This is a genomic window from Herbidospora cretacea, from assembly GCF_001570605.1.
GTDB lineage: Bacteria > Actinomycetota > Actinomycetes > Streptosporangiales > Streptosporangiaceae > Herbidospora > Herbidospora cretacea.
Map to the genome: position 1 here is coordinate 1 of NZ_BBXG01000032.1, position 43,603 is coordinate 43,603.

General features: G+C 72.0%; 46 protein-coding genes. 21 read left to right on the forward strand and 25 right to left on the reverse strand.

All coding sequences use genetic code 11. The annotated features are described in order from the left end of the window. The coding region (locus AW270_RS36365) for an integrase core domain-containing protein (RefSeq protein ID WP_157523160.1) at positions 1-426 on the forward strand (426 nt) is incomplete at its 5' end. 10 nt (positions 427-436) lie between these two features. Here AW270_RS36365 and AW270_RS36370 read toward each other — a convergent pair. Further along, complete coding sequence (locus AW270_RS36370; RefSeq protein WP_061300698.1) at positions 437-1,255, reverse strand: SDR family NAD(P)-dependent oxidoreductase; 819 nt, start codon at positions 1,253-1,255, stop codon at positions 437-439. 82 nt (positions 1,256-1,337) lie between these two features. On the opposite strand from AW270_RS36370, the gene AW270_RS36375 reads away from it, so the two are divergent. Then, complete coding sequence (locus AW270_RS36375) at positions 1,338-2,198, forward strand: LysR family transcriptional regulator (RefSeq protein ID WP_061300699.1); 861 nt, start codon at positions 1,338-1,340, stop codon at positions 2,196-2,198. Here the strand turns inward: AW270_RS36375 and AW270_RS36380 are convergent. Further along, positions 2,185-2,619 carry a hypothetical protein gene (locus AW270_RS36380; RefSeq protein ID WP_061300700.1) on the reverse strand — a complete coding sequence of 145 codons (435 nt, stop codon included), beginning with the start codon at positions 2,617-2,619 and terminating at the stop codon, positions 2,185-2,187. The genes AW270_RS36375 and AW270_RS36380 overlap by 14 nt on opposite strands. A gap of 96 nt (positions 2,620-2,715) precedes the next feature. Between AW270_RS36380 and AW270_RS36385 the strand changes: the two genes are divergently transcribed. From AW270_RS36385 to AW270_RS36400, 4 genes are read left to right on the forward strand one after another with little or no spacing between them, the layout of a single operon-like run. Further along, on the forward strand, positions 2,716-3,396 hold the full coding sequence (locus AW270_RS36385) for a response regulator transcription factor (protein ID WP_061300737.1): 681 nt from the start codon (positions 2,716-2,718) through the stop codon (positions 3,394-3,396). Next, the gene (locus AW270_RS36390; protein ID WP_061300701.1) at positions 3,393-4,613 is read left to right on the forward strand and encodes a sensor histidine kinase; all 1,221 of its coding nucleotides are present in this window, start codon (positions 3,393-3,395) and stop codon (positions 4,611-4,613) included. The genes AW270_RS36385 and AW270_RS36390 overlap by 4 nt, the downstream gene beginning before the upstream one ends. A gap of 35 nt (positions 4,614-4,648) precedes the next feature. Continuing rightward, positions 4,649-4,930: a PepSY domain-containing protein gene (locus AW270_RS36395; protein ID WP_061300702.1), complete on the forward strand. Its 282-nt coding sequence runs from the start codon at positions 4,649-4,651 to the stop codon at positions 4,928-4,930. A gap of 18 nt (positions 4,931-4,948) precedes the next feature. Beyond that, on the forward strand, positions 4,949-5,488 hold the full coding sequence (locus AW270_RS36400) for a hypothetical protein (protein WP_061300703.1): 540 nt from the start codon (positions 4,949-4,951) through the stop codon (positions 5,486-5,488). Between the two features lie 4 nt (positions 5,489-5,492). On the opposite strand, the gene AW270_RS36405 is transcribed toward AW270_RS36400, so the two are convergent. Beyond that, positions 5,493-5,825, reverse strand: coding sequence for a helix-turn-helix domain-containing protein (locus AW270_RS36405; protein WP_169807422.1), 333 nt, complete (start codon positions 5,823-5,825; stop codon positions 5,493-5,495). A 170-nt stretch (positions 5,826-5,995) separates the two neighbouring features. Here AW270_RS36405 and AW270_RS36410 point away from each other — a divergent pair, with 170 nt between their 5' ends. Then, positions 5,996-6,844 (forward strand): class II glutamine amidotransferase, encoded by an 849-nt coding sequence (locus AW270_RS36410; RefSeq protein WP_061300705.1) that lies wholly within the window; start codon positions 5,996-5,998, stop codon positions 6,842-6,844. Here AW270_RS36410 and AW270_RS36415 read toward each other — a convergent pair. Next, a complete protein-coding gene (locus AW270_RS36415) occupies positions 6,841-7,992 on the reverse strand; it encodes an FAD-dependent oxidoreductase (RefSeq protein ID WP_061300706.1) in 1,152 nt (383 codons plus the stop codon). The two genes, AW270_RS36410 and AW270_RS36415, sit on opposite strands and share 4 nt — an antisense overlap. Positions 7,993-8,035: 43 nt before the next feature. Here AW270_RS36415 and AW270_RS36420 point away from each other — a divergent pair, with 43 nt between their 5' ends. Together AW270_RS36420 and AW270_RS36425 are read left to right on the forward strand one after the other, a co-directional pair. Then, positions 8,036-8,596 (forward strand): PadR family transcriptional regulator, encoded by a 561-nt coding sequence (locus AW270_RS36420; protein WP_245675026.1) that lies wholly within the window; start codon positions 8,036-8,038, stop codon positions 8,594-8,596. 27 nt (positions 8,597-8,623) lie between these two features. Beyond that, positions 8,624-9,736 carry a hypothetical protein gene (locus AW270_RS36425; protein ID WP_061300708.1) on the forward strand — a complete coding sequence of 371 codons (1,113 nt, stop codon included), beginning with the start codon at positions 8,624-8,626 and terminating at the stop codon, positions 9,734-9,736. 3 nt (positions 9,737-9,739) lie between these two features. Here AW270_RS36425 and helR read toward each other — a convergent pair whose 3' ends face one another. The 4 genes from helR to AW270_RS36445 form a co-directional block, all read right to left on the reverse strand. After that, on the reverse strand, positions 9,740-11,872 hold the full coding sequence (gene helR, locus AW270_RS36430) for an RNA polymerase recycling motor ATPase HelR (protein ID WP_061300709.1): 2,133 nt from the start codon (positions 11,870-11,872) through the stop codon (positions 9,740-9,742). A 189-nt stretch (positions 11,873-12,061) separates the two neighbouring features. Further along, positions 12,062-13,387, reverse strand: coding sequence for a sensor histidine kinase (locus tag AW270_RS36435; RefSeq protein WP_245675027.1), 1,326 nt, complete (start codon positions 13,385-13,387; stop codon positions 12,062-12,064). Positions 13,388-13,667: 280 nt separating this feature from the next. Next, a complete protein-coding gene (locus AW270_RS36440) occupies positions 13,668-14,306 on the reverse strand; it encodes an HD domain-containing protein (protein ID WP_061300711.1) in 639 nt (212 codons plus the stop codon). 79 nt (positions 14,307-14,385) lie between these two features. After that, positions 14,386-14,742, reverse strand: a complete 357-nt coding sequence (locus AW270_RS36445; RefSeq protein ID WP_061300712.1) for an ArsR/SmtB family transcription factor — start codon at positions 14,740-14,742, stop codon at positions 14,386-14,388. Between the two features lie 20 nt (positions 14,743-14,762). Between AW270_RS36445 and AW270_RS36450 the strand changes: the two genes are divergently transcribed. After that, a complete protein-coding gene (locus tag AW270_RS36450; protein WP_245675028.1) occupies positions 14,763-15,788 on the forward strand; it encodes a cation diffusion facilitator family transporter in 1,026 nt (341 codons plus the stop codon). Positions 15,789-15,859: 71 nt separating this feature from the next. Next, complete coding sequence (locus AW270_RS36455; protein ID WP_061300714.1) at positions 15,860-16,537, forward strand: hypothetical protein; 678 nt, start codon at positions 15,860-15,862, stop codon at positions 16,535-16,537. On the opposite strand, the gene AW270_RS36460 is transcribed toward AW270_RS36455, so the two are convergent. From AW270_RS36460 to AW270_RS36510, 11 genes are all read right to left on the reverse strand, one after another. Then, on the reverse strand, positions 16,534-17,292 hold the full coding sequence (locus AW270_RS36460) for an ABC transporter ATP-binding protein (RefSeq protein WP_061300715.1): 759 nt from the start codon (positions 17,290-17,292) through the stop codon (positions 16,534-16,536). The genes AW270_RS36455 and AW270_RS36460 overlap by 4 nt on opposite strands. Continuing rightward, positions 17,289-18,335 carry a FecCD family ABC transporter permease gene (locus tag AW270_RS36465; RefSeq protein WP_061300716.1) on the reverse strand — a complete coding sequence of 349 codons (1,047 nt, stop codon included), beginning with the start codon at positions 18,333-18,335 and terminating at the stop codon, positions 17,289-17,291. The genes AW270_RS36460 and AW270_RS36465 overlap by 4 nt, the downstream gene beginning before the upstream one ends. Continuing rightward, a complete protein-coding gene (locus AW270_RS36470; protein WP_061300717.1) occupies positions 18,332-19,276 on the reverse strand; it encodes an ABC transporter substrate-binding protein in 945 nt (314 codons plus the stop codon). Before AW270_RS36470 ends, AW270_RS36465 begins: the two co-directional genes overlap by 4 nt. Beyond that, the gene (locus AW270_RS36475; protein ID WP_061300718.1) at positions 19,273-20,316 is read right to left on the reverse strand and encodes a TfuA-like protein; all 1,044 of its coding nucleotides are present in this window, start codon (positions 20,314-20,316) and stop codon (positions 19,273-19,275) included. The genes AW270_RS36470 and AW270_RS36475 overlap by 4 nt, the downstream gene beginning before the upstream one ends. Then, a complete protein-coding gene (locus tag AW270_RS36480) occupies positions 20,309-21,559 on the reverse strand; it encodes a YcaO-like family protein (RefSeq protein ID WP_061300719.1) in 1,251 nt (416 codons plus the stop codon). The genes AW270_RS36475 and AW270_RS36480 overlap by 8 nt, the downstream gene beginning before the upstream one ends. Continuing rightward, positions 21,552-22,724 (reverse strand): YcaO-like family protein, encoded by a 1,173-nt coding sequence (locus AW270_RS36485; protein WP_061300720.1) that lies wholly within the window; start codon positions 22,722-22,724, stop codon positions 21,552-21,554. Before AW270_RS36485 ends, AW270_RS36480 begins: the two co-directional genes overlap by 8 nt. Before the next feature lie 8 nt (positions 22,725-22,732). Continuing rightward, entirely contained in the window at positions 22,733-24,112 is a 1,380-nt protein-coding gene (locus tag AW270_RS36490; RefSeq protein ID WP_061300721.1) for a YcaO-like family protein, read from the reverse strand. Next, the gene (locus tag AW270_RS36495) at positions 24,109-25,434 is read right to left on the reverse strand and encodes a CocE/NonD family hydrolase (protein ID WP_061300738.1); all 1,326 of its coding nucleotides are present in this window, start codon (positions 25,432-25,434) and stop codon (positions 24,109-24,111) included. The genes AW270_RS36490 and AW270_RS36495 overlap by 4 nt, the downstream gene beginning before the upstream one ends. Positions 25,435-25,436: 2 nt before the next feature. After that, on the reverse strand, positions 25,437-26,165 hold the full coding sequence (locus tag AW270_RS36500; protein ID WP_061300722.1) for a hypothetical protein: 729 nt from the start codon (positions 26,163-26,165) through the stop codon (positions 25,437-25,439). A 178-nt stretch (positions 26,166-26,343) separates the two neighbouring features. Beyond that, positions 26,344-28,191, reverse strand: a complete 1,848-nt coding sequence (locus AW270_RS36505) for an ABC transporter ATP-binding protein (protein ID WP_218009442.1) — start codon at positions 28,189-28,191, stop codon at positions 26,344-26,346. Continuing rightward, positions 28,188-29,930 (reverse strand): ABC transporter ATP-binding protein/permease, encoded by a 1,743-nt coding sequence (locus AW270_RS36510; protein WP_061300723.1) that lies wholly within the window; start codon positions 29,928-29,930, stop codon positions 28,188-28,190. The genes AW270_RS36505 and AW270_RS36510 overlap by 4 nt, the downstream gene beginning before the upstream one ends. A 114-nt stretch (positions 29,931-30,044) precedes the next feature. On the opposite strand from AW270_RS36510, the gene AW270_RS36515 reads away from it, so the two are divergent. Continuing rightward, positions 30,045-31,298 (forward strand): MFS transporter, encoded by a 1,254-nt coding sequence (locus AW270_RS36515; protein WP_218009443.1) that lies wholly within the window; start codon positions 30,045-30,047, stop codon positions 31,296-31,298. Here AW270_RS36515 and AW270_RS36520 read toward each other — a convergent pair. Then, the gene (locus AW270_RS36520; RefSeq protein WP_169807423.1) at positions 31,263-31,664 is read right to left on the reverse strand and encodes a Fur family transcriptional regulator; all 402 of its coding nucleotides are present in this window, start codon (positions 31,662-31,664) and stop codon (positions 31,263-31,265) included. The genes AW270_RS36515 and AW270_RS36520 overlap by 36 nt on opposite strands. Positions 31,665-31,753: 89 nt before the next feature. Here AW270_RS36520 and AW270_RS36525 point away from each other — a divergent pair, with 89 nt between their 5' ends. The 3 genes from AW270_RS36525 to AW270_RS36535 are packed head-to-tail and all read left to right on the forward strand — an operon-like array spanning position 31,754 to position 34,310. Beyond that, on the forward strand, positions 31,754-32,674 hold the full coding sequence (locus tag AW270_RS36525; protein WP_061300726.1) for a metal ABC transporter solute-binding protein, Zn/Mn family: 921 nt from the start codon (positions 31,754-31,756) through the stop codon (positions 32,672-32,674). Continuing rightward, positions 32,671-33,444 carry a metal ABC transporter ATP-binding protein gene (locus tag AW270_RS36530; protein ID WP_061300727.1) on the forward strand — a complete coding sequence of 258 codons (774 nt, stop codon included), beginning with the start codon at positions 32,671-32,673 and terminating at the stop codon, positions 33,442-33,444. The genes AW270_RS36525 and AW270_RS36530 overlap by 4 nt, the downstream gene beginning before the upstream one ends. Beyond that, on the forward strand, positions 33,441-34,310 hold the full coding sequence (locus AW270_RS36535) for a metal ABC transporter permease (RefSeq protein WP_061300728.1): 870 nt from the start codon (positions 33,441-33,443) through the stop codon (positions 34,308-34,310). The genes AW270_RS36530 and AW270_RS36535 overlap by 4 nt, the downstream gene beginning before the upstream one ends. Here AW270_RS36535 and AW270_RS36540 read toward each other — a convergent pair. Together AW270_RS36540 and AW270_RS36545 are read right to left on the reverse strand one after the other, a co-directional pair. Next, on the reverse strand, positions 34,273-35,016 hold the full coding sequence (locus tag AW270_RS36540) for a TIGR03943 family putative permease subunit (protein WP_063819470.1): 744 nt from the start codon (positions 35,014-35,016) through the stop codon (positions 34,273-34,275). The two genes, AW270_RS36535 and AW270_RS36540, sit on opposite strands and share 38 nt — an antisense overlap. Continuing rightward, entirely contained in the window at positions 35,013-36,026 is a 1,014-nt protein-coding gene (locus tag AW270_RS36545; RefSeq protein ID WP_061300730.1) for a permease, read from the reverse strand. Before AW270_RS36545 ends, AW270_RS36540 begins: the two co-directional genes overlap by 4 nt. A 202-nt stretch (positions 36,027-36,228) precedes the next feature. Here AW270_RS36545 and AW270_RS36550 point away from each other — a divergent pair, with 202 nt between their 5' ends. Continuing rightward, positions 36,229-36,672 (forward strand): CBS domain-containing protein, encoded by a 444-nt coding sequence (locus AW270_RS36550; protein WP_061300731.1) that lies wholly within the window; start codon positions 36,229-36,231, stop codon positions 36,670-36,672. Then, positions 36,669-37,961, forward strand: coding sequence for an ArsB/NhaD family transporter (locus tag AW270_RS36555; RefSeq protein WP_061300732.1), 1,293 nt, complete (start codon positions 36,669-36,671; stop codon positions 37,959-37,961). Before AW270_RS36550 ends, AW270_RS36555 begins: the two co-directional genes overlap by 4 nt. Positions 37,962-37,971: 10 nt before the next feature. Here AW270_RS36555 and nhaA read toward each other — a convergent pair whose 3' ends face one another. Then, on the reverse strand, positions 37,972-39,243 hold the full coding sequence (nhaA, locus tag AW270_RS36560) for a Na+/H+ antiporter NhaA (RefSeq protein WP_061300733.1): 1,272 nt from the start codon (positions 39,241-39,243) through the stop codon (positions 37,972-37,974). Positions 39,244-39,566: 323 nt separating this feature from the next. On the opposite strand from nhaA, the gene AW270_RS36565 reads away from it, so the two are divergent. Then, positions 39,567-40,055: a MarR family winged helix-turn-helix transcriptional regulator gene (locus AW270_RS36565; protein ID WP_061300734.1), complete on the forward strand. Its 489-nt coding sequence runs from the start codon at positions 39,567-39,569 to the stop codon at positions 40,053-40,055. Here the strand turns inward: AW270_RS36565 and AW270_RS36570 are convergent. Next, positions 40,052-40,420, reverse strand: coding sequence for an STAS domain-containing protein (locus AW270_RS36570; RefSeq protein WP_061300735.1), 369 nt, complete (start codon positions 40,418-40,420; stop codon positions 40,052-40,054). The genes AW270_RS36565 and AW270_RS36570 overlap by 4 nt on opposite strands. 473 nt (positions 40,421-40,893) lie before the next feature. Between AW270_RS36570 and AW270_RS36575 the strand changes: the two genes are divergently transcribed. After that, a complete protein-coding gene (locus AW270_RS36575; RefSeq protein ID WP_061300736.1) occupies positions 40,894-41,925 on the forward strand; it encodes a PP2C family protein-serine/threonine phosphatase in 1,032 nt (343 codons plus the stop codon). Positions 41,926-42,399: 474 nt separating this feature from the next. Here the strand turns inward: AW270_RS36575 and AW270_RS39320 are convergent, their stop codons facing one another. Further along, positions 42,400-42,567 (reverse strand): hypothetical protein, encoded by a 168-nt coding sequence (locus AW270_RS39320; protein ID WP_157523166.1) that lies wholly within the window; start codon positions 42,565-42,567, stop codon positions 42,400-42,402. Between the two features lie 286 nt (positions 42,568-42,853). Here AW270_RS39320 and AW270_RS41980 point away from each other — a divergent pair, with 286 nt between their 5' ends. Further along, positions 42,854-42,982 (forward strand): hypothetical protein, encoded by a 129-nt coding sequence (locus AW270_RS41980; RefSeq protein ID WP_275477801.1) that lies wholly within the window; start codon positions 42,854-42,856, stop codon positions 42,980-42,982. A gap of 237 nt (positions 42,983-43,219) precedes the next feature. Further along, on the forward strand, positions 43,220-43,603 hold a 384-nt coding region (locus AW270_RS36580), incomplete at its 3' end, for an Hsp70 family protein (protein WP_157523169.1).

Here is a 43,603-nt window from a genome sequence, read left to right on the forward strand (position 1 = left end):
CACACCGCCATCGACGACCACACCCGCCTGGCCTACATCGAAGTCCTGACCGACGAGAAAGGCACCACCTGCGCCGCCTTCCTCACCCGGGCCGCGGCCTTCTTCGCCAGCCAGGGCATCACCCGCATTCAGCGGGTGATGACCGACAACGCCAAGAACTACCGGATCAGCCACGCCTTCCAGCAGGCCTGCACCGCACTGGGCGCACGGCAGAAGTTCACCCGCCCGCACTGCCCATGGACCAACGGCAAAGCCGAACGCCTCAACCGCACCATGGCCACCGAATGGGCCTACCGCCAGCCTTACGCCAGCAACCAGCACCGCACCCAAGCCCTCGGCCCCTGGCTGGAGTACTACAACACCAGCCGCCCCCACTCAGCCCTCGGCGGCAAGCCGCCCATCAGCCGACTGTCACCAAGTTCATGACCAAGTACATCTAGTCGAAGTCGGTGCCCCGGCTCACCTTCTCCCAGGTCAGCGCCTCGGCCTGGGAGCGGGCGTACGAGCCGAGCACGTTGTCGGCCGCGTCGTTGCCCAGCGCCAGGCGCAGCGGGGTGTCCGGGGCGTCGAGCGCCCGCAGGATGGCGGCGGCCGCCTTGGCCGGGTCGCCGGGCTGCGCGCCGTCGCTGGCGGGGAGGTTCTCGCGCAGCGGGCGGGTGATGGTGTCGTAGGCGGTCAGGCGCGGCGAGTGCAGCAGGGCGGCGGGACCGGCGAACGAGGTGCGGAACGCCCCCGGCTCGACGATCAGGACCTTGACGCCGAACGGCGCGACCTCGCCGTGCAGCGCCTCCGACCAGCCCTCCAGCGCGAACTTTATGGCCGAGTAGCCGCCGACGCCCGGGAACGACATGCGCCCGCCCATGCTGCTCATCTGCACGATCGCGCCGCTGCCGCGCTCCCGCATGTGCGGCAGGACGGCCCGGGTGAGCGCGGCCGGGCCGAAGAAGTGCAGCTCCATCAGGTCGCGCAGCTCGGCGTCGGTGGTCTCCTCGGCCGCGCCGAGCAGGCCCCGCCCGGCGTTGTTGACCAGGACGTCGATGCGCCCGTGCCAGAGCAGCGCCTCGGCCACGGCGGCGGTGACCCGCGACCGGTCGGTCACGTCCAGGGCGATGGGGTGGACGTCCGGATGGACGGCGACCTCCTCGGGGCGGCGGGCGGCGGCCACGACGGAGTCGCCCGCCGCGACGGCCGCCTCGGTGAGCGCCCGGCCGAAGCCCGAGTTGGCGCCGGTGATCAACCACGTTCGATGCGTCATGGGATCCGTTATGCCGTCCGGGCGGGCGGGCCGTCCAAGACGAGTCACCGGGCGGGCGATAAGGCGCGCTTATGATCGCAGGGTGGAGCTGCGGCAGCTGCGTTACCTGGTGACCATCGCCGAGACCGGCAACCTCGGCCGCGCCGCCGAGAGGCTCTTCGTGAGCCAGCCCGCGCTGTCCCAGACGGTCCGCGCGCTGGAGAGCGAGCTGGGCGTACGCCTCTTCGACCGCCATCCCGGCGGCGTCTCCCCCAACACCGTGGGCCGCGACGTCGTCGAGGCGGCCCGGCGGGCCCTCGCGGCGGCCGACGGCGTCCGGGCGGCGGCGGCCCGGGTGCTGCGGGTGGGGTTCGAGGCCAGCGGCGCGGGCGACCTGACGAGCCGGGTGCGGGCCGAGTTCGCCCGCCGCCATCCCGAGGCGCGGGTGGAGCCCAAACGCTACGACTGGGGCGGCGAGACGGCGGCCCTCCACGAGGGCCTGGTCGACGTCGCGTTCGTCTGGCTGCCGGCCGACCTGACCGGTTTCGAGGTGGAGGTCGTCCACCGGGAGGCCCGGGTGGTGGGGCTGCCCGAGGGTCACCGGCTGGCCGGGCGGGCGGGCCTGACGCTCATGGACGTCCGCGACGAACCCCTCATGTGGACCGAGCGCGCACCCCGCGCCTGGGTCGACTGGTGGGCGGTGAACCCCCGGCCCGACGGGTCGGAGCCGAAGTGGGGCCCGACCAACGACAACGTCGAGGAGATGCTCGACCAGGTCGCCGACGGGGTGGCCGTCTGCTTCGGACCGGCCAGCATGGCGCGCTACTACACCCGGCCGGGGCTGGTGTGGGTGCCGCTGACCGACGCCGAACCGCTGCGGGTGGCGCTGGCGTGGCCGGCCGGCTCGCCGAACCCGCTGGTGGCGGCGTTCGTGGCGGTGGTGCGGGAGCTCAGTCGTCGGTGACGACGGCACGCGGGACGTCGCCCTCGCAGTGGGTCTCGACCTCGACCTCCAGCTCGCCCGACTCGAACTTCACCTTGGCCCGCTCGCCGGGGCCGGGTTCGACGTCGTCGGTCTGCCAGCCCTGGGCGGGGGTCCAGGAGGTGAGTTGCGCGCGGCCCGCCGTACAGAAGACCACGACCGTGCCCCCCTCGGTGGACACGACCCGGCTGGCCGTCGCGGCGGCCGAGGGGCGCGGGGTCGGCACGGTGACCGGCGGGGCGGGCAGCGCCAGTTCGCGGCGGACCGCCTCGGCCGAGAGTGCCTGGTCGCCCGGACCTCGGAACGCGCCGCCGAAGGAGCCGATGACGACCAGGCCGGCGACGGTCGCCGCGAGCGCCGCGACGAGCCAGCCCGCGACCGCGAGGACGAGACGCCGATCCATGGAGGCCACCTTCCCCTTCGAAGGGCTAAGGCCGGGTTAACGCGACGATAAGCCCCTTCGCTTGCGAATCGGACATTGGCTAGCGTGTCGGGCACCATGGCCAGTCTGCTGCTCATCGAAGACGACGTGACGATCCGGACCGCGCTGGTCCGGGCCCTCCGCGACAAGGGACACGCCGTCGCGTCGGCGTCGGGTGCGCTCGACGGCCTGCGGATGGCCCTCGACGACCGGCCCGACCTGGTCGTGCTCGACCTCGGGCTGCCCGACCTCGACGGCGCCGAGCTGCTGCGGATGCTGCGCGCGGTGTCCTCGGTGCCGGTCATCGTGGCGACGGCGCGCGACGGCGACGCCGAGTCGGTCCGGGTGCTCGACGCCGGGGCCGACGACTACCTGGTGAAGCCGTTCACGGCGGCGCAGCTCGACGCGCGGGTGCGGGCGGTGCTGCGGCGGACCGGCTCGGTCTCCGGCGATCCGACCGTGACGGTCGGCGGCCTGCGGGTCGATCCGCGCGGCCGGGAGGCGGTCCTGGACGGCCGGACGCTCGACCTGACGCCGCGCGAGTTCGACCTGCTGCTCTATCTGGCGTCCCGGGCCGGGCACGTGGTGACCAAGCGCGAACTCCTCATCGAGGTGTGGCAGCTCCCCTACGGCGGCACCGACAAGACCGTCGACGTGCACCTGTCGTGGCTGCGCCGCAAGCTCGGCGAGACCGCCCAGGAGCCGCGTTACCTGCACACCATGCGCGGCGTGGGGGTCAAGCTCGTGAGCCCGGCGTGAGACGGCGGCTGGCGCTGCTGGTGGCGGCGACGACCTCGCTCGTGCTGGTGGCGATGCTGGTCCCGCTCGCGCTGCTGGTCCGGGCGACGGCCGAGAACGGCGCGATCACCCAGGCGACCGCCGAGGCCCAGTCGGTCGGCGCGGTGATCGGCACGGTCGACGAGGCGACCCTGGCCCTCACGATCAGCCGGGCCGAGGCGACCGGCGGCCACGACATCGCCGTCTTCCCTCCCGGCGCCCGGACCGTCTCGGCGGCCGTCGAACTGGCCCGGCGCGGCCGCAGCTTCACCGCCGTCTCCCCCTCCGGCGGGCGCGAGATCCTGGTGGCGGTGCAGGGGCCCGACGGGACGAGCGTCGTCCAGGTCACCCTGACCGCCGACGACCTGACGCGCGGGGTCGGCGAGACCTGGCTGGGGCTGCTGCTGCTCGGGATCGTCCTGATCGGCCTCGGGGTCGCCCTGGCCGACCGGCTGGCCGTGGCGATCACCCGGCCGACGACGGCGCTGGCCCGGGTCTCCCACCGGCTGGCCGGAGGCGACCTGGAGGCCCGCGCGGTTCCGGGCGGGCCGCCGGAGGTGCGGTCGGCCGGCCTGGCGCTCAACCACCTGGCCGGGCGGATCGGCGAACTGCTCGCCGAGGAGCGGGAGACCGTCGCCGACATCTCCCACCGGCTGCGCACCCCGCTGACCGGGCTGCGCCTGGAGGCCGAGTCGCTGCGGGACCCCGCCGAGGCCGACCGGATCGCCGCCCGGGTCGACGCGCTGGAGAAGGCCGTGACCTCGGTCATCCTCGACGCGCGGCGGCGTACGCGGGAGAAGGGCTCCTGCGACGCGGCCGTGGTGGTGCGCGACCGGGCCGAGTTCTGGTCGGTGCTGGCCGAGGAGCAGGAACGCGCGTTCGCGGTGTCGGTCCCCGAGGTCCCGGTCGAGGTGCCCGTCTCCGCCGCCGACCTGGCCGCCGCCCTCGACGCGCTGTTCGAGAACGTGTTCGCCCACACCGACGAGGGGGTTCCGTTCTCCGTACGGCTCACGCCCGCCGAGCTGGTCGTGGAGGACGACGGCCCCGGCTTCGGCCCGTCCGCGGCGGCGCGCGGCCACAGCGGAGCGGGGTCGACCGGGCTGGGCCTGGACATCGTGCGGCGGACCGTGCCCGGCATGCGGCTGGAGAGGTCGGCCGGGGGCGGCGCGCGGGTGGTGCTGACGTTAGTGACGTCTTAGCGTGGCGCTATCGGGCCTGTCGCGAAGCTGAGGGCATGAGAATCCGCTACGCGGCAGCCGCCGCGGTCACCGTTCTCGGCCTGACCGCCGCCGCCACCCCCGCCGTCGCCTCGACCACCGCCGTCAGCAAGGCACAGGCCGTGAAGATCGCGAAGAAGAAGGTGCCCGGCGCGCACGTGAGCGACGTCGAGCGCGAGTACGAGCACGGCCAGAGGACCTGGAAGATCGAACTGGAGAAGGGCCACTGGGAGTACGACGTGTACGTCGCCGTCTCCAGCGGGCGCATCGTCAAGTTCAAGCGTGACTACGACGACTGACCCCTTCACACTGGGGGCATGGCGAGCCCGAGGCTGATCGGCGAACGGTTCAACCTCCCTTTGGTCCTCGACCGGCTGGCCGCCCCCGACGCCCATTCCCCGGACAACCCCGTGCTCATCCGCCTGTTCGCCGAAGACCAGGCCGACCGGGTCGGCGACGTCCCGGCCGACGGCCACGACGAGCGCGACCGGGCCCGCCGGGCCAAGGTGATGCGGTTGCTGGGGAGTGGGCACGTCAGATCGCCGCGCGACTACTACAACGCGGCGATGGTCCTGCAGCATTCGCGGCTCGTGGAGCACTTCCACCTCGGCCACGTGCTGGCCCGGCTGAGCGCGCTGGCCGGATACGGCCCGGCGAAGTGGCTGGCCGCCGCGGCGATGGACCGGTGGCTGATGCACCAGGGCCTGCCGCAGCACTACGGCACCCAGTACGTGGAGGACGGCTCGGGCTTCCGGCTCTGGGAGGTCGAGCCGGAGACCACCGACGAGGAGAGGGCCGAGTGGAATGTGCCGCCGCTGGGCGAGGCGGTCAGGAGAGCAGCCGACTTTCCCGTCTGACCGTTCAGGCGGCCGTCCGGGCCGACCACTGCTTCCGGTAGGCGGCCGGCGACTCACCGAACTCCTCCAGGAACACCCGCGAGAAGTGGGAGCACGACCGGAACCCCCACCGCTGCGCGATCACCCCCACCGGCACCCCCGCCGTGGACGGTGAGACCAGCTCGGCCCTGCAGCGCTCCAACCGGCGCGTCCGGATGAAGCGCGCCGCCGAGACTCCCCGCGCCTCGAACATCCGGTAGAGCCCCCGGATCGACAGGTAGTGCGCCGCGGCGATGGACGGCGGGCACAGGTCCGGGTCCCCGAGGCGGTGGTCGATGTAAGCCACGATGCGTGCCATCAGGTGATCATCCATGGTCATCCGCGACATACGGCCAACGTAGGAGGCGCGTGTATAGCCGCCGTATATCCGGCGTATGGCCGCGGCTTGACCTCACCCATGGTGCCAGGTGGGCAAACCGTTGTCCGTGCCCATCCGTGCCGGTTTCCGGCGAAGGGGATAAGCACCTCATGTGCCGCCTCTTCGGCTTGACCGCCGCCCCGCACCGCACCAAGGCCACGTTCTGGCTGCTGGACGCCCCCGACTCGCTGACGGCCCAGAGCCACCGCGACCCCGACGGCGCGGGACTGGGGTACTACTCCGGCGGAGAGGCCCGCACGCACAAGGCCCCGATCGCCGCCTACGAGGACCGCTGTTTCGCCGAGGAGGCCAAGCAGGAGGTGTCGGCGACGTTCATCGCCCACGTGCGCTTCGCCTCGACGGGCGGCCTGGAGCGCAAGAACACCCACCCGTTCGAGCAGGACAACCGGCTGTTCGCGCACAACGGCGTGGTCGAGGGCCTCGACCGGCTGGAGGCCGAGCTCGGCCCCGACCGGAGCCTGGTGCAGGGCGACACCGACTCCGAACGCGTCTTCGCCCTCATCACCAGGGAGATCCGCGCCAACGGCGGCGACGTCAGCGCGGCCATCGCGTCGGCGACCCGCTGGATCGCCGCCGAACTGCCGCTCTACGCGCTCAACATCATCCTCATCTCGGCCTCGCAGCTGTGGGCGCTGCGCTATCCGGAGACCCATGAGCTGTACGTCCTGGAACGCCTCCCCGGCCGTCTCCGGCACGAGGGGTCCCACGGCAGGATCCGGGTGCAGAGCTCCGAGCTGGCCAAGATGAAATGCCTCGTGGTGGCCAGCGAGCGGATGGACGACGACCCCGGCTGGCGGCTGATGGAACCGGGTGAGCTCCTGCATGTCGACAGGAGGTCGGCCGTGCACCGGAATCTGATCCTTCCCGACCCGCCCAGGCACCGGATGACCCTCGCGGACCTGCGGCCCGAGGCGGCGGCGTCGCAGCATTCCGCCTAGACCGGCTCCTCCCAGGTGATGCGGTGGTCGTACATCCAGGAAAGGGCGTTGCGCTTGGCCACCTGCCGCAGCACCACCGGCAGGAAGAGGTCGCGCAGGTAGGCGCCGACCGGGCCGGGGGCCTTTCCGTCGCCGTTGCGCTTGCCCTGCGCGACGATCCGCTCGACGCGGGCCCGGCGCAGCCGCTCGTAGACGGCGAACGCCTCCGGCGTCTCGTGGTCGCGCAGGCACTTCGCCAGGACGACGGCGTCCTCGATCGCCATCGACGCGCCCTGCCCGGATGACGGCGAGGTCGCGTGGGCGGCGTCGCCGACGATCACCATGTGGGAGTTCGACCAGGTCGGGACGGTCGGCAGGTCGTAGGTGTTCCAGGCGGGCATGACGTGGGGCGTGGCCGCGACGATGTCGCGCATCGGCCCGGCGTCGTCGCGGAACAGCTCCATCAGCGCCGCCGGGGTGACGGCGGCCAGATCGGCGGGCGTGGGCTCCCTGGGGCTGGCCGGGTTGGCGAACCACCAGACCTCCCCGTCGGGGTGGATCAGGTATCCGAAGAAGCAGCGGCGGCCGAAGACGAAGTGGCTCACGCCGGGCCGGCCGGGCACCTTCAGCCCTTCGGCGTATCCGCCGGTGTTGAGCAGGCCCAGGTGGCGGGGCCTGGGCGCGCCGGGATCGATGATCGTGCGGGTCCGCGACCAGAGGCCGTCGGCGCCGATGAGCAGCGCGCCGCCGGCCGTGGTCCCGTCTTCGAACCGGGCCTGTACGCCGCCGTCGACGACGGCCGCGTCGGTCAGCCGTCTGCCGTATTCGACGGTGACCCCGCGCCGGACCGCCTCGTCGCGGAGCGCCCGGTAGAGGTCGCCGCGCCGCAGGGTCCGGCTCGGCTGCGGGATGACGGCCAGTTCGCGGCCCTTGGCGTTGACCATCACCCCCTCAGGGGTGTCCATCCCGAGGTCGGCCACGAGGTCGTGGAGGTCGAGGACCTTCAGCGCCTCCAGCCCGTTGCGCGCCAGCGTCAGGAACGCCCCGACCCCGTCGGAGCCCCTGTCGTAGGCCTCGAAGAGCCGGACGCCGAGCCCGGCCTTCCGCAGTGCCATGGCCGTGACCGGCCCCGCGATACCGCCACCGATGATCAGCGCATCCTTGGTCATACTATGACTATACATAAAATGACTAACAAATACGATGGCCGTCATGACACCCCGGCGATCACCTCTGGCGATGGCGGTGCTCTCCCTCGTCGTGGAGACGCCGATGCACGCCTACCGGATGCAGCAGCTGATCAAGGAGCGCCACAAGGACGACGTCGTCAACGTCGCGCAGCGCAACAGCGTCTACCAGACGATCGACCGGCTGCTCCGCGACGGCCTGATCGCCGTCCAGACGACGACCCGCGACGAGAACCGGCCCGAGCGGACCGTCTACGAACCCACCGCCGCCGGCCGCGACACGCTCCGGGAGTGGATGAAGACCATGCTCGCCGCCCCCCGGCGCGAGTTCCCCGAATTCCCGGCGGCGCTGGCCTTCCTGCCGGTGCTGACCATTCCCGAGGCGACCGAGGCGCTGACCGAACGGCTGACCGCCCTGGAGACCCGGGCGGCGGCCCTCGACGCCGAGCTCACCGACGGGGCGACGTTCCTCCCCCGGGTGTTCCTGGTGGAGACCGAGTATCAGCAGGCCGTGGTGGCCGCCGAGGCGGAGTACGTGCGGCGGCTGCTCGACGACATACGGATCGGTGACGTCACCTGGTACTGACCCGGCTTCTCTCCGTAAAGTGGCGGTGTGGACAAGCCCGAGATCAGGGTCGGCAGGAACGTCAACGGCCCCGTGATCGTGGGCGACGGCAACAGGGTCACCATCCACCGGTCGCCCTATCTCTGGATCGTTCTCACGGTCCTGGTGGTCATGGGCGCCGCGACGATCTTCCTTCTTCTCACCGGCGACGACGAGGAGCCTCCCGCCGCCGCCGACAAGCCCGCCGGGATCCGCCCCGGGGCCTACACGGTGATCCTGGAAGGCAGCGCCGCCGGGGGCGCGCCCTTCACCCGGCAGGGGGAGTTACGCATCCGGAGATCGGCCGGCGGCCAGCCCTTCGACTGGTGCCTGAAGGTCGGCAACCCGGTCGGCACGCCCGCCCCCGGCGCGATCTGGTTCGCGACCAACGCGAGCTGCTTCGGCGGCGGCGAGGACGACGTCTACGCCCGGTGGGAGACCGACGGCACGACCACCGTGCTCACCCCGGTCAGGCAGACCACCAAGGAGATGAACTTCTTCACCGTGGCCTCCGGCGTGACGGCCACCGCCTACACGCCCGACCAGGGCGAGATCCGTTTCGAGGCCGACGGCGCGAGGCTGGAGGGCGCCATCAGCCTCCAGGGCGTCGGCGAGATCGGCCCGGCCGAACGCGGCGTCTTCACCGCGACCCTGGACGCCGACCAGATCTCCGACGACCCCGAGGCGCTGATCTCCTCCCCCGTCGACCCGCCGGCCGCCGAGACCGCCCCCGCCCTGAACGGGTCGGACGCCACCGGCACCCGCTACTCCGTGCAGACCGTGATCTCCCTCGACCAGCTCAAGGGCGACCCCGACGACGTCGACAGCGCCCGCGCCCGCATCGCCGGAGCGGTCTTCGTCATCGACGAACGCGACGGCGGCGACTTCGTCTACGCCCCGGCCGACTCCCGCACCGACCTGTTCCCGGTGGAGGGCAGGGTCGCGAGCGCGGAGCCGGTCTACGTGGTGTCGGCCGAGGCCGCGGTCGAGGGCGCCGAGGTCACCGTCGGGGGCACCTTCGACCGCAGCGGCGCCGAACCGGTGATCACCCTGACCGTGACGTCGACGTTCTTCGCCGGCGTGACCTCTTACGAGTTCAAGGCGATCCTGCGGCCCGTGTGAGCGTCAGCTCGTCAGGATGACCAGCTCCTGGGTGGCGCGGGTCATGGCGACGTACCGATCGACGGCTCCTTCGATCCCCTCGCCGAACCTGTCGGGGTCGACCAGCACGACCAGGTCGAACTCCAGCCCCTTCGACAGCTCCGGCGTCAGCGACCGGACCCGCGCCGTCGGCCGGAACGCCGGGTCGCCGATCACGCACGCGATCCCGTCGCCCCGCCAGCCGTCGAGGACGGAGGCCAGCTCCGACACCGACCCGTGGCGGACCGGCACGCCGCCCGTGCGGATCGAGGTCGGCACGTTGGCGTCGGGCAGCGCGGCCCGGATGACCGGCTCGGCCTCGGCCATGATCTCTTCCGGGGTCCGGTAGTTGACGCTGAGCTGGGCCAGGGTGACCCGGCCGAGGCCGATCCGCTCCAGGCGCTCCTGCCACGTCTCGGTGAAGCCGTGCCTGGCCTGGGCCCGGTCGCCGACGATGGTGAAGCTCCGCGACGGGCACCGCAGCAGCAGCATCTGCCACTCGGCGTCGGTGAGCTCCTGGGCCTCGTCCACGACGACGTGCGCGAACGGCCCGGCGAGGACGTCGGGTTCGAGGCCGGGGGCGACGTTCTCGTCGACCAGGGCGTCGCGCATGTCCTGGTTGTGGAACATCGTGATCAGGCCCTCACCGTCGTCGTCGGTGTCGAGCAGCCGGTCGATGACGTGATCGGTCCGTTCGCGTTCGGCCGCGATGGCAGCCTGCCGGCGGCGCTTGGTCGCCGCGGCCTCCGGGTCGCCGAGCCGCTGGCGGGCGGCGTCCAGGAGAGGCAGGTCGGAGACCGTCCAGGCCTGCGGGTCCGCGCGCTGCATGAGCCGGATCTGCTCGACGGTCAGCCACGGGGCGCACAGGCGCAGGTAGGCCGGGACGGTCCACAGGTCGCCGACCAGGTCGGCCGCCTCGATCAGCGGCCACGCCCGGTTGAACGTGGTGACCAGCTCCCGGTCCTGGAGCAGCGACCGCCGGACCATGTCGCGCGAGGAGTCACCCTCGTACTTGTCGGTCAGGATCGTCAGCAGTTCCTGCCAGATGACGTCGCGGGCCTCGTTGTGGGGGGTGCCGGGGTCGGGCGCGTCGAACGCCTCGGCCCAGTCGTCCGGGCTGAGGTGGATCTTGGCGTCGGTGACCTCCATCGCCGTCGTCGGCCGGTTCTCGTAGAACCGCACGGCGGGCTCGATGGCCTTGACCATCTCGGCCGCCGCCTTCAGCCGCGCCACCTCCGGGTTCGCCTCGGTCTTCGCGTCCGCGCCCTCCTTGACGAGGTCGCGCAGGGTGCAGGTCCGCACCCCCTCCTCGCCCAGACTCGGCAGTACGTCGGCCACATAGGCCAGGTAGTGCTGGTGCGGCCCGACGAACAGGACGCCGCCCCGGTGGTGGCCGAGCCGGGGGTCGGAGTAGAGCAGGTAGGCCGACCGGTGCAGCGCCACCACGGTCTTGCCGGTGCCCGGACCGCCGTCGACGACGAGCGCTCCCCGCGAGGAGGCGCGGATGATGGCGTCCTGGTCGGCCTGGATGGTGCCCAGGACGTCCCGCATGCGCCCCGACCGGTTCCCGCCGAGGCTCGCGATGAACGCCGACTGGTCGTCGAGCGCGGCGGCGTGGCCGTCGAACCCGTCCTGGGTGAAGACCTCGTCCCAGTAGTCGCTGATGCGCCCGGCCGTCCACCGGTAGCGGCGGCGGCTGGCCAGCCCCATCGGGTTGGCGTGGGTGGCCCCGAAGAACGGCTCGGCGGCCGGCGACCGCCAGTCGAGCAGCAGCCGCCGCCCCGAACTGTCGGTCAGCCCGAGCCGCCCGATGTAGACGGGCTCCTGGTCCTCCTCGGTGACCATGTGCCCGAGGCACAGGTCCAGCCCGAACCGCCGCAAGGCCCGCAGTCGCGCGGTCAGCCGGTGGACCTCCTGGTCCCGGTCGAACGCGGCCCGCCCCGCGCCGCCGGGAGCCCTGCGCTCGGCGTCGAGACGTTCGGACAGGTCGGCGATCGACCGCTGGAGGCTCTCGGCGATCGCGGCGAAGTGCTTCTCGTCCCGCGCGATCAGGGCAGGGTCGGCCTTGGGCGCGAGATGATCGGGAAGGTGGAACGCGCTGGTAGTCAGCGGATTCACGTCTGCGTCCCCCGTTTTCGCAGGTTGTGTGCTTGGCCGGACGATTGTGCGGCATGACGGGGGGCTTGTGGCAAGCCCGGGGGTGCGCTATAGGTTAATAGTGGAGGGGAGTTGGTCCTCCCTCTTCCCCAGCGAACAGAGAACCCCGCCCGCATGATGCCAGGCGGGGTTTCGTCATGTAAGAGCGCTTCACCGGTTGGCGAAGACCATCTCGCCCTTCGGCACGGCGGGCATGCGGAGGACGAAGCGGGCTCCTCGTTCGCTGTCCTCGATCGTCAGGGTTCCGCCGTGGGCCTCGGCGATCTCGCGGGCGATGGCCAGGCCCAGGCCCGTGCCGCCCGCGTCCCGGGCGCGGGACGCGTCGAGGCGGGTGAAGCGGTCGAAGACGATCTCGCGGTGCTCCGGGGCGATGCCCGCGCCGTCGTCGATGACTTCCATGATCGCTGTTGGGCCGTCGCGACGGACGACCACGGTGATCCGTGAGGCCGCGTGGCGTTCGGCGTTGTCGAGCAGGTTGCCGAGGACCCGGGTGACGCGCAGGCGGTCGCAGTCGACGAAGACCTCGCGCTCCAGGTCGTGGACGACCTGCCTGCGGCAGCCCCGGCGTTTCAGCTCGCCGCCCACCAGGGCGCCCAGGTCGGTCGGGGAACGGTCGAGGGGGGCGCGGGCGTCGAGGCGGGCCAGGGTCAGCAGGTCGGTGACGATCGCCTGGAGGCGCTCCACCCCGGCGAGGACCTCGTTGCTCATGGCGGGCCAGTCGGTGTGGTCGGGGTGCATCAGCGCCTCCTCCAGCTGGGCCCGCATGGCCGTTATGGGGGTGCGCAGGTCGTGGGAGGCGTCCTGGGTGAAGCGGCGGAGCTGCTGGTAGGCGGTCTCCAGGCGGTCGAGGGTGGCGTTGACGGTCTCGGCGAGGAGCCTGATCTCCTCGTACTTCTTCGGGACCGGGACCCGGCGGTCGAGGCCGGTGGCGGTGATCTCCGCCATGCGCGAGCGGATGGCGTTCACCGGGACGAGGGCGTTGGTGAGGTCGCGGAACGTCCACCCGGTGATCACCGCGATGACCAGCAGCGACACCACGACTGCCAGGATGACGGCGTGGCCGCTGCCGTACCAGGCGACCACCGGGGTCGCCAGGTAGAGGACCCAGAACCCGCCCGGCTGGTAGACCTTGAACGCCAGGACGGTCGAGCACCCCGACAGCCCCTGCGGCGGGCAGAGCACCCGTTCGGCGCGGACGTTGGCCTTGTCCGCGTGGAAGGTGGCGATCGGCCCCTTTCCGGTCAGCTCGGGAGTGGCCGCCTCGACCTTCCCTTGGGCGTTCACAACCTGGATGTCCTTGACCGAGTCGTCCGGCAGCATTTTCGGCAGCGGGCCCTCACGGATGAGCGGGACCACGCGGTCCCAGGCCTGGATGGCGTGCGCCATCACGCTGTCGTTCTCCTTGTAGCCCGCGAACAGCAGGAAGAGCAGGCTCACTCCGACGCACACCAAGGTGGTCACGAGTGCGGTCGCCACCGTCCTCCTGACTCGGAACGCTTGCGTCATCCAGAGACCTTTCCGGCACGACGGAACGCGAAGGGGGTGCTCGGGGGGCGGTGATCGCGCGGGGGTGTCCGGGCTTGGGGCCGGTGTCGTCAGACTGCCGTACCGAGCTCTGGAGAGGCGGACACCCTCCTTGTCCTGCGAGTCTATGACGCGTAGGTTGCCTTACCAAAACCTCGCTGATCAGGTGAAACGCATCACCCCGCCAGGACCGCGACCCGGGCGGGGTTGCCGTGCGGCAAAGTTTTACCTGTCAGGTCGGCCAGGGCGAGCCGGTGACGCGCTCGACCATCGTCGGGCGGGTGATGCCGGGCATGAAGTGGGCGAGCACGTCGAAGTTCACCGTGCCGTACGTGGTCTCGGGGCGGTCCCGCTGCCCCTCGAAGTAGGCGCGCAGGAAGCCGGTCTTGAAGTCGCCCCTCGGGTGGACCGCGAGGATGTCGTCGAGCTGGTCGTTCGTCATCCCGTCGAGGCCGTGGCCGAACACGTCGGTCAGCACGCCGAGGTTCAGGGTCGCGATCTCCGGGGCCATCCGGCCGGGGATGCCCGGCGTGGTGTGGAGGGCGATGGCCGTCCAGACCGTCTCGGCGGCGGCCGCCGGGAAGCCCCGCTCCCGCAGGAACCGGCGCGCGTGGTCGGCGCCGTCGAGCTCGAAGCGCTGCACCGTCCCGGAGAAGGGGGTCGCCAGGCCGGTGTCGTGGAACACAGCCGCCAGGTAGAGCAGCTCCGGATCGGGATCGACCCCGAGTTCGCGGGCGTGCACGAGGGCGAAGAGGAAGACGCGCCGGGAGTGGTGGTAGATGAGAGGACTGGTCGTCTCCTGAGCGAGCCGGGTCGCTTCGGCGACCGCCACCGTGTCAGGGATCTCCAGCCCCGCGATGACCTCTGCCATGCCTCCATGCTGCCCGGGGCGCCGCCTTCGTCCGGCCAGGAAACGTCCTGGATGTCTTTGAGGAGCCGCGGGGCCGTCGTCAGTCGTGGCGCGGAATCCCCGACACCTCGTGGCCGGCGTGGAACAGGGCTTCTCCGATGAGCCTGCGGACGTGGGCGTCCCGCGCCCGGTAGAGCACCCGCCTGCCCTCTCTGCGGGTGCGGACCAGCCCCGCCAGCCGGAGTTTGGCCAGGTGCTGGGAGACCGACGGCCTGGGGGCCGCGATCGCCTCGGCCAGGGAGTTCACGTCGTACTCGCTGGCCGAGAGCAGCCACATCAGGCGCAGGCGGGTGGCGTCGCCGAGCATGCGGAACGCCTCCACGGCGAGCTCCACCTGGGCGCTGGTGGGTTGCTCCTGCGGTGGCTTGGCACCTGCTTCGTTGTCGCGTGCGTACATGAATACATATATTGGCAGACGTGGGCTCCGACATCGAACACGGGCACGGGCACGGGCGGAAGGGTCCCCTGTCCGCCCTGCGCCACCTGATCACACCGCACAGCCACGACTCGGCCGACAAGACCGACGACGCGCTCGAATCGAGCACGCTCGGGCTCCGGGTCCTGGGGATCTCCTTCGCCGTCCTCATCGTCACCGCGATCGTCCAGGCGGTCATCGTCGCGTTCTCCGGATCGGTCGCGCTGCTCGGCGACACCCTGCACAACTTCGCCGACGCGCTGACCGCGATCCCGCTGGCCATCGCGTTCACGGTCGGCCGCCGCGCGGCCACCCGCCGCTTCACCTACGGCTACGGCCGGGCCGAGGACCTGGCCGGCATCGCCATCGTGGCGCTGATCGCCGCATCGGCCCTGTTCGCGGGGTACGAATCCATCCAGCGCCTGTTCCACCCGCAGGACGTGACGGCCCTCGGCTGGGTGGGCGGCGCGGCCCTGGCCGGGTTCCTCGGCAACGAGTGGGTGGCGCGCTATCGCATCAGAGTCGGGCGGAAGATCGGCTCGGCGGCCCTGGTGGCCGACGGGCTGCACGCGCGCACCGACGGGTTCACCTCGCTGGCCGTGCTGCTCGGCGCGGGCGGGGCGGCGCTGGGCTTCCCGATCGCCGACCCTATCGTGGGCCTGCTGATCACGGTGGCCATCCTGTTCGTGCTGCGTGACGCCGCACGCGAGATCTACCACCGGCTGATGGACGCCGTCGACCCCGCCCTCGTCGCCCGGGCCGAAGAGATCATCGCCACGACGCCGGGCGTCTCCCGGGTCGGATCGGTGCGGCTCCGCTGGATCGGCCACTCCCTGCGGGCCGAGGTGGACATCCTCGTCGACCAGGGGATGTCGGTCGTCGAGGCCCACCAGGTCGCGGTCGACGCCGAGCACCGGCTGATCCACGATCTTCCGAGGCTGGGCGCGGCGACCGTGCACACCGATCCGGACGGACCCGGACTGGCCCACGCGCACGCACCGCTGGTGAGACACCACCGTGGACGTTGATCACCTGAAACGGTACGGTCTGCGCACATAACCGACCTTGCTGTGCCACCCGGGTGATCGGAGCCTGTCACATGCCCCCCAAGACGGCCAGACCAGCTCGCCCTCTGCCCGCCCGGGAGACGCCTCGCCCGGCACGCTCGCGATACGCGGCCGGGCTGGTCGTCGCCATCCTGGTCGCCGGCTCCCTGGGATATCTGTTCGGGTCCCCGGACGCCACCGAGACCTCGGTCGCCGAGATGCGGGCGGCGGAGATGAGACGCGACGCACAGCAGATCGTCGAGCTGACGGCCGGCGCGCGTACCACGGCCACCGATCTGACCAAGGTCATGGCGGCCCTGGGCGAGGCGCTTCCGCCCGGCGGCGCGCTCGCCGCCCGGACCCCCACCGACGCGGAGCTCGGCGAGTGGCAGCGCGTCATGAAGCAGGCGGTGGACCGTCACTCCGTCACGCCGTCCGGCACGACCTCGACCAACGTGGCCCGCGCCGGTTTCCGCAGCGCCGTGGACGCCATGGCGGTCGCGGTCGACGGTTACGCGTACTGCCGGAAGGTGCCCACCGACGTGCGGCAGGGATGCCTGGACGTCGCCCGCCGGCAGCGGACGGTCGGCCTGATGACCTGGTCGGTCGCGGCCACCCAACTCGACCAGATCAACGTCGACGCCGGCCACGGTCACCAGCACGTCTACCTGACGAGCGCGCCCGGCGGGGGAGCCATGACGGCCGACGGCGTGCCCGAGGGCACGAACTAGCCGGCCAGGGGCAGGTTGATCCTGGGCAGCCCGTCGGGGCCGTGGGTCACCTCCGCCTCCACGCCGTACACCTCGGCGAGCAGTTCGGCCGTGACCACCTTCGCGGGCGGGCCGTCGGCGACCAGACGGCCACCGCTCAGCACCGCCAGCCGGTCGCAGGCCGCCCCGGCGAGCTGGAGGTCGTGCAGCGCGGCGACGACGGTGACGCCCAGGGAGCGCACCAGCCGCAGCAGTCCCACCTGGTGACGCAGGTCCAGGTGGTTGGTGGGTTCGTCGAGCAGCAGCAGGCCGGGCTGCTGGACCAGCGCCCTGGCCAGGTGGACCCGCTGCCGTTCGCCGCCGGACAACCGCGCGTACGGCCGGTGGGCCAGCGTGCGCACCTCGCAGCGCTCCATCGCGTCTTCGATCAGGTCGTGCTCGGCGGCGGTGAGCCGCCCCAGACCGCCCAGGTACGGCACCCGTCCCAGGGCGACGATCTGCTCGACGCTGTTCTCCAGGTCGGCCGGTGAGTCCTGGGTGACGACGGCCACCCGGCGGGCGACCTCACCGGCCCCGGCGGCCCAGACGTTCAGGCCGTCGACCAGGATCCGCCCCCGGTCGGGGCGCTGACGCCGGTAGACGCACCGCAGCAGGCTCGACTTGCCGCTGCCGTTGGGCCCGATCAGGCCGAGGATCTCTCCCGGCGTCACCGACAGCGTGATGTCGTGGAGCACGGGCTCCCAGGCGACGTCCTCGATCTCCAGGGACAGGCTCACGACAGCGCCCTCCGGTTGGCGCGGGCGAGCAGGACCAGGAAGAACGGCGCGCCCAGCATCGCGGTGATGACCCCGATGGGGATCTCGTCGGGCTGGTTGAGCAGGCGTGCCCCGACGTCCACCCACACCAGCAGCAGCGCTCCGGCCACGGCGCTGAGCGGGACCACCCACCGGTTGTCGCCGCCGACCACCATCCGCACGGCGTGCGGCACCATCAGCGCCACGAAACCGATGCCGCCGCTGACCGACACCACCGCGCCGACCGTGATCGCCGAGCCGATGACGAGCCGCACCCGCAGCCGGTTCACCTCCACACCCAGGCTCGTGGCGCCCTCCTCCCCCAGGACGAGGGCGTTGAGCCCGGCCGACCGCAGCCAGAACCACACCACGAAGATCGCGACCACGGTCGCCGGCACGGGCAGGTCGCCCCACTGCGTCCCGGACAGGCCGCCGAGGCTCCAGAACAGCGCGGACCTCAGCTGGGAGTCGGGTGAGTTGAGGACGATGAAGTTGGTCGCCGCCTCCGCCAGCGCGGCCACGGCGACACCGGACAGGATCAGCCGGGTGACACCCAATTGGCCGCCGTCGCGCGCCAGCAGCAGCACCACGGTGAAGGTGAGCATGGCGCCGGTGAAGGCGGCCAGCGGGAGCAGCCACGACAGGCCGGACATCAGCGCCAGGACCGCGCCCAGCGACGCCCCCGAACTGGCTCCGATCAGATAGGGGTCGGCCAAGGGGTTGCGCAGCACCCCTTGGAGCACCGCGCCGGTGACGGCCAGGCCCGCGCCGACGATCGCGCCGAGCAGGACCCGGGGCAGCCGGATGTCGCGCACGATCACGGCGAGCGGTCCGGCGGGGGCGTCCCGCGTGCCGAGGACGATCCGCCACACGTCCGCGAACGGGATGTCGACCGGCCCGAGCCCGACGGCCGCGACCAGCGACAGCCCGAGCAGCATGGCCAGCAGCGCCACCGCGCCCGCCAACGTCACCCGGCGGCCCGGCCGGCCTGACGAGACCCGCCGGGCGGCGACCCGGACCGTCAACGGGCGAAGCCCTCGGCCAGCGCCCTGAGCGCGCGTCCGCTGCGGAGGCCGGGCTGCAGGTCGTTGACGGGGATGACGACGAAGCGGTTCTCCTTGACCGCGGTGACGTCCTTGATCGGGGCGTGGGAGCGCATCCAGGCGATCGCCTCGTCGGCCGGTTCGAAGGCCTGGTCCTCGACCACGATCACCTGCGGGTCGCGCTTGACCAGTTCCTCCCAGGAGACCTGCCCGAACTCCTTGGTCTCGGGGAAGATGTTCTCCCCGCCGGCCCGGCGGAACAGGTCGAACGCCAGCGTGTTCGCGCCGCTGGTCAGCGGCTTGTCCTTGCCGCCGGCGTAGTCGAAGACCCGCAGGGCGGGAGCGGCCGGGGTGACGGCGTCCACCTCGGTCCTGAGCGCGGCGACGAGCTGCTCGGCCCTGTCCTGGACGCCGAAGACCCGGCCCAGGGCGCGCAGGTCCTCGTAGGTCTGCTCGACGGTGGCGGTCGCGCCGGGGCAGCTCGCCGACAGCAGGTGGCTGTTGACGCCCTCCTTCCGAAGGACGGCGCGGTCGCCCAGGGCCTTGGGTCCGTAGTCGTCGGGGTAGCCGCTGACCACCAGGTCGGGGGCGGCGGAGTAGACGACCTCCTTGGACGGGGGCGGGAAGGCCGATTCGGAGATCACTTCGACGCCGGTCAGGTCGGCGGCGTACTCCCGCATGATGTCGCCGGCGGCGACGGTGCCGGCCAGCCGGTCCTTCAGGCCCAGGGCCAGGACGACCTCGGTCGCGACCGTGCTGGAGGTGACGATGCGCTGCGGGGCGGTGTCGTAGGTGTAGACGGCGCCGCAGTTGGTCACCTGGATCGCGGCGGGAGCGGAGGCGGTGGGAGCCGCTGCCGGGGTGGGGGTCGCGCAGCCGGTCAGCAGGGCGAGCGTGGCCAGCGCCGATATCGGTCTCTTCATGGTTTCTCCTTGGGGGCGACGCGTGCGGCGTACTCGCCGCGGACGCGCAGGGTGTCGAGGATCGCGGCGGGGACGTCGCCGGCGACTTCGGTCGTGGCGGCCACCAGGCAGGCCTGGTCGGCGGCGAAGGCCGCGAGGTCCGCCGGGCCGAGGTCGGCCAGTTCGGCGGCCGGGACGCGCTCGGCCACCAGAGCGATCCACTCCGCCAGGGCGGCGCCGTGCGGGCGGGCACCGGTGGCCGCGGCCACCAGGCGGAGTGTGGCCGCGCGTTCCAGCTCGTCGTAGCGGCCCTCGGCGCGAAGGTCGTCCAGGATGCTCCGGGTGACGGCGGGCGCGAGCGCGGTGCGGCCGACCGGCCGCACCGCGCGCCACTGGGAGGTCTGCTCGAAGTGCCAGGCGCGCTCGGCGGGCCGGATCTCGTCCCGGGCCAGCAGGTCCAGCAGCGCGAGGGCGTCGGCGCGTTTGACGTCGCGCCGCCCGGTCGGCAGCCAGTCCCGCAGGCGGCCCGCCGCCAGGTCGGGCCATCGCCGGTCGGGATAGTGCAGGTTCTTCGCCGTGGAGATCAGGTCGGCCGCCTCGGCGGCCGTGATCACCTCTTCCTGCACGGCATCGCGCAGCGTGGCCCTGATGGTGACCATCGCCTCGTTGACCGGCCGGTAGCCCTGTTCGGCGTCGAGGTGGGCGACCGCGACCTCGTCGTCGTCGGTGAGTTCGCCGGTGACGATCGCCCGGTAGACCTCGCCGACGCCGGTCATGCCGTAGGGGGCGAGTTCGGCGGCGCGCAGGGCGCCCATGCTGGCGGCCCCGGCGACGGCGACGCCCTCGGACATCGCCCAGAGGATCTCCTTGTGCCAGACGGCGGGGACGCGCTCGTACACCCCGTCGACGACGGCGATCACGCGGGGGCGTCCGGCGGCGACCAGCGCGGCCACATCGCCCTGCCCGGCGGGCGGCAGCACCAGGACGTCGCGGCCCGGCAGGCGGTCCCGCACGAGGTCGGCCGGGATGGTCGGACCGGCGAAGACGGCGATCTCAGGCATCGGCGGTCTCCGGTCCGAGCGCCAGCGCCCTGGGTCCCGGCAGGGTGGGCTCGCCGGTCAGCGCTCCCGCCCCCTCCAGCCCGGGAACCAGCACCTTGACCACGGGGACGCCCAGGGACGCCCGGGTCAGCTCGACCGCGATCACCTGGTCGAGCCCCGCTCCGGCGAGCCGGTCGAGCAGCCAGTCGAGGTCGTCGCCGAGCAGCTCGTGGTCGGCGCCCGCCGCCTCGAAGGGGCGGGCGTACGGCAGGCTCTCGCGGAGCGCGTCGCGCAGTTCCCCGATGCCGTCGAGGTCGGTGGTCTCCGCGTAGCGTTCACGGGTGATGTCGTCGCGGGCTCCGGAGACGGTGATCAGCCGGGACTGCGCCGCCTCGGTCAGGGCCCGCTGGACCGCTATGGCCGGATGGGGGTGGCAGCCGAGCCCCGTGGCGGCGGGCAGAGGGCGGAACGGGTCGGGTTCGGCCTCCACGATGTGGCACAGCACGGCCGGGACGCCCAGGTCGGAGGTGATGTCGAACAGCGCCGCCTCGACACCCGCCCGGTCGTAGCGTTCCAGCAGCCGCGCCGTCTCCGGATCGGTCAGGGTGGACGGGTCGATCCGTGCCTCGGCCTGGGTCAGGCCGTCGCGGAGGTCCCAGAGAGCCGCCGCGTCCCGTTCGATCAGCTCGCACAGCGCGTGGACCAGCGCCTCCAGCGCGCTGTTGCCCCCGGCCAGGCCGTTGCTGTCGCGGGACAGGCCGTGCCCGGTCAGCGCGGGCGGCAGCGTGAAGTCCAGGCTGACCGCCTCGTACGGCACCGCTCTCGGCTCGCCCGTACGCACGTCGACACCGTCGATCCACAGCAGAGGCGTGACCTCGTCGAGCACCCCGTCGGCGGTGCGCGGCAGCCGACGGGGGTCGAGTGCCGCCGCGCCCAGTTCGGCGGGCCGGGCCAGCCGTAACGGACGGTCGATCACTTCGGCGTGCGCGTGCTCGACGGCTTCCATGGCCGCCGACACCCGGCTCGCCTCCCGGCTGACGCCCTTGCCCTGGCTGACCGACAGGCTGCGGGCGTTGGGCCGGTAGGCGGTGGCGACCGGGATGCCGATGAGGTCCAGGCCGGTGACGTCGCAGACCCGCGTCACCCCGCAGGCGGCCAGCGCCGGGCCGAGCCGCCGCCAGGTCTCCTCCAGGGTGGCGGCGCGGTGTGTGCCCGTCGTGGCCAGTTTCCGGCCGGGACGGTCGAGGTTCCACGGTTCAGACATGGGGCACCGGCAGCGTCTCGACGGGGCTGGGCAGCGGGTCGGCTCCCGCGCCCAGGAAGGGATAGGCGGCGGGACCGGTGGAGCGCAGTCCGGGCACCACGACCCGCGCCACGTGGAGTCCCAGGGCGGCCAGGTCGGGGGTGGTGAGATCGACTGTGATCACTTCGAGGTCGAGGGACGGCCTTCCGGGCGGCGCGCCCCCGTCGAAGCGGTCCCGGACGGCCGTGGCGACGCGTTCGTCGGCGAGGAGCTGCACGGTGCAGAGCAGGTCGGTGGCGTCGCTCAGGTCGGGGGCGTAGGAGTCGAGGTAGCGGCGGTCGCTCCGGTGCGGCATCAGCGGGCCGGCCGGTCGTTCCCATTCCGGCACCCCGTCGATGACCTCGGCGAGGGCGTCCAGCGAACGCAGCGCCTCGGCGGCGGCCGACCGGGCCGACCCGGCCGCGCAGCCGACACCGATCAGCCCGTCCGGGGACGACGCGACGCACAGCACCACCGGCGCGCCCAGCGCGTTCGGCACGGACCGCCACACGAGTTCGGCCCCCGCCGGAACCGGCAGCGGCGGCCCCTCCACCAGCGGGAACGCGGCTCCGCCGTACCAGGCGGTGGCCAGGGCGTGCCGTTCCACCACCTCGGCGAGTGCCGAGGCCCTGGCCGCCTCCGGGGTGGGCCCGGCCGCGATGCCGGCGGCGATCGGCAGGTGCGCCGGGCGGGCCCGGACCAGCGTGTGCGCACCGGAGGACAGCCAGACCAGCGAGGCGGGCACCCACACCTGACGCCCGTCATCGGAGCGACCGGCCACCCAGGCGAGCACGTCGTCGCGGCGCAGGCCCGCGAACGGGAAGCCGGGCCGGTCGTGCTGGGCCGGCGAGTAGAGGGCCAGCCGGTCGGGGTCGACGGCGTCGTCGAGGTCGTGCCAGGTCGCGTGCCTGAGTCTCGCCTCCGGGACCAGGTGGCCGGCGTAGCGCTCCACGGCCTCACCCAGCGCTCTGCGCCGGGCGCGGCCGGGGTCGCCGAACGACGCGCCGCCGACGAGAGGGTTGCCGAGGGGGTGGGCGAACCGGCCGGTGGCGGCCAGTTCGGCGGTCACGGTGTGGAGCACGGCGTGGCTGCGCCGGGTCTCCACGCGGGTGATCAAACCGGTGCGGGGGTCGAGCGATGCGTCCATCGGATCTCTCAGGTGTGCGGGAGCGGGACGAGGTTGACGTCGGCCTCCGCGAGCGGGGCGGCGCGCAGCCCGAGCCGGACCGGGTCGGTGTAGAGCCGGTCGCCGCCGAGGAAGGGGAAGGCGGCGGGCGGGTTGGAGTAGGCGCCGGGGACCACCACGCGGACCACCCGGGCTCCGGTCACGGCCACGTCGGGGGTGGTCAGATCGACGGCGTGGGCGCGCAGTCCCCGCGCTTCGATCCGGTCGAGGTAGGCCCGGCAGACGTCGCCGGTGATCGTCGGCAGGTCGTCGAGGGTCACCGGATCGGCCGGGCCGGTGATGGGTTCCAGCTCCTTCGCCATCGCCGGGTCGAGCCAGATCTGGCTGTGGCAGGCCAGATCCACCACGTCCCTGAAGTCGCTCCGGTAGGAGGCGGCGTAGGCGCGGTCGGGGCGGTGCGGCTTGAGCATGTCCGGGCTGAGCACGCCGTCCTCGACGGCCTGGTGGATCGCGCCGTCGGGCTCCAGGAGGCCGACGGAGTAGATCCGCAGGGTGACCGCCTCGGCCATCGCCTTCGCCACCGCCGGCACGGGATCGGGCCGGGCGGCGACGCCGAAGGTGTGAATGCCGAGGGCCGGGTCGTGGAGCAGGACACCGATCACCGCGACGTCGAACGTCGTGGGCACGCTCACCACGCGATAACGCAGATCTCCTGACGCGCGCCCCCAGCCGGGACCAAGGTCCGCGTCGGGGCGCAGCAGATGCGCGAGGCGCGCGTCGGCCACGTCCACCGGAGCGGCCGGAAGGCGGTTGGCCCACCAGATGACGGTGGCGTCCCTCTCGATGATCTCCTCCAGCCCCGAGGTCAGCGCGAAGCGCAGATCGGGGCCGGCCGCCAGACCCGCCAGCATGGCGTAGTTGGTGGCGGGCTCGGCCGCGCGCGGCGGCACGAGGTAGTTGACGAAGACCAGGGACGCGGGCACCCACACCGGCGGCCCGTCCAAGGTGGTTCCCCGCATCCAGAGCACCGGCAGGTCGGCGGTGAAGGGGACGAAGGGGCACCCCGGTTCGGCGTACTGGCTCGCGGAGTACAGCGCGAACGTCGCCGGGTCGAGGGCGTTCTCACCGGCGGCGGCCAGTTCCCGGTGGCTCGCCCGGCGCAGGTCCGCCGGGACGAAGTTGCCGCAGTAGCGTTCGATCGCCTCACCGGCCGCGCTCATCAGGGCTCGTTCAGGATCGTGGAAGGCGGTGCCGGTCGCCACCCGGTCGGCGGGCCAGGGCAGGAGGTCGGAGATCGCCGCGACCGAGGCCGTGCACACGTTCAGCCCGGACGGCCACCAGGGCTCAGCCTCCACCTGGTCGAGGCGGGTGATCAGTCCGGTACGGGGGTCGAGCAGCGGATGGTTCATCGACGGCTCCCCGGGACCAGCAGGTCGACGCCGGAGATCGTCACCGTGACCGGCGTTCCCGGCGCGGTGTGGCGGGGGTGCCGTCCGACGGTGAGCTCCAGGTGCAGGGTGTGACCCGGCGGGAGATCGACCGCGACGGGCGCGCAGCGGATCTCCGCCACCCCGCGTCCGGAGGTGATCGGCGTCGTGCCGTCGCTCAGTCGCGTTCGGACGCCCTCGGGGGTCTCGTGGACGAGAGTGGCGACCAGCTCGGCGGGCCGGTCGGCCTCGGCGCGGCAGCGCACCCGCGCCACCCCGTGCCACTCGGCCCGGCCCGTCGCGGTGAGACGCACGACGTCGGTGCGCGGCCCGATGACCGACAGGTCGGCCGAGTGCGGCAGCGACGGGTGAGGATCGGCCGGATCATGGGCGATGACCAGGTCGGGCCGCTCGGGAGTCAGCGCCAGCGACCGCCGCGCCGGACGCGCCGGAGGGCGCGGGTCCACCGGCTCCCAACGGCTGGTTCCCAGCACGAGGCAGCCGTGCCGCCACTCCTCCGCGGCCGCGGCGGGATCGGTGGCGAGCGTGGCGAGCCAGGAGAGCGCCAGTTCGGTGGGGTCGGGCTCGGCCGGGACGTCGATCGCGCATTCGGGCTGGAGCCGGTGTGTCAGCGGGGAAGCCCAGCCGCCCATCACCACGGTCGCCCGCCGGGCCAGGCTCGCCTGGCGCAGCGTCGTGGCGGCCGAGCCGCAGTACCAGCTGCCCAGGTGCAGGGTCGGGACGTCCACGGCGCGGATCCGTGCGCCGGTTCTCCGGGCCTGCGGTTTCCAACTGCTCGGCGTGGGCGGCCAGGTTCCCAGGGGCACCGGCCAGGCCTTCTGGGTCAGCGCGAGGTCGTAGAGCCCGGGGCGGAGCTGGCGTCCGCCGCCGATCTCGGTACGCCACCACAGTTCCTCGTCGACTGCCACGGTGGCCGGCGGCCAGGGCTGGCGGCTGGCCACTCCCCTCACCGACGGGTGGGCCACGGCGCACCAGGCGGCGTAGGCCTCGTAGGAGGTGCCGTACAGGAACGTGGCGCCGTCGGACCACGGCTGGGCGGTGATCCAGTCGAGCGTGGCGTGACCGTCGGCCCGCTCGTCGGCGCCGGGTTCGAACTCGCCTGGGGAGCGGTGGCGTCCGCGCAGGTCCTGGAGGACCACGGCCAGGCCCGCGCCGGTCAGCGCGTCGGCCTCGGGCCACAGCCCCGGCGTTCCGTAGGGGGTGCGGACCACGACGGTGGGGGCCGGGACGCGTTCCGGCAGGAAGACGTCGGCCACGAGCCCGCCGACCGGGACGTCGATCATGATCACGGCTGCTCCACCATCAGCCCGCCGGGCACCGGCAGCACGAGATGCCGGTTCAGCAGCCCGGTCGCGGGGTCGAAGCCCGCCTGGACGCCCGTTCCCGGAGCCTCCCGGTCGTGGAGGTAGGCCCAGACGTCCGCGACGATCAGCGCGGCGGCGACGTGCGCCCCCACGGCCGGCGACGGGCCGGCTTCCGGAGCGCCGCCGGAGTCGAGCCACGCCCAGTGGGCGGCCAGTTCGTCCGGCCACGGCGAGGCGGCCAGCCTCCTCGACCGCAGGTCCTCGTAGGAGGCGGTCGCGGGGCCCGTCCAGAAAGGGCCGGTGTACCAGCGCCGCCCTTCGGCGAACCCGAGGTGCAGCGCGGCGCCGGTGTCCCGGGCCTCGGCGTCGAGCCGCCGGAACAGCTCGTCGCGCAGCCACGAGGAGACCGCGATGCGCACCGCGACGTCCTGGTCGCCGGTGGTCAGACCTGCTCCTTCGAGCAGGAGGCCGACCGCCTCGAACAGCGGCCCGTCACCGGTCAGGGCGACCCGGCCCGGTCTGCGGACCGGGATCGGCTCCAGCACGCCCTCTTCCGTGAAGACCTCCGTCAGGTCGGGGTCGTCGAGCGGCGGACGATCCGGGCGGGCGCCCTCGGGCGCGGACACGGCGAGGAAGTCCTCTCCGGGGGTGTGCACCAGCCAGCCGTCGTCCCTCGGGACGAACGACACCCCGCCGGCGTACCGGCTCATGGGCTCTCCTTCCTGCTCTACGCTGCGAGGACCGCGGGCGGGGACGCGATAGGAGCACGTCCCCGCCCGTGGCTCAGGACCGGCTAGCGCCAGGCCACGCTGGACCGGGTCACGGTCGAGTGGTTGTTGGAGTGCACGCTCGCGCGGACCTGCGCGACCTTCAGCTTCGTCACCTTCATCACGAATCACCTCCCTGCGTCGTCGTCGGGACGGGCCGCCCGGCCAGGAGCGCGGCGGCGTCCGCCTGCGCCTGGACGAGACGTCGGTAGGGCTCGCATCGCGCCATGAGTTCGGCGTGGCCGCCGATGCCGGCGATGCGGCCGTGGTCCAGCACGGCGACCAGATCGGCGTGCCGGAGAGTGGAGAGCCGGTGGGCGATGACCAGCGTGGTGCGCCCGTTCCTGACCCGGTCGAGCGCGGTCTGCATCTCGTGTTCCGACAGGGCGTCGAGCTGGCTGGAGGACTCGTCCAGGACCAGCACCGGGCAGTCGCGCAGCAGGGCTCTGGCGACGGCGACCCGCTGACGTTCGCCGCCCGACAGGGCGGCTCCCCGCTCGCCGACCACGGTGTCGAGGCCGTCGGGCAGCCTGTCCAGGAACGGGGTGACCTGGGCGTCGTCACAGGCGCGGGCGATCCGCTCGGCGGTCGCCTCGGGATCGGCCAGCTCCAGGTTGGCGCGCAGGGTGTCGTGGAAGAGGAAGGCCTCCTGCGGCACGTGGCAGACCAGCCGGGGCAGGTCGTCGACCGGCAGGTCCCGCACGTCGGTCCCGCCGATCCGGACGGCGCCGGACGCCGGGTCGAAGTGGCGCAGCAGCAGGTGGGCCAGGGTCGACTTGCCCGCGCCGGTGGCCCCGGCCAGGGCGAGGGTGGTCCCGGCGGGAACGGTCAGCGAGACGCCGTGCAGCACCGGACGCCTCTCGTCGTAGCCGAAGACGATCCGGTCGAACTCCACCGCCGGAGCCCCGGTCGGGGCGGGGGACGCGGCGGAGCCGGTGTCGGCGACGGCGGCCGGTTCCTCCAGGAGGTCGAAGACCCGATCGGCGGAGGAGGAGGTGATCCCCCACACCCGCGTGACGTTGAGCAGCATGGCGAGGGGGGTGAAGGCGGCGCCCGCGAGCGCCACCGAGGCGAGCAGGGCGGGCGTGCTGAGCCCGTTGTCCAGCCCAGTGTCCAGCCCAGTGTCCAGCCCGATGACCAGGACGCTGAGGGTCGCGCCGCCGACCGCGATCCCGCCGGTGACGGTCTCCATCCCGGCGCGGAGGGTCTGCCGGCGCTGCGCCGAGGCCAGGCGGCGGTCGGCCTCCCGCAGCCGGTCGAGACGGTCGGGGCCGCGGCCGAACGAGATGACCTCCCGCAGGCCCTGCACCAGGTCGGTGACCTCGACGTTCATCTCGGAGAGCGCGCGGTTGAGGTCGCCGCCGTGACGCGTCCCCGCCCGGCGCAGAGCCAGCGGCAGCGCGAGCGAGGCCGTCAGCCAGAGGGCCAGCGCGAGGGCGGCCCAGCCGCCGCCGATCAGGGCCATCGCCACGACCGCCGCCGGGGTGACCACGACCGCAGCCGCGATGTAGATCGAGGTGTGCGCGTAGAAGATCTCCAGGCTCTCGCTGTCGCGCAGCGCCCGGACCACGAGGTCGCCGCCGCGCCTGCGGACCAGCCCGCCGGGGGCGATCCGGGCGAAGGCCAGGTAGAGCCACTGGCGCACCTGGGCGAGGATGCGGAAGGACAGCTCGTGGGAGATCCACGACTCGACCCAGTTGGCCACCGCCCGCAGGGCCGTGAGCCCGAGGGCCCACCAGAACACGGGCCACAGGTCCGCGGCTCCGGAGAGCGCCCGGCCGACGGCGGCGGCGGCGAGCACGACCGCCGCCATCCCGGCCGCCTGGTTGACGACCGCGAACAGGACCGAGATCCCGAACGGGCGTAGGTGCCCGGCCAGCACGTGGAGCAGTCCCTTCGTGCCCCCGCCCCGCATCGACGCGGGCCGGCCGTCCTCCCAGGCCGCCACGGCTTCGGACGCGGACGTCATCGCGCACCTCCGTGCTGGGCCGCCACCAGGTCCGACCAGGCTCCCGCGTGGGCGGCCAGGTCGGCGGGGCTGCCGTGCTCCACCAGTTCGCCGCCGTCGAAAACGGCCACCGCGTCGGCGCTGACGAGGCTCGACAGGCGATGGGCGATCATGATCGTGGTGCGGCCGGCGCGCAGTTCGTCGAGCGCCTCGCGCAGGGCCGCCTCGGTCTCGCCGTCGACCGCCGAGGTGGCCTCGTCGAGGATGAGCACCGGCGCGTCCTTCAGCAGGGCCCGCGCGATGGCGATCCGCTGCCGTTCGCCGCCTGACAGCCGGGCTCCGCGTTCGCCGACGACCGTGTCGAAGCCGTCCGGCAGGCCGTCGACGACATCGAGGATCCTGGCGCGGCGGGCGGCGTGCCGGAGGGAGGCGAGGTCGGCGTCCGGCCGCGCCAGGCGCAGGTTCTCCGCGATCGTGCCGTGGAAGAGGTGGGTGTCCTGGCTCACCACGGCGGTCATGGCCCGGACCGCGTCGCGGTCGAGGTCGCGCAGGTCGACGCCGTCGGCGAGGATCTGCCCGGTCTGCGGGTCGAAGTGACGCTGGAGCAGGTTGACCAGGGTCGACTTGCCCGATCCGGAGCGTCCGGAGATCGCGAGCGTCGTCCCGGGTTCGACGACCAGGCAGACGTCGCGCAGCGCGGGCCGGGCCGCGCCGGGGTAGGTGAAGGTGACCTCGCGCAGGACCAGCCGGGGTGGCCGGTCAGCCGTTCGGCTCGTCACAGGCGCGGCCGGCGCCGGGGCGGGCGCGTCGGCGTCCAGCAGGGCGAAGACGCCCTTGCCTGCGGCCAGGCCGTGGAACCCCTCGTGCCAGTAGTTCTGCAGTTCGAGCAGCGGGCGGAAGGCCTCGGCGGTCAGCCAGGCGATCAGCAGCAGACCGGCCGCGTCGAGGTGGCCGGTGGAGTGGCGGATGGCGGCCACCACCACCGACAGGCTGGTGCCCGCCGTCATGAGGAACGCGCTGATCACGTAGACGGAACTGGAGGCGGCGAGGTCGCCCATGGTCGCCCGGTAGAGCGCGAGGGCGTCGCGCCGGAGCCGGTGGCCGTAGACGCCGGTCGCGCCCAGCGCCTTCAAAGTGGTCATGCCCTGGAGGGCGTCGAGCACCCGGGCGGCGAAGTTCTCGTACGCGGTCCAGTGCCGCTGGGACCGCGCGCCCATGATCCGCCGCCAGAACGGCCGGGACGCCGGCACCAGCACCACGCAGACCCCAGCGAGCACCCCTGCCACCGGGTCCTGCCAGGTCAGCACGGCGACGATCACCAGTGGACCGCCGACGCTCACGACGACCTGCGGCAGGTAGAAGCCCACGTAGGCCCTGACCGCCTCCACGCCGTCGGCGATCGTGGTCCGCAGCGTCCCGGCCGATCCGGTGACGGTGTAACCAGGCCCGAGGTCGAGCAGCCGCTCTGCCAGCCGGATCCGCAGGCGGGCCTGGACGAGCGACGCCGTCCAGTTCGCCGACTGATCCCGGGCCCATAACAGCAGGCAGCGCAGGACGACGAACAGCCCCGTCACCGCCAGCGGCCCACCCACGCCGGCCGGATCCGGCGCGCCGGAGATGAGGGCGCGCCGGATCGTCTCGACGAGCGCGACCGCCTGCCCCGCCCCCGCCGCCGTGGCCAGGAGCGAGAGCAGGGCGGTCGACGCCATGGGACCCGAGGCGCCACGTGCCAGACCCAGCATTCGCCGCTGAACGAGCACGTCGCACCTCCTTCCGAACGGGTGAGCCGGGAGAGACGCTAGGCGATAATGATTTTCATTGTCAACAGATCTTTGGGGATGGTTTTCATTTCCAATGGACGGTACGTTCCTCGCGTGACCGACATCAAGGAGCAGAGCGCCACCGGATTGGGGTCGTTACTGGCCGGCAACCAGGACTTCCGGCTGCTGTGGCTGGGCAACCTGGTCAGCGTCTGCGGCGGCTGGTTCACCGCCGTCGCGGTCTTCGCGATGCTCTACGAGCACACCGGCGCCGCCGTGGCGGCGGGCGCTTCCCTGGCCATGCGCTACCTGCCCGGCGTCCTGTTCGGAACCTGGGGCGGGGTGCTGGCCGACCGGCTCGACCGCCGCACGATCATGCTGGTCGGCGACGGCGTGCTCGCGGTGCTGGCGCTGGCGTTCCTGCTGGCCGACAGCCCCGGCACGATCTGGCTGGCCTACCCGCTCACCTTCGCCTCGGCCGCCGTCGGCTTCGTCTTCCAGGCCGCGCGCAACGCCTGGATGCCCTCCCTGGTCCGGCCGGAGGAGGGCGTCCTGTACGCGGCGGCGGTCCAGGTCAACGGCCTGCTGTTCCAGGCGGTCGGCGGCCTGGCCGGGGCCGCCGCCGTCACGCTGGTCGGTTGGCGCTGGGCCTTCGTGGTCAACGCGGTGTCGTTCCTGGTCTCGTTCCACTTCACCGCCAAGGTCCGGCGCGGTGACCGGCGCGGCGACACCCGACCCGAAGCGGCGCGCGGCTTCCGGGCCTTCCGCGAGGGCCTGCGCGCGGTCCGGCGCAGCCGGCTCGTCTCGGCCCTGCTCATCCTGGAGGCCGTGTTCTGCCTGGGCCTGGGCGGGTCGATCACGGCCATGACGGCGCTGGCAGTGCAGGTCCACGACCTGGGCGACGGCGGCACCGGCTGGTTCTACGCGGTGCAGGGCCTGGCCGGGGCGGTCGTGCTGCTCATCGCCGCGCCCCGGCTGAAGAGGCTCCCCGAGGAGAGGCGGCTGGTCGTGCTCGGGCTGTCCTGTCTCGGGGAAGGGCTGTTCACCGCCGCACTGGGCCTGCCGTCCGGCGCGCTGTGGGCGCTCGCGCTCTGGGGAGCCGCCGCCTGCGTGGACGTGGTCTACGGACCCGTGTCGATGGCGATCCTTCTCGGCCACTCCCCCAACGAGCTGCGCGGCCGGGTGGTGTCGTTGTGGAGCGCGACGGCGACGGCCTCACTGGGCGTCTCGGCCGTCGTCTCCGGAGCCCTCCTCGACACGCTCGGACCGGCGGCGCTGCTGCCGATCCTCGGCGCCTGCATGGCTCTTCCCGGCGCGGCCTGGCTGGTGGCGTTACGAGCCGGCCTGCTGCTGCCCTCGCGCGCATGAGGCGCAGATGCCGTAGACGGCCTCGACCGTGAAGCCGTCCGGGCGGCCCTCTTCCTCCTGCTCGACGACGAGGCCGCAGTCGCGGCAGATCAGGTGATGGTGCCTGGTGGGGCCGCAGGCCCTATAGGTCGCCTCGCCCGCCTGGCTGAAGACGTGCACGAGACCCGCCGCCACCAGCGAGGACACGGCGCGGTAGGCGGTCGTCAGCGCGATGGGCTGACCCCGCCGGGAGAGCTCGTCGTACACCTGCTTGGTCGTGATGGGGCGGTCCTGGGCCAGGAGCACGTCCAGCACCAGGACGCGCTTCCTGGTCGCCCGGATCCCGGCCTGCCATCGCTGCGCATCGGGCATGGCGGTCACTCCCACGTCTTGACAATGGTTTTCATTTTCTACATGGTTGCCCACGAAAGAACCAGATTGAAATGAAAACCGTTATTGATCTAGGAAGGCCCGGCATGCATCCCCTGCGCTCTGCCGCCCTCTGCTCCCTTGCCCTGCTCGCCGCGGCCTGCGGCGGCACCACGACGACGCCGGCCTCGGCCCCCGCTTCCGCTTCCGCTCCGGAATCCATCACGGTCGTCGCGTCCACCAACGTGTACGGGGACATCGCCCGGCAGGTGGGCGGCGACCGGGTCGACGTGACCTCGATCATCTCCGACCCCGGCCAGGACCCCCACTCCTACGAGGCCAGCACCCAGAACCAGCTGACGCTCTCCAAGGCCAAGGTCGTCATCGAGAACGGCGGCGGCTACGACGACTTCGTCGACACCATGCTCAAGGCCAGCGGCAACACCTCCGCCCAGGTCATCAACGCGGTCACCGTCTCCGGCAAGACGGCCCCCGACGGCGGGGAGCTCAACGAGCACATCTGGTACGACCTGCCTTCGGTCGCCAAGATCGCCGATCAGGTCTCGACGGCCCTGGCCACGGCCGACCCGGCCGGCGCCGCCACCTTCACCGCCAACGCCGAGGCGTTCAAGGGCAGGCTGAAGCCGCTGGAGGAGCGCATCGCCGCCATCGCCGCCGAGGCCCAGGGCACCGCGGTGGCCATCACCGAACCCGTCCCCCTCTACCTGCTGGACGCGGCGGGCCTGAAGAACCTGACCCCCGAGGAGTTCAGCGAGGCCGTCGAAGAGGGCGACGACGTCTCCCCCGCCGTCCTGGCCGAGACGACCGCCCTGTTCACCGGCAGGAAGGTGGAAGCGCTGGTCTACAACGAGCAGACCAGCGGGCAGCAGACCGAACAGCTCAAGAAGGCGGCGGCCGACAGCGACGTCGCGGTGGTCCCGGTCACCGAGACCCTGCCCGAGGGCAAGGACTACGTCGCCTGGATGACCTCCACCGTCGACGCCCTCCAGGGCGCGCTCGTCCCGTGAGCGCGACGATCGGCCTGAGCGGCGCCGGGCTGGCGTTCGGCGACCGGGTGCTGTGGCAGGACCTGGACCTGGAACTGGGCCGGGGCGAGTTCGTCGCCGTCCTCGGCCCCAACGGCTCGGGGAAGACCAGCTTCCTGCGCGTCCTGCTGGGCCGGCAGCAGCTGAGCTCCGGCGCCCTGCTGACCGGGGGAGGCCCGCTCGGCTACATCCCGCAGCATCGGGCGGTCGCCCCGCAGACCCCCCTGCGTGGCCGCGACCTCATCCGGCTGGGACTCGACGGTCACCGCTGGGGCCTGCCCCTCGGCACCCGCCGGATCCGGCGGCGGGTCGGCGAACTGCTGGAGGCCGTGGGCGCGGCCGGTTACGCCGACCGCCCGCTGACCCTGCTCTCGGGCGGTGAGCTGCAGCGACTGCGGGTCGCCCAGGCCCTGGCCGCCGATCCGGCGGTCCTGCTGTGCGACGAGCCGCTGCTGTCCCTGGACCTGCACCATCAGAAGGTGGTCGCCGAACTCGTCGACGAACGGCGGCGCACCCACGACACCACGGTGGTGTTCGTCACCCACGAGATCAACCCCATCCTGGACATGGTCGACCGCGTCCTGTACCTCGCGCAGGGGCGATTCCGCTTCGGCTCCCTCGCCGAGGTCATGACCTCGGCGAGCCTGTCCGACCTGTACGGCAGCCCGGTGGAGGTCGCCCGGATCAACGGCAGGCTCGTGGTCGTCGGAGCCCCGGGCGCGCACGACCACGGCGGAGAGACCACGGTATGACCGGCGACGTCTGGCAGCAGATCTTCAGCTTCGACAACTACGGCGAACTGCTCGTCCTGGTCCAGAACTCCCTGATCGCCGGCGCGGTGCTCGGCCTGGTCGGCGGCGTCATCGGCACCTTCGTCATGATGCGCGACCTCGCCTTCGCTGTGCACGGTGTCGCCGAACTGTCCTTCGCGGGCGCCTCGGCGGCGCTGCTCCTCGGCGTCGACGTCGCGGCGGGTTCGCTCGTGGGGTCGATCGTCGCCGCACTGATCATCGGAGCCCTGGGTGTACGGGCCAAGGACCGCAACTCCGTCATCGGGGTGCTCATGCCCTTCGGTCTCGGCCTGGGCGTGCTGTTCCTGGCCCTGTACAAGGGGCGTGCGGCCAACAAGTTCGGCCTGCTCACCGGTCAGATCGTGGCCGTCGACACGGTCCAGACGGGCTGGCTGGTCGGCACGTCCGCCGTGGTGCTCCTCGCGCTCGCGGTGATCTGGCGGCCGCTGGTCTTCGCCAGCCTGGACCCCGACGTCGCCGCCGCGAGAGGCGTGCCCGTCGGGATCCTCTCCCCCGTCTTCATGGTGCTGCTCGGCCTGACGGTGGCCGTCTCCATCCAGGTCGTCGGCGCGCTCCTGGTCCTCGCGCTCCTGGTCACCCCCGCCGCGGCGGCGATGCGGGTCACCGCCTCGCCGCTGCGGGTGACACTCCTCAGCGTCGCGTTCGCGGTGACCTCGGTCGTCGGCGGCATCCTGCTCGCCCTGGGCGGCAGCGTGCCCATCAGCCCGTACGTCACCACGATCTCCTTCACCCTCTATCTGGCCTGCCGGGCCGTCGGCGGGGCGCGGGCTACTCGTAGGGTTCGACCGGCTGTGGGATCGGCGTGATGGAGGTGACGTTCAGTTCGGGGGCGACGGTCCCGGGTTCGAGCTCTCCGGACGGGGGCCGCTTCCACGTGCCGACCACCTCGACCCAGGTGTTCTCCGGCGGCATCTCGGCGTCCAGCACGGCCACCTTCAGGGCGACGCCGTCGGCGGCGCAGCAGGCGATCTGGATCCGGGCCAGGTACCACCGGTCCTTCTTCTTCGCCGACGGCACGGAGAACCCGGTGAGCCTGACCTGCCGGCCCGCCAGCGAATCGGCCTCGCCCCAGGCCCGGCCGACGAACTCGCCGATGGTCATCTCGTTGACCTGACCGGCGGACAGCGTGTCGTAGGACTCGGCGGCGGCCACGGGTCTGGCCGGAGCCTCCTCCGACCTCGCCGAGAAGGCGCCGAGCGCGGGCGGCGCGACCAGGAAGATCGCGAACACGGGAAGGGTCAGCAGCCAGGCCACCCGCGGCGCGTGCGCGTGGTCGTGCCCATCGTGGTCGTCATGGTCGTCGTGGTCGTCATGGTCGCCGGGCTCGGTGGACCCGCGCCATTCCTGGACGAGCCCGATCACGCCCAGCGCGACGACGACCACGCCCGCCGCGATCAGGAAGGGCCGGAACCCGGGCTTCACGTAATTCAGGTAGGTGGTGGACACGGTGGTGATGCGCAGCACCGCCCCACCGAGAAGGACGAGGACCATGCTCTGCGTCAACCGGTTCACAGCAGAACCTCTCCGGCCGCCATGCTGACGACCACCGCGAGGACGAAGGTCAGCGGGATGAACCGGGCGGCGAACCGCCGTCCGAAGGTCCCCGTCTGAAGGGCGATCAGCTTGAGGTCGACCATCGGTCCGACCACCAGGAACGCGAGCTTGGCCGTCGGCGAGAAGGCGGTCATCGAGGCCGCCACGAACGCGTCGGCCTCCGAGCAGATCGACAGGATCACCGCGAGCAGCGCCAGCGTCAGCACCGACACCACCGGGATCCCCGCCACCGACTCCAGCCACGAGCGCGGCACCACCACGTTCATCGTCGCCGCGGTGGCCCCGCCGACGACGAGAAAGCCGCCGGCGTGCAGGAAGTCGTGCCGCATCGCCTCGACGAAGGACCGCCACCGCGGCCCGTCACCCACCGGACGCGAGGGGATCCGCAGCCAGTCGGCGCGGCCGAACCGCAACCACACCCACCCGGCCACCACCGCCACCGCGAGCGAGGCCCCGAACCGGGCCACCGCCATCATCGGCTCGCCCGGGAACGCGACCACGGTGGCGACGACCACCACCGGATTGATCGCCGGGGAGGCCAGCAGGAACGCCAGCGCGGCGGCGGGCGTCACTCCCCGCGACATCAGCCCGGAGGCGACCGGCACCGACGCGCACTCACACCCGGGCAGCACCGCCCCGGCCGCCCCCGCCACCGGCACCGCCAGGAACGGCCGCCTCGGCAGCGCCCGGGTCCAGAAGGAGGCGGGGACGAACGCCGTGATCGCAGCCGACAGCAGCACCCCGAACGCCAGGAAGGGCAGCGCCTGGACGCAGATCGCCACGAAGATCGTCGCCCACGCCTGCAGCGCCGGGGCGGTCAGGTAAGGCGTGAACACCAGCCGCCCGAGCAGCAGCAGGCCCAGGACCAGGACGAACACCCATGGACTGAAAGATCCCAACGGCTGCCGCCGCCCCCACTCCGACGGCGGCACCTCCTGGGAGGTGCCGACCTCGACCCGCTCAGACATACGCCGCCGCTCCCGAAATTCCGCGAAAACGGTGATAATTACCATCTTCGTTCGGCGCTGATTGTAGGGAGGAGAGCGACGACCCGACTAGATGGCAACGTCGACCCGTTCGGCCTTCCGTGTCCCCTGTTGTTAGAGTTCCTGCCAGGTGAGCCGGGAAGTCTGGTCGGCACAGTCCTCGCCGTCTCCGAAGGGCCGGGCCATGCGTGCTCGCGATCTGCTCACCGACTTCCCCACCGTCGCCCTCGACACCCCGATCAGGGAAACCGCCCGGTTGATGGCCGAGCTCGACCTCGCCGGGCTGATCGTGCTCGACGACGACGGCCTCCCCCACAGCGTCCTGCCGGGGACCCAGGTCCTCGCGCTCGCGGTGCCCGGCTACTGCCAGGACGACCCGGCGCTGGCCCGCGTCGTCGACGAGGCCCACGCCGACCGCTTCCTCGACGACGTCGGCGACCGGACCGTCCGGGACGCGCTGCCGCCACGACCGAGAGAACTTCCCGTGACCGATCCCGACGCCACGATCCTGGAGGTGGCCGCGCTGATGGCCCGTACGAGAAGCCCGCTGGTCGCCGTCGTCGAGGACGATCGTTATCTCGGGGCGATCACTCTGACGGTGCTGTTCGACCGGGTCACCGGCGCGTGAGCGCCCTCGCCTGGCTGTCGCTGGCGGTCTTCCTGGGCGTCTACGCCCTGATCGCCACCGAGCGCGTCCACAGAGTGGCCGCCGCGCTCGGCGGGGCGGGGATCATGCTCGGCATCCACGCCACCGACGCGGGGGCGGCGTTCTTCTCCGAGGAGACGGGGATCGACTGGAACGTCGTGTTCCTGCTGCTCGGCATGATGGTCATCGTCGGGGTGCTGAAACAGACGGGCGTCTTCGAATACCTGGCCATCTGGGCGGCCAAGCGCGCCAGGGGCCGCCCCTACCGGCTGATGGTGCTGCTCGTCCTGATCACCGCCGGAGCCTCGGCGCTGCTCGACAACGTGACCACGGTGCTGCTGATCGCGCCGGTCACGTTCCTCGTGTGCGCGCGGCTGGGGTTGTCGGCGGTGCCCTATCTGATCGCCGAGGCGCTGGCCTCCAACATCGGCGGCGCGGCCACGCTGGTGGGCGACCCGCCGAACATCATCATCGCCAGCCGGGCCGGCCTGTCGTTCAACGACTTCCTGGTGCACATGGCGCCGATGGTGGTGGTGCTGGTCGTCGTCTTCCTCGGCCTGTGCCGGGTGCTGTTCCGCAAGGCCTTCGTGTACGACGAACAGCGCGCCGCCGAGATCATGCAGCTCGACGAACGGGAGGCCATCTCCGACCGCCGCCTGCTCTGGCAGAGCCTCGTGGTGCTCGGCCTGGTCCTGGTGGCGTTCGTGCTGCACCCGGTGCTGCACTACGAGCCCTCGGTCGTCGCGATCCTGGGAGCCGGGATCCTGGTGGCCGCCACGAAGGTCACCACGGAAGAGGCGATCGCCGAGGTCGAGTGGCCGACCCTGGTGTTCTTCGTCGGCCTGTTCGTCATGGTCGGCGCCCTGGTCGAGACCGGCGTGATCGGCCAGGTCTCCCGCCTGGCCGTCGAGGCCACCGAGGGCCGTCTCGGGCTGGCCACGATGGTCATGCTGTGGGGCTCGGCCGGGATCTCGGCGATCGTCGACAACATCCCGTACGTCGCCACGATGAGCCCCATCGCCGCCGACCTGGTCCAGGCCAACGGAGGCAACGAGCACGCCCAGGTGCTCTGGTGGGCGCTGGCCTTCGGCGCCGACCTGGGCGGCAACGCCACCGCCGTCGGAGCCGCCGCCAACGTGGTCGTGATCGGCATCGCCGCCCGCAACGGCCAGCCGATCAGCTTCTGGGAGTTCACCAAGTACGGCCTGGTCGTCACCGTGATCACCGTCGCCCTGGTCACGCCCTACCTGTGGCTGCGATACCTGATGTAGGAGAGCGGCCTCACTCGTAGCAGTCGGGGACGCCGTCGCCGTCGGAGTCGCGGGTCTCGGCGGCGTGCAGCCGCCGGTAGACGCGGGCCCGCATCCGCAGGATCACCGCCGCGGCCAGGGCGGCGGCCAGTGACCCGGCCAGCACCGCGACCTTGACCCCGCTCTGCCCGTCGAAGGCCAGCTCCCCGATCAGCAGGGAGACGGTGAAGCCGATCCCGGCCAGCACCGACAGGCCCACCAGGTCTATCCAGGCCAGCCCCTCGTCCAGGCTCGCCCGGGTGAAGCGGGCCACCAGCCAGGTCGCCAGCAGGATGCCGACCGGCTTGCCCACCACCAGCCCGGCGACCACGCCCAGGGCGATCGGGTCGCTCAGGGTGCCGGCCAGGCCGCTGAGGCCGCCGAGCGCGACCCCGGCGGAGAAGAAGGCGAAGACCGGCACCGCGATCCCGGCGGAGATCGGCCGGAACCGGTGCTCGAAGTGCTCGGCCAGCCCCGGGCCCTCCCCGCCGTCGCGGCGGGGCACCGGGACGGTCAGCGCGAGCAGCACCCCGGCCACCGTGGCGTGCACCCCGGAGGCGTGCACCAGCGCCCAGGTGGCGAACGCCAGCGGCAGCAGCAGCCACCAGGTGCGCACCCGCCGCCGTACCAGCGCGGCGAAGACCGCCAGCGGCGCCAGGGCCAGCAGCAGGGGCAGGACCGACAGGTGGGCGGTGTAGAAGACGGCGATGATGACGATGGCGATCAGGTCGTCGACCACCGCCAGCGTCAGCAGGAACGTGCGCATCCCGGCGGGCAGGTGCCGGCCGACGACGGCCAGCACGGCCAGCGCGAAGGCGATGTCGGTGGCGGTCGGGATCGCCCACCCTCGCGCTCCGGCCTCGCCCGCGATGGCCAGGTAGAGCAGGGCGGGGATCAGCACCCCGCCGAAGGCCGCCGCCACGGGCACGGCCGCGCGCCGGACATCGCTCAGGTCACCGGCGACGAACTCGCGCTTGAGCTCCAGCCCGGCCACGAAGAAGAAGATCGCCAGCAGGCCGTCGGCCGCCCAGGCGGCCAGGTCGAGGTTGAGGTGCAGCGCGGCGGGCCCGATCTCGACCGCGCCGAGGTCCCGGTAGGCCTGCGCCCACGGGGAGTTGGCCCACAGCATCGCGGCCAGCGCCGCCGCGAGCAGCAACGCGCCGCCGATGGTCTCCTTGCGCAGGATGTCGGCGATCCGCCTGGCCTCGGGCCAGGTGCTGCGGTCGAACAGTCGAGGGGCACGACGAATCTCGGTGCCGGGCATGGATCTCCGCTCTGATAGCAGGAACGCGTCGAATTCCGCCGACCAGACTTCCCGGCACACCTTCTCCGATCGTATCAATACGCCCATCGCGGGACACTTGGACAACGGCTGAACACGCGTCCGTCGACGAGGACGGCGAGGTCTTCCGGCACCGATGCCTCCAGAAACCGATCGAGCAGAACGTCTGGCGTTGGGGTGTGCCGGGAAGCCACAGAGACGGAGCCGACCGCCGGGCGGCTTCCTCGAAGAGCCCCGGTGCGGACAGAAGCCTCACCACAGCCGAGCTGCACACCGCCGCGCGGGCATCCGTGTAGAAACTCCTCATGAGTGATGAGCGCGCCGGCGAGGGTGATCTCGACGCCGTCGTCTCCGCGGTGCTGACCGGGTCGCGGCTGCTGGTGTCGATCGCGGCCCGCTCCCTGGGGTCGGTCGACGAGGCGGTCACGCTGCCGCAGTTCCGGATGCTCGTGGTGCTGGCCGGGCGGGGTGAGGCCAAGCTGGTGACACTGGCCGAGGCCCTGGACGTCAACCCGTCCACGGCGATGCGCATGGCCGACCGGCTGGCCGGCGCGAACCTGGTCGTGCGGGCGACCAACCCGGGCAACCGGCGGGAGAGCCTGATCCGGCTCAGCGTCGAGGGCAGGCGCATCGTCGACGAGGTCACCGCCCGCCGCAGCGCCGAGATCGAGAAGATCGTCTCCCGCCTCTCCCGCGACCAGCGGCAGGCGCTCGTACGAGCCATGGCGGCGTTCAACGAAGCAGGCGGCGAACCACCGGCCGCCGCCCATCCTCTCGGCTGGCCCTCCCTCTAACCGTCCGGCGAGGACATCCGCAGTTCGGCGACGGCCTCGCTCACCGTTCCCCGGAGCATGAGCATCGCCTCCAGACCACGCCTCCGCAGTTCCACCCGGAGCTCCCCCGCGGCGCCCGCGACGAGCATCCGGCCCTGCGTCTCCCGGACATACCGATCGGCCCCCAGGAAAGCGGCGAGTCCGTAGGAGTCGGAGGAGGACAGTTCGCTCACGTCGACGACGAGGCGAGGCGGGTCATGGACGGCCAGGGCGCGGGCGAGGCCCTGCTGGACCACGGCGCAGTTGTCCGCGTCCAGGTCGCCGCTGATCCGGACGATGACGACCTGGCCAACGATCATGAACTGGGAAATCGACACCTCAGCCATGACAGACCAGGAGATGACCGGGGATACGCATGGGCGGCCTCTGCACGGAGCGCGAACACGGACTCGCGGACCAGACTTCCCGACCCACCTGCCGCTTACGCCAGCATACAGATGCCATGTGCAATATTTGCTACCACAACCAATCGTCCGCAGGTCGGGAAAGCCTGGTCGGCAAGGTTCGAGTCGTCCGATCTGCTGCTCGCGGTACTGCTGTCCGGCCTGGCGGAACCGCACGATCCTTTCGAGGGCGACGCTGTTCCGCCGAACTCCTGAAACCCGCCGCCCCGCTTGTGTCCGGCACACTGGTCAGCCTGCCTCCGCTGAGCTCCGTCGACTGGTCGGGCTGGCTGTTGATCTCCTTCCCGCGCTTGGGGCTGAGCGTGCGCGACAGAACCGGCATTCAACACCATTGCAGTATGCAATCGTCTTGAGTGGGCAGAACATCGGCGCAGCGCGGGGAAGAGGAGCGTGAGATGAGGCCGCAGACGGTCCTGGCGGCACTGCCGTTCACGGTGATGCTCGCCGTCGCGATCGCCGACGTCATGGCGGGCCCCACCCTGGGATTCCTCCCCCTCCTGACCCTCGGCCCGACGTTCGGCGCCGCGGTGGGCAGCGTCCGGCGCACGGCCCTGACCGGGCTGGTGGCGCTCGCCCTGTGCCTGCCGCTGGCGGCCTACAACGACCTGCTGTTCACCCGCCAGAACAACGTCACCCTGGCGACGATCGCCGGGGTGACCTGCGCCGCCGCCGTGGTCAGCCACCTGCGGCTCAAACGGGAGCGGGAACTGGCCAACCTCCGGCTGGTGGCCGAGGCGGCCCAGCGCGTCCTGCTGCGGCCGGTCCCGCGCCGCGCCGGCGATCTGCGGGTGGCGCTGTCCTACACCTCCGCCGCCGCGGAGGCCCAGATAGGAGGCGATCTCTACGAGGTGGTAACCACCCCCAAGGGGGTCCGCCTGCTGATCGGCGACGTCCAGGGCAAAGGACTGGCGTCCGTCGAAACGGCCGCCTGGGTGCTCGGGGCCTTCCGCGAAGCGGCCTACGAGGAGGACGACCTCTCCGGCGTCGGCGAGCGTCTGGAGGCCAGCCTCGCCCGGCATCTGAGCGGAGAGACGTTCGTGACCGCCGTCATCGCCGAAGCCCACGACGGCGAGATCTCCGTCCTGAACTGCGGACATCCCCCGCCCTTGGTGGTCCGCCACGACGGACGGGCCGAGCTGCTCGAACCCGAGGAGGACAGCCTTCCCCTCGGCCTGGCCGCCCTGGGACTCCCCGGCCCCAAACCGTTGCGGGTGCCGTTCACGGAGGGCGACCAGATGCTCCTCTACACCGACGGCGTGATCGAGGCCCGCGACGGAGGCGGGGCGTTCTACCCGTTGACCGACCGCCTCGCCCTGCTCGGCCACACCGATCCCCAGAGAGCACTGGACGATCTGCGCGCCGACCTCCTCGACCACGTCGGCGGCCCGCTGCCCGACGACGCGGCCATGCTGCTGGTCCGACGATGAGTCACGGTGCCGCCCCTATCAACGCTGCGCGTCGTCGACCTTCCGGCTCCGCAGGAGAGGGGTCGGTGGTACGCCCACCTGATGCCCGGTTCCTACGACCGGCCCCCGCGAGGCGATCGACGATCGCCTGTTCCGCCCGCCTGTCATCTCTCGCAGAACAGTGAGCGTTCAAGCAGCCTGAGCCGAACAGCGAAAACCCCGCCACAGAGCCATCCAAGGCGGAGTTTTCACCGTTCAAGCCCTACTTGAGGAGCTGCCGCGCAGTCACCATCCGCTGGATCTGGTTGGGCCCCTCGTAGATCTGGGGTGATCTTCTCGTGGGGAAACGGCCACCTGGCAAAAGATGCCGGAGTCGCCGGCACAGCGCCGCCAGTCGGCCACCGGTCAGGTCCACGAAGTGTTCCCCGCCCGCATCGCTCAGCTCCCGCACGCAGACCGCCACCGGCCCGTAGATGGACCGCCACGCCTCGCCGCTCAGGTCCGCGGCCGCCGCGTCGGCCGGTCCGAGGTACGACCCGGCGCCGATCCCCAGGTCCAGGCCGCGCCGATCAGCCCGTCGACCAGCGCGGCGCGTTCGGCCGGATGAAACGGGAGGACGACCTCCCGCGAGCTGCCGTCGACGTCGATCAGCAGACAGATCATGGCGCTCCGTTCGCGGGCCGCCGGCGGGGGCGGGGCGGTTCCAGAAATCAGCCCGGCCGCGAGGCGCGGCGATGCCCGCGCTCATCATCCTCGGGTGACTCCCGGAAGCGATCTTGTACGTAAATGGATGCCCCACCGTCGCTGGGAGGGCCACCGAGGGTTGCCGAGACACCCCTCCCTTGCCTGTTTGATCCAAAAATGGATATTTGGGGGTTTCGGGAAGCCATTCGGACCCCTTGAATGAATTTATAGATTCAGACCGGGGGGTTCATCTTAGGGATTGCGCATGTCCGAGACTTCTCGGTCACCCACCGGCGGAGGCACCGGTGTCTGGATGGATCTGCTGGTCAGCCTGGTGTTCCTGATCGTCAGCCCTTGGTCGTGGCAAACCCTGGGCTCCGCGATAGCGGCCTGATTCGGCCGGCGATCGGCTACGGCATTCAGCGCAGGGCATTCGCGCCGCCCCCCGCGATCGCCGTCGGCTGGCGAGCCCGAAATTCACCCCACGACAAATTCAGAAAGGCCGGTGCAGACGGTCGCGGAGTCGTGTTCGACCTTCTGGCTGGGAAAGTCCGACGGCGCATCGCGGCCGAGATCAGCGAAACCCGGCAGGGATGGGCCAGACCACGCGGAACCGTGAGGGGACATGGCGATGGCGAAGGCAGTAGGCATCGATCTGGGCACGACGAACTCCGTGATCGCGACGACCGAGGACGGCCATCCATCAGTCATCCCGAATGCCGAGGGGTCGCGGACCACACCATCGGTGGTGGGTTTCACCGACCAGGGTGAGGTCCTGGTCGGCCAGATGGCCCGCCGTCAGGCGATCCTGAATCCGAAGGGGACGATCTATTCGGCCAAGCGGTTCATGGGCCGGCGCTTCGACGAGGTTCACGACGAGACCAAGGCGGTCTCGTTCGACGTCGCGGCGGGTCCCGACGGGGCCGTGCGGTTCAAGGTCAAAGACAAGCAGTACGCGCCGGAGGAGATCTCGGCGTTCGTGCTCAGGAAGCTGATCGCCGACGCGGCGAAGTTC

Coding starts and splice junctions, on each gene's coding strand:
- AW270_RS36370 (WP_061300698.1), bottom strand. CDS start 1,255: ATGACGCATCGAACGTGGTTGATCACCGGCGCCAACTCGGGCTTCGGC.
- AW270_RS36380 (WP_061300700.1), bottom strand. CDS start 2,619: ATGGATCGGCGTCTCGTCCTCGCGGTCGCGGGCTGGCTCGTCGCGGCG.
- AW270_RS36385 (WP_061300737.1), top strand. CDS start 2,716: ATGGCCAGTCTGCTGCTCATCGAAGACGACGTGACGATCCGGACCGCG.
- AW270_RS36395 (WP_061300702.1), top strand. CDS start 4,649: ATGAGAATCCGCTACGCGGCAGCCGCCGCGGTCACCGTTCTCGGCCTG.
- AW270_RS36400 (WP_061300703.1), top strand. CDS start 4,949: ATGGCGAGCCCGAGGCTGATCGGCGAACGGTTCAACCTCCCTTTGGTC.
- AW270_RS36405 (WP_169807422.1), bottom strand. CDS start 5,825: ATGGCACGCATCGTGGCTTACATCGACCACCGCCTCGGGGACCCGGAC.
- AW270_RS36410 (WP_061300705.1), top strand. CDS start 5,996: ATGTGCCGCCTCTTCGGCTTGACCGCCGCCCCGCACCGCACCAAGGCC.
- AW270_RS36415 (WP_061300706.1), bottom strand. CDS start 7,992: ATGACCAAGGATGCGCTGATCATCGGTGGCGGTATCGCGGGGCCGGTC.
- AW270_RS36420 (WP_245675026.1), top strand. CDS start 8,036: ATGACACCCCGGCGATCACCTCTGGCGATGGCGGTGCTCTCCCTCGTC.
- AW270_RS36440 (WP_061300711.1), bottom strand. CDS start 14,306: ATGGCAGAGGTCATCGCGGGGCTGGAGATCCCTGACACGGTGGCGGTC.
- AW270_RS36445 (WP_061300712.1), bottom strand. CDS start 14,742: ATGTACGCACGCGACAACGAAGCAGGTGCCAAGCCACCGCAGGAGCAA.
- AW270_RS36455 (WP_061300714.1), top strand. CDS start 15,860: ATGCCCCCCAAGACGGCCAGACCAGCTCGCCCTCTGCCCGCCCGGGAG.
- AW270_RS36470 (WP_061300717.1), bottom strand. CDS start 19,276: ATGAAGAGACCGATATCGGCGCTGGCCACGCTCGCCCTGCTGACCGGC.
- AW270_RS36475 (WP_061300718.1), bottom strand. CDS start 20,316: ATGCCTGAGATCGCCGTCTTCGCCGGTCCGACCATCCCGGCCGACCTC.
- AW270_RS36480 (WP_061300719.1), bottom strand. CDS start 21,559: ATGTCTGAACCGTGGAACCTCGACCGTCCCGGCCGGAAACTGGCCACG.
- AW270_RS36485 (WP_061300720.1), bottom strand. CDS start 22,724: ATGGACGCATCGCTCGACCCCCGCACCGGTTTGATCACCCGCGTGGAG.
- AW270_RS36490 (WP_061300721.1), bottom strand. CDS start 24,112: ATGAACCATCCGCTGCTCGACCCCCGTACCGGACTGATCACCCGCCTC.
- AW270_RS36495 (WP_061300738.1), bottom strand. CDS start 25,434: ATGATCGACGTCCCGGTCGGCGGGCTCGTGGCCGACGTCTTCCTGCCG.
- AW270_RS36500 (WP_061300722.1), bottom strand. CDS start 26,165: ATGAGCCGGTACGCCGGCGGGGTGTCGTTCGTCCCGAGGGACGACGGC.
- AW270_RS36505 (WP_218009442.1), bottom strand. CDS start 28,191: ATGACGTCCGCGTCCGAAGCCGTGGCGGCCTGGGAGGACGGCCGGCCC.
- AW270_RS36525 (WP_061300726.1), top strand. CDS start 31,754: ATGCATCCCCTGCGCTCTGCCGCCCTCTGCTCCCTTGCCCTGCTCGCC.
- AW270_RS36535 (WP_061300728.1), top strand. CDS start 33,441: ATGACCGGCGACGTCTGGCAGCAGATCTTCAGCTTCGACAACTACGGC.
- AW270_RS36545 (WP_061300730.1), bottom strand. CDS start 36,026: ATGTCTGAGCGGGTCGAGGTCGGCACCTCCCAGGAGGTGCCGCCGTCG.
- AW270_RS36550 (WP_061300731.1), top strand. CDS start 36,229: ATGCGTGCTCGCGATCTGCTCACCGACTTCCCCACCGTCGCCCTCGAC.
- nhaA (WP_061300733.1), bottom strand. CDS start 39,243: ATGCCCGGCACCGAGATTCGTCGTGCCCCTCGACTGTTCGACCGCAGC.
- AW270_RS36565 (WP_061300734.1), top strand. CDS start 39,567: ATGAGTGATGAGCGCGCCGGCGAGGGTGATCTCGACGCCGTCGTCTCC.
- AW270_RS36570 (WP_061300735.1), bottom strand. CDS start 40,420: ATGGCTGAGGTGTCGATTTCCCAGTTCATGATCGTTGGCCAGGTCGTC.
- AW270_RS36575 (WP_061300736.1), top strand. CDS start 40,894: ATGAGGCCGCAGACGGTCCTGGCGGCACTGCCGTTCACGGTGATGCTC.
- AW270_RS39320 (WP_157523166.1), bottom strand. CDS start 42,567: ATGATCTGTCTGCTGATCGACGTCGACGGCAGCTCGCGGGAGGTCGTC.
- AW270_RS41980 (WP_275477801.1), top strand. CDS start 42,854: ATGTCCGAGACTTCTCGGTCACCCACCGGCGGAGGCACCGGTGTCTGG.